The following is a 57671-nucleotide window of genomic DNA, read 5'->3' as shown; positions in this document are numbered from 1 at the left end:
TTTGCCGGCGATCGAAACCCGCAGTGGTTGCCGCTACAATTGCCATCCCGCCGAACCGCAGCCGGCCTGTCCCGTCTGCAATCCGGCGGCTGGCTTAAAGCCGCCCGCGGTCATCAAGCGCCGCGCTCCGATGATCGACCTGCCGCTAGGGGCCACTGAAGATCGCGTTTGCGGGTCGCTCGACATCGAGAAGGCGCTGGTCGCCGGCGAGAAGCACTTCGAGCCGGGTCTGCTGGCCGCCGCCAACAGGGGCTTCCTGTATATCGACGAGATCAACCTCCTGGAGGATCATCTGATCGATCTCCTGCTCGACGCGTCCGCCTCCGGCGTCAACGTCGTCGAGCGCGAGGGCTTGAGCATACGCCATGCCGCCCGCTTCGTCCTTGTCGGCAGCGGCAATCCGGAAGAAGGGGATCTCCGCCCACAATTGCTTGATCGCTTCGGGCTGTCGGTCGATGTTCGCACCATCGACGACCTCGATCAGCGCATCGAGGTGATCCGGCGCCGGGATGCCTATGAGACAGACCCCGTCGCCTTCGGCAAGCTTTGGGCCAAGCGCGATGGCGCCGTGGGCCGCCGCGTGGTCGCTGCCCGAAAAATCATTCGCCAGGTCGAGATACCCGATTCCGTTGTGATGCGCATGTCGCAACTCTGCCTGCGGCTCGGCATAGACGGCATGCGCGGCGAACTCACACTGATGCGTGCCAGCCGGGCTGCCGCAGCGCTCACCGGACGTTTGTTCGTCACCTGGGATGATGTCGCCGAGATCGCGCCGATGGTGCTTTGCCATCGCCTGCGCCGCGATCCGCTCGACGATGCCGGTTCGACACCGAGGGTCGAACGCGCGCTGGCAACCATCAGCGACACCAACAACGACCGTCACGCCCATGGCTGAACTCGGCCCCCACGATGCCTATGACAAGGCCCTCGATCAGCGGGGTGCAGAGCTTTGGGCGGATGCGCGACTGGCGATCGAGCTCCTTCGCATCGGTGGTGCTGACATCGGCGGTCTTTGGCTCAAGGCCAGATCGGGAGGCGTGCGCGATCTCTTTCTGTCGCGGCTCCTGGAGCGCCTGGGCACCCACGTCACCCGCCTGCCGCCCGGAACCTCGGCGGCCAATCTCGTCGGCGGCGTGGATATTGCGGCAACCGCTGCCAAAGGCAGCCTTGTCAGACAAAAGGGCCTTCTGGCCAATGCAGAGGGCAGCGTGCTGATAATACCGATGGCCGAACGGCTCGATGCCTCGCTCGCCGCCATGGTGGCCAACGCGATGGATCAATCCGCGACCAAAGGCTTCCTCCTGATAGCCCTGGATGAATCACTTGATGACGAGGCACCTCTTTCCGGTGGAATCGCGGATCGTCTGGCGCTGCGCATCGATCTCGACGGTATCGGCTGGCATCACGTGAGCGATATACCAGCACCGGACGAGGCAACCACCGCGCCCGCAGCAGATTGGCGCGATGTCACCATAGACAACAGGCTTCTTAAGGGTCTTGCCTCACTCACCCATCTCGCCGGTCACCGTTCCTCGCGCATCCTCACCCATCTCGCACGCACAGCGCGCCTGCTCGCTTGCTGCGACGGGCGCAGTTCCGTCGAAGAGCGCGATGCGCTGACCGCCCTTCGCCTTTGCCTCGGCTTACGTCTCGCGCCGCAGGCCGAAGCTCCACCGACAGAAACGGAAGATCCCTCGCCAAGCCCTCAACCGGACCAGCGGGGCGAGACTTCAACGTCAAACCAGTCAGGGGACCCAGATCAACATACGGAGACCGAAAAGCCGACCCAGCTCGACGCGCTAACGGAAATGCTCTCGGCCATCCAGGCCGGGGCGCTTTCGGCCGATCCCTGGCTATCCCTCTCCCAGAGGCCCACACGCAGCGCTGGCACAGCTGGAAAATCCGGCGGCCTGCGCAAGAATGCCCGCCGGGGCCGGCCCTTCGGCATCGGGCTTGCTCCTCCTCACCCGGAGGCGCGGCCCGATATCATCGCCACCTTGCGCGCCGCAGCCCCATTTCAGCGGATCCGCGCAGCGCAACGCCAGGCTGTCAGCGCTGCCAGCAGTTCCCCCTTGGTGGAAGTCAGAGCGCCACGCGCCTTCGTCACCCGTCACGATTTCCGCTATGTCCGCCTTCGCCATGCCGCTCCGTCAACCGCGATTTTCGTCGTCGACGCGTCCGGGTCAACGGCACTTGAACGGCTGGGCGAGACCAAGGGCGCGATCGAAAATCTGCTCGCACGATGCTACGTCCGCCGTGACGAAGTCGCCCTCATCGCCTTCAGGGGCAAGGGCGCCGAGCTCCTGTTGCCACCCACACGATCGCTGACCGCAGCCAAACGCAAACTCGCCGGTCTTCCAGGCGGCGGCCCGACACCGCTTGCCGCGGGCCTCAAGGCAGGGATGGAACTCGCACTCTCCGTCGAGCGCCGAGGCAGCAGTCCGGTACTCGTCCTGCTCACCGACGGAAGCGGCAACATTGCACTCGACGGAACGCCCGATCGGGCGCTCGCCGCCGAAGAGCTCACCCGGCTTGCCACCACTTGCAAAGCCAGGGATATCAAGACGATCTGCATCGACATCGCCCGGCGCCCGCGCGAAAGCGTGACCAACCTTGCGGCCATGCTCGGAGCGGACCTGCACGTGTTGCGAAAGGCTGATGCCGGCCGGGTGTCGAACCTGGTCGACCGGTCCATGCAGGAGGCCCGCGCATGAGCCTCGGACGCGATCGACTGGACTGGGCGACCGATGGCCTTCATTGGCCGAACCGCAGCGCCAGCCGGTTTTTGAAGACGACCTCCTGCGACTGGCACGTCCAGATCTCCGGACCGGAAGATGCCCCCGTCATCCTGCTGCTGCATGGCACGGGCGCTGCGTCTCACTCCTGGCGCCATATCCTTCCACTGCTCTCGACCCGCTTCCGCGTAGTGGCACCCGACCTGCCAGGCCACGGGTTTACCCGCCCGCGTGCCGAGGCCGATCTCTCGCTTCCCGGAATGGTGCAGGCCCTCACCGAACTGCTCTCCCAACTCGACCGATGCCCGGCGGTGATCCTGGGACACTCGGCTGGTGCAGCCATTGCCGTGACGCTCGCCGCAAGCAAGGCCTCCGCCGTGCCGCGTCATGTGATCGGCATCAACGGCGCATTCTTGCCGATCCGGGGCAACGCGCTCTTTTCGCCCCTCGCCAAGGCGCTCTTCGCCAATCCCTTTTCCGCCTCGATGTTCTCGCTGATGTCACGGGTGACGCCGCTCGGTGGAAACCTGCTCACCGCCACAGGCTCCCCGATCGACGAGCAAGGCAAGGCGATCTACCGCATGCTGCTCGCCTCGCCCGCCCATGTGCGTGGTGCGCTTGGCATGATGGCGGCCTGGGACCTGTCGCGCTTCGATGCCACCCTGCAACGCCTGCCCTTCCCCATGACGCTGATCGCCGCGAAAGACGATCCGATGGTGCCGATCGAAAACTCGACCCATGCGGTGCGACAGGCGACCGGCAGCCGGCTGGTGCTGGCCGATCGCGGTGGCCATTTGCTGCACGAGTGCCGACCGGACGACGTGGTGCGCTGGCTCGACGAGGCCATCGCAGAGAAGAGACCCGAGGGAGCGGACGCCGCATGAACATCGCCGGGCGCTTTCCAGGACAAAAACCGAAACCCGGTGACAAGAGGCCCCATGCCGTAATCATCGGGGCCGGCATTGGCGGCCTTTCGACAGGTGCACTGCTCGGTGCCAAGGGCTACCGCGTTACCATCCTTGATCCACTGGACGAGCCGGGCGGCCGGGCCTATGCCCATCGCCAGGACGGCTTCACCTTCGACGCTGGTCCGACGATCATCACCGCGCCCTGGCTCTTCGAAAACCTCTGGCGGGATTGTGGCGGCCAATTGAGCGATGATGTGACGCTTAGGCCGAACACCCCCTTCTACCGGGTCCGTTACGACGACGGCACCGTGTTCGACTATTCCGGTGACCGCGCCGCGATGGAGGCCCAGATCGCCCGGATTGAACCGCGCGACGTTGCCGGCTATCGCAGCTTCCTCGACGAGAGCCGCCGCATCTATGAAGTCGCCTTCGAACAGCTGGCGCACAAGCCTTTTCACAGCCTGCTCTTCACGGCCAAGACGCTGGCCGGGCTCGTCCGCCTCGGAGGCTACCGATCGGTCTATTCGGTGGTCTCGAAACACTTTCGCAGCGACAAGCTCAGAACCTTGTTTTCCTTTCACCCGCTGCTGATCGGCGGCAATCCCTTCTCCGCGACCTCCTTCTACTGCCTGATTGCCCATCTCGAAGGAAAACACGGCGTGCACCACGCGGTCGGGGGCACCAACGCGCTGGTGCGCGGCATTGCCTCGCTTGTGACCCGCAACGGTGGACGCATCCGATTGCAGGAGACGGTCACCGAGATCGAGACAGAGGGGCGCCGCGCAACCGGCGTGCGGCTAGCCTCCGGCGAGCGGCTTACTGCGGACATCATCGTCTCCAACGCCGATCCGGCAACCACCTATGGACGGCTGTTGAAGGCCCATCCCCGCCGGCGCTGGACCGACCGGAAGCTTTCGAGAGGCGACTATTCGATGAGCCTCTTCGTCTGGTATTTCGGCACCAACAGGCGCTACGACGATGTCCTGCACCACACCATGCTGTTTGGACCGCGCTATCGCGGCCTGCTCGACGACATCTTCCGCAATCATCGTCTTGCCGAGGATTTCAGCCTTTATCTTCATCGGCCAACCGCAAGCGACCCATCTCTGGCCCCTGCCAGCTGCGATGCCTTCTATGTGCTGAGCCCCGTGCCCAATCTGGAAAGCGGAACCGACTGGACCGAAACGGCAGAACGATACCGGAAGAAGATCGCAAGCCGACTGGAAGAGACCGTGCTTCCAGGTCTTACGCGCCACATCGTCACCTCCCGCATCGCAACGCCGCTCGATTTCCGGGACAGGCTTCTCTCCTGGCAGGGCGCAGCCTTCGCCCTTGAACCAAAGCTCTTCCAGAGTGCCTGGTTCCGACCGCACAACAAGAGCGAAGAACTCGACAATCTCTTCCTCTGTGGTGCCGGCACACATCCTGGTGCCGGGCTGCCGGGTGTCGTGTCCTCAGCCAGGATCGTCGCCGACCTGGTGCCGGATCCTGCCACCCTGCTTGCCGGCAGCTGGGAACGAACAGGAAGGGATGCCCATCCATGAGCGCCTTGGAGACCACACTGCCAGACGGCCATCTCGCGCGTCCGCTCACTCGTCGGCCGATCCTGCTGAATTATGGGTTTTCTGGCGATTTCGAGGATCAGAAGGCCTGCTCGGCTGCCATCCGACGGGGATCGAAGTCCTTTCATCTTGCCTCTCTGCTTCTGCCGGGCCAGACCCGTCAGGCCGCCCGTGCGCTCTACGCCTTCTGCCGGCATTCCGACGACCTCATTGATGACATCAGAAGCGGCATGCCGGCGCTTTTGCGCCTGCGAGAACGCCTCGATCTGATCTACGAAGGGGAGCCCGCACCTTTTGCCTGCGACCGCGCCTTTGCCCGTGTCGTGCAGGAACACGCGATCGCCAAGCCTGTCGTGGAAGCGCTGCTCAACGGTTTTGCGATGGATCTTGAAGGACGTCGCCACGCGAGTATCGACGACGTAAAGGCCTATGCAACCTGTGTTGCCGCAAGCGTCGGCCTGATGATGGCCTCGGTCATGGGCGTCCGGGACCGTGCGGCTCTTTCGCGGGCCGCTGATCTGGGCATCGCCATGCAGCTTACCAACATCGCCCGGGACGTCGGCGAGGATGCGCGAAACGGCAGGCTCTATCTGCCCCTCGACTGGCTCGAGGAACAGGGTATCGACGCCGACGCATTCCTGCGCAATCCAAGCTTTTCACCTGCCCTCGGCATCGTGGTGAACCGCCTGCTTGACGAAGCCGCGCGCCACTACCGGCTCGGCCATGCCGGCATCTTGAGCCTGCCGAAACCCTGCCGGCATGCGATCCGCACGGCGGCTCTGGTGTATGAAGCGATCGGTCAGGGCATCGCGGCCAACGGTTATGACAGCGTCAACCACCGGGCGACGACGAGCCTCTCCACCAAGCTTGGCCTCCTGCTCAAGGCGCGGCATGAGGATAGTCGCTGGACGGCAACCGCTGTGCGAGACCTCCATACAGGAACCGAACCTGTTGCACGTTCGCTGGTGACACTGAGCGGCGTGCGCAAGGAGAGCGCAGTTTCTGAGCGCAGACACGAACCCGAGACCGACGGGGAAACGACAGTAGGGCGGGTCACCGATATTCTGCTCAGGCTTCATGCGGAGGCCCGTCTTCAAACGCTGAAACGCCGAGAGGCAGCGCGAGCAAAGGTGGCCGGCCTTGCTTGAGCACTATTTCGGCATCATCGAAGCGATCTTTGTCTTCAGCCTGGCCGTCGCTTTCTATGTCTGGCAGATGCGCGACTTGAAGAAGGAGAAAGCGAAGGCCGAAGCCCGCGCCCGGGAAGTCGAACCGCGGCAACAAGACGACGACCTGAAAAACGGCTAGCCTTTGCGCGGCATCCGAAAGGGAAGCATCAGCCGGACGAGCGGCATGGCGAGCCGCCGGCAATCAAGCGTCTCATGCATCATCACGACCCGCTCGCCGGCAAGCACGGTCTCCACCAGAGACCGGCGATAGAATGGCGTATCCTCGAACCTGCTCCGCAAGATCGGCTCGACTGCGTCATCGCAGGCAATTCCCCCGCCGACGCCCCAGAAGCCGCGCTTCAGCGGCTGCCCCGCAGGTGGCTGAAAGGCGCAGACCGCACCATCGGCGGCATAGACCAGTCCGAAGCGGTGGTTCGTTCCGCTCGCCAAAAGCGAGTCGTAAAGCACAACGGTCCGACCATCACGCGTCGTCCCCCGCGCCCAGTCCCAACCGGCAAAGTCCGCCTCCAGTGGCCGCGCGCCAAAGTTCATGTCGTGATAGCCGTCTCCAGACCAGCCGCCTCCGGGACATGAATCGCAGGAAATATTGACCCGTCCGCTCGGCGCCACCGGCTGCCAGACATGCCCGCCCGCCTCATCAAGGGAATAAGCCCGCAGCCCCAGAAAGTCGGGCGCCAACCTAATCTCGCCACGCATTCGCTTCGGTAGAGAGCGTTGCCCAGGCCATGGCAGAAACACCTCGTCGAAGGCAATCGCAAGCTCCGAACCGTCGAAGCGCATGGTGCTGCTGCCAATCGTCAGCGCCGAGCTGTTCCGTTTGAGATGGCTGGCAGAGCGCTCGGTCATCGCCCAGGCATGCCCCTGAGGCCCGTAGAGCGCGACATTGAAGGCCACATGGTTCTCCGGCGTTTTGCGACCCGACCAATGATAGTAGGGCGAAAAGACCGAGCCGATGAACGCGATCACCGTGAAGGCGAAACACCCACAGTCGCTCGTTCCATCAACATACCACCAGTGGTAGCCACCTGTACCGACCGCCTGGTCAAAGGCCGGTCCACCATCAACCGCTCTGCTGCGCGTTTGCCCGAGAGCGCAGCCATCGGCAGACCCGGCCCCGGATGCACGCTGCCACCCGCGAGATAGAGCCCCGGCACCGGCCCCTGCGATCCCGGTCGAGCGAAAGATGCCATCCACCCGTGCGAGGCCATTCCGTAGAGCGCCCCGCCCGTCGCCGGATAAAGGCTCGCAAAGCGATCGGGTGTCGTGATGTTCGCCGGAGCCGGATCGTTCAAGAGCGTCAGACCGTTCAGCATCAACCGCTGTTCCATGTTCTTCAGACATGCGCCGACCTCACTTTCATTGAAACGACGACGGTCGCCGTCTGCAGGCTGGTTCATCAAGGCATAGATGCGCTCCGGCCCCGCATGGGACTGCGGCAGCAGACCGCGCGCGTCGCGATCCTGCGCGCAGAGATAGACGGTTGGATCTTCCGGCGCCTCGCGACGCTTGAAGATCGCTTCGAACTCACGCTCGTAATCGCTTGAAAAGAAGACCGTGTGATGCGCGAGGGGCACCCCCGCAGGTTCTGCCAGACGGCAAGAGACAAGTGCGGAAAGCGACCGCTGCGGCCGGGTCTTCGCCGGATCGGGAGGGGTAACGTCGATCAGACGCGGAAGTGCGGCAACGTCGCCGTTGAAGATGATCTGTCGGGCAGCCAGGCTTCGGCCGGCACGCGTGAGCAGGCCAGAAACGTTCCGGCGCGAAGGATCGATCAGGATCTCACTCACCGGGTCGCCATAGCGGAACTCGACCCCGAGACCGACCGCAAGCGACGTCAAACGATCCGCAAGCGTGCGAATACCACCCTGGACAGTCCAGACACCTTCCTGCTCGACATGCGCGACAAGCATCAGCGTCGCCGGGGACAGATAGGGAGACGAGCCGCAATAGGTGGCATAACGCCCGAAAAGCTGGCGAAGCCGGACATCGGCAAAGTAACTGCCGAGCGCGGACCAGAGCGTCGAAAAGGGCTTGATCGCCAGAAGGTCTTCCGGGCGGCCCAGCCCGATCCGCCGTGACAAGGAGACAGGATTGGGCCGGGAGGCATCGATGAAGCTATCCTTCAACACCGCGAAGGTGCGACGGCTGTCGGCGGCAAACCGGCGATAGCCGTCGGCCTCGCGCCGTCCGGCGAAGTCATCGACAGCGCGAACGGTCTCCTCCAGATCGGCATGAAGATCGAGACAAGCCCCGCCCTGCCAGTAGTGGCGGGCGATGACAGGAGAAGCCGCAAGCACCAGTTCGTCGTCGATCAAGCGGCCGGCGGCCGCAAACAGCGCGTCGAACACCCATTTCATCGTCAGCACGGTCGGGCCGGCATCGAAACCACGGCCGCCGACCTCGACGCGCCGCATCTTGCCACCGGCCTCGGTCTGCGCTTCGCAGACCACCACGCGATATCCAGCAGCGGCAAGCCGGATGGACGCCGCCAGCCCCGCCATGCCGGCGCCAATCACCCCTACTGTGTCCTCGGGCGAAACCGGCACGTTCCTCTCCTGTGGCCAGTTGACTTACAGTCGCAATATGTCAATCTAAATTGACACATTATTGAGTTGTGCAGAATTTACAACTGCACATTCTCCGGAGGCGAGCCTGATGGATTTCCCCGACCGCATCGAAACGGGCATGCAGCGCACCCTGCGTTACGCAACAGCCAACGGATGCCCGCCCCTCCTCGCGAAAGCGCTGAGGCACGCAGTTTTTCCAGGCGGCGCGCGTATCAGGCCCCGCCTCTGCCTCGCGGTTGCGGCGGCCTGCGGCGACCGCGAACCTCTCGCCGCCGACAGCGCTGCCGTTGCCATCGAGCTGCTGCATTGTGCGTCCCTGGTGCATGATGACATGCCCTGTTTCGACAACGCTATGACAAGGCGCGGCGCACCCAGCGTGCATGCACAGTTCGGCGAGGAGATCGCCCTTCTGGTCGGCGACGGCCTGATCATCGCAGCTTTCGAGACGGTCGCCCGGGAAACGCAACAGACCCCGCTGCTGACCGCACCGTTGATCGCAACCATCGCCAATGCGGTGGGCAGCCCCTATGGCCTTGTGGCCGGACAGGCCTGGGAGAGCGAGCCGGAGATCAACATCACCGCCTATCATCGCGCCAAGACGGCTTCGTTGTTCAGTGGCGCCGTCTCCACCGGGGCGATCGCCTCGGGCGGCAATCCTCAGGAATGGCTGGTTCTGGCAGATGCGCTCGGCGCGGCCTATCAGGTCGCGGACGATCTCTATGATGCGGTCGGACAATCGGAAGCCGGCAAGCCGGCCGGCCAGGACAGCCGAAACGGCAAGCCCAACATCGTCGTAAGCATTGGCCTGGAAGCCGCCCTTGGCCGCCTCAAGCGCCTGGTGGCAGAGGCCGTCGACAGCGTTCCGGACTGCCCGGGTGCCGAATCCTTCCGCGCCATGATCCGCAACGAAGCGACCCGGCTGATGCCGAAGACGCTTGCAACCAGCGCGGCCTGACGCCATGGATACCGTCGGCGGAAGGGGCTTTGGGGCCAGCCCGCCGGTCGCTCAGACAGCGGACATAGCGCAGCCCACGCCGGGCATCCTGCGATCTGTGGCAATCAAAGCGAGGCTCTGGCGAAACCGCCGGATCGCATCGCCACGTTTTCGCGCCTTCGTCGCACGGTTTCCTCTCCTGCGCGGGATTGCAAACCGCAAGGCCAAGCAGCTCTTCCGCCTGACGAGCGGCTTTGTGCATACACAGGTCCTGTCAGCCTGTGTGCAACTCGGGATCTTCGAAGCACTCGATGGCAAGGCGCTGTCCACGACCGCAATCGCAACGCGCTGCGGCATGGGGCCCGAAGCCACGCGGGCTCTGCTCGATCAGGCAAGGCGACTCGATCTCGTCATCAGCGCCAGCCCCGATCTCTGGATGCTGTCCGACGCGGGCAGCGTTGTCGCCGCAGATCGCGGCCTGCGCGAGATGATCCGGCATCACGACATGCTGTATCGGGATCTGGTTGATGCGGGCGCCTTCTGGCGAGGCGATCGCGGCGAAACAGAACTCCGCCAATACTGGGCCTATGTCCGGGACAATGATCCCGCCAAGATCGGCAACGATGAGGCTGCCCCTTACTCGGCGCTGATGCGCGAGAGCCAGGCGATGCTCGCCGACTGCATTCTCGCCTCGCATGACTTCGGGCAGTACAGATCCATCCTCGATATTGGTGGTGGCGAAGGCGCGTTTCTGAGCGCTGTCGGTGAGCGACATCCGTCCGTCAACCTCGCCTTGTTCGATCTGCCGGCGGTCACTGGGCTGGCGGCCCGCCACATGCGGGAACGCGGCATGCTCACCCGATGCACATTGCATCCGGGCGATTTCACTGTCGATGCCATCCCCGCCGGTCATGACTGCGTGACGCTCGTCCGCATTCTTTGTGACCATGATGACGACCGCGTGCTGGCGATTCTTCGAAACATTCACCGACATCTTGCGTCTGGGACCCGGCTTGTTGTTGCGGAAGCCATGGCCGGCGACAGCGAGGGCGCCAATCTCGCAGCCATTTATTTCAGCACCTATTTCGCCGCGATGGGGTCCGGTCGCTGCCGGGAAGGCCGGGAAATCATCGATCTTCTGGCGCGTAGCGGATTTCGCGATGCAAGGATGGTGCCCACCACCAACGCCCTTCTGGCAGGTTTAGTCATCGCGACCCGGTGACGTCCAGTGTTCTGCGCATCGCTTTGTGTAAATATAGATTGACACTTTGCAACGTAATCTTAAGATGACACTGGGAGCAAAAGGCATCCCGTGTCCGGGGAGGGCACGACAATGTGCAGCGCAGCCATCGTCTTCGAAAAACCGGGAACGCTCACCGTCAGGCGATTGGCGCTCAATACGCCCGAGGCGTCGGACGTGGTTGTGGAATCGCGCTTCAGCGGCGTCTCCAGCGGCACCGAGAAGATGCTCTACGAAGGCACGATGCCGGCATTCCCCGGCATGCGCTATCCGCTTGTCCCGGGTTACGAAACCGTCGGCACGGTCGTCGAAGCCGGCCCGACCTCCGGGCGTTCGGTCGGCGATCAGGTTTTCGTGCCAGGCGCCAATTGTTATGAAGACGCAGCCGGGCTGTTTGGCGCCAGCGCCGAAAGACTGGTCGTTCCCGGTGCCCGCACCGTCAGGACACAGTTTCACAATGCAGAGGAAGCGGCCCTCCTGGCGCTGGCCGCGACAGCGCATCACGCCGTCTGTCGCGCATCACGTGCAGCCACGCTGATCATCGGCCATGGCGTGCTCGGCCGCCTCATCGCCCGCTTCGTCATCGCAACCGGACATCCGGCGCCGACCGTCTGGGAAACCCGTGCCGCCCGGCGCGACGGTGCAACCGGCTACAGCGTCGAAGCCCCCCTCCAGGACGGCACGGATCGCCATGATGTCATCATCGACGCCAGCGGCGACGCATCCGTCGTCGACCAGGCGATTGCCCACCTCAACCGCCGTGGAGAGCTGGTACTCGCCGGCTTCTATGGTGTGCGTCTGGATTTCGCCTTCCCGGCCGCCTTCATGAAGGAAGCCTCGATCGCCATCGCCGCAGAATTCACGCCGGCCGATGTCCAGGCCGTACTGGCACTCATCGCCGAAGGCCGCCTCTCACTCGCGGGCCTGATCACACACCATTCTGCTCCGGCCGAGGCGGCTTCAGCCTATCGGACAGCATTCAACGATCCCGACTGTCTGAAAATGATCATCGACTGGAGGAAAGCCGCATGAGCCTCGACCTCGCACCGGACGGCCTTGAGCGCCTGCAGGAGAACCTTCGCGAAGAAGCCGCCATCGAACCCGATACCCCGGCAACCGGCAAGGTGACCAAGGAAACCCAGATCATTGCAATCTATGGCAAGGGTGGCATCGGCAAGAGCTTCACCCTCGCCAATCTCTCCTACATGCTGGCCCAGCTCGGCAAGAAGGTCCTGCTGATCGGCTGCGACCCCAAGAGCGACACGACCTCGCTGCTCTTCGGCGGCCGCGCCTGCCCGACCATCATCCAGACGGCCTCGCGCCGCAAGGAAGCCGGCCAGGAAGTGTCGATCTCCGACGTCTGCTTCAAGCGCGACGGCGTCTTTGCCATGGAACTCGGCGGACCGGAGGTCGGCCGTGGCTGCGGTGGACGCGGCATCATTCACGGCTTCGAAACGCTGGAGAAACTCGGGTTCCACGAATGGGACTTCGATTTCATCCTGCTCGACTTCCTCGGCGACGTGGTCTGCGGCGGCTTCGGCCTGCCGATCGCCCGCGACATGTGCCAGAAGGTCGTCGTCGTCGGCTCGAACGACCTGCAGTCGCTCTATGTCGCCAACAATGTCTGCTCGGCGGTCAAATACTTCCGCAATCTCGGCGGCAATGTCGGTGTCGCCGGCCTCGTCATCAACAAGGACGACGGCACGGGCGAGGCCCAGGCCTTTGCCGAAGCCGTCGGCATCCCGGTGCTCGCATCCATCCCGCAGCACGAGGATATCCGCCGCAAGAGCGCCAATTACCAGATCATCGGCACGCATGACTCGCAGTGGGGTCCGCTCTTCGAAGCGCTGTCGATCAATCTCACCGAAGCCCCGCCGGTTCTCCCCCGACCGCTCGATCAGGATGGCCTGCTTGGTCTCTTCGACGCCAGCGAGACGGGCGCCGACTACAAACTCCAGCCAGCCCTGCCGGAAGACATGTGCGCCACGGGCGCGCTGAAACGGCCATCGCTGGAAGTCGTCTACGACAACGTGTGAGATCGGGTGAAGACAATGGATGACCTTCGCAAGGAATTCGAGCCGGACGATGCCAACGGGACCGCACCCGTCGGCACCGATGCCGCCGTCCTTGGCGACGGTGCAGACGGCAGTGGCATCGGCTGCCACGGCGGTGTGGAGCTTTCCAAGGCGGCTGCCCGCGCGGCCGGTCAGGGCGAGTTGATGGACCGCTTCGAGGCGGATTACCCCAAGGGGCCGCATGATCAGCCGCAATCCATGTGCCCGGCCTTCGGCTCGCTACGCGTCGGCCTGCGCATGCGCCGTGTCGCCACGATCCTTTCGGGTTCGGCCTGCTGCGTCTACGGCCTGACCTTCACCTCGCATTTCTACGGCGCCAAGCGCTCGGTCGGCTACGTGCCGTTCAGCTCGGAAACTCTGGTCACCGGCAAGCTCTACGAAGACATCGTCGAGGCCGTGCACCAGATGGCGGATCCGGCGAAGTTCGATGCTGTTGTGGTCACCAACCTCTGCGTTCCCACAGCCTCCGGTATTCCTCTGAAAATGCTGCCCCACGAAATCGATGGCGTGCGCATCGTCGGCATCGACGTCCCGGGTTTTGGTGTCCCGACACACGCGGAAGCCAAGGACGTTCTGTCCGGCGCAATGCTCGCCTATGCCCGCCAGGAGATCGGCGAAGGCCCGGTCCAGCGCCCGCGCGGCGGCTTGAAGGACAGACCGACCGTCACCCTGCTCGGCGAGATGTTTCCGGTCGATCCCGTTGTCATTGGCGGCATGCTGGAACCTATGGGCCTGGCCGCTGGCCCGACCGTTCCCGTACGCGAATGGCGCGAGCTTTATTCTGCTCTCGACTGTGCCGTCGTTGCGGCAATCCACCCCTTCTATACCGCCAGCATCCGTGAATTCCACGCGGCTGGCCGCCCGATCGTTGGCTCGGCCCCCGTCGGCGTCGACGGCACAGATGCCTGGCTGAAGGCCATCGGCGACAGCTGTGGCATCGCCCCGGAGAAAACCAATATCAGCCGCAACGCCATGCGTGGCGCCATCAAGGCTGCCCTGGCCGAACACCGGATCAATGGCCGCATCACGCTCTCCGGCTACGAAGGTTCGGAACTGCTGGTTGCCCGCCTGCTCGTCGAACTCGGCGCCGACCTCCGCTATGTCGGCACAGCCTGTCCGAAGACACCCTACAACAGCCAGGATGCCGAATGGCTTTCAGCCCACGGCGTGGAGCTGCGCTTCCGCGCCTCGCTGGAGCAGGATCTCGCGGCCTTCCAGGAGTTCAAGCCGGACCTTGCCATCGGCACGACACCCGTCGTGCAGAAGGCGAAGGAGAGTGCCACGCCTGCCCTCTACTTCACCAATCTGATTTCCGCTCGACCCCTAATGGGCCCGGCCGGTGTTGCCTCATTGCCGGCCGTGATCAATGCCGCCATCGGCAACAAGGACCGCTTCCTCGCCATGAACGCCTTCTTCGAAGGCGTCGGCACGGGCGATGGCGCCGGCATCTGGGAAGACGTGCCGGAAGACCGCAGCGCCTATCGCAAGAAGTTCGCTGCCAAGGTCAAGCAGTCCCGCAATGCTGTCGACAATGGGGAGAGCGTCGGATGCTGATCCTCGACCACGACAGAGCCGGCGGTTACTGGGGCAGCGTCTATGCCTTCACCGCGATCAAGGGTCTCCAGGTGATCATCGACGGCCCGGTGGGCTGCGAGAACCTGCCGGTCACCTCAGTCCTCCATTACACGGATGCCCTGCCCCCGCACGAGCTGCCGATCGTCGTCTCCGGCCTCTCGGAAGACGAACTTGGTCAGCACGGGACGGAAGGCGCGATGAAGCGAGCCCGTCTCGCGCTCGATCCCGACCTGCCCGCCGTCGTCGTCACCGGCTCGATCGCCGAAATGATTGGCGGTGGCGTGACGCCTGAAGGCTCGAACATCGTTCGCTTCCTGCCGCGCACCATCGACGAAGACCAGTGGCAGAGCGCCGACCGCGCACTGAAATGGCTCTGGACCGAATTCGGTCCGAAGGGCGGCAAGGTGCCTGCACCGCGCCGCCGGCCGGAAGGTGCCAAGCCTCGCGTCAACATCATCGGCCCGATCTACGGCACCTACAACATGCCGTCTGACCTCGCCGAGATCCGTCGTCTTGTCGAGGGGCTGGGTGCCGAGATCAACATGGTCTTTCCGCTCGGCAGCCATCTCGAAGATGTGCGCAAGCTTGCCGATGCCGATGCCAACATCTGCCTCTATCGCGAGTTCGGCCGCCTTCTCTGCGAGACACTCGACCGCCCCTATCTGCAGGCGCCGATCGGCATCCATTCGACGACCGCGTTCCTGCGCGAACTCGGCGGCATGCTGGGTCTCGATCCGGAGCCCTTCATCCTCAAGGAAAAGCACACGACGCTGAAGCCGCTCTGGGATCTCTGGCGCTCGGTCACCCAGGACTTCTTCGCGACCGCGAGCTTCGCGATCGTCGCCAACGAGACCTATGTGCGCGGCATCCGCAATTTCCTCGAAGAGGAAATGGGCCTGCCCTGCAACTTCGCCATCCCGCGCAAGGCGGGCTCCAAGACCGACAACATTGAGGTCGCAGAACTGACCACCAAGAAGCCGCCGATGATCATGTTCGGCTCGTTCAACGAGCGCATGTACATGGCCGAGCGCGGTGCCCGCGGCAAGTTCGTGCAGCTCTCCTATCCCGGTGCCATCGTCCGCCGCCACCCGGGCACGCCGGTCATGGGTTATTCGGGGGCGGCCTGGTTGATCCAGGAAGTCTGCAATGCGCTTTTCGACATGCTGTTCGACATCCTGCCGCGTGCCGGAGAGCTCGACGCGATCGAAGCAACGACAGCGCGTCCACGCAGCGACATGGCCTGGCAATCCGATGCCCAGGCCTCACTTGAATCCTTCATCGGCAACGAGCCCGTCCTCGTTCGCATCTCGGCCGCCAAACGGCTCCGCGAAGCAGCAGAACGCGAAGCGCGGCGGGCCGAAAACCACGAAGTCACCCGGCATCATGTCGAAACGGCCGCTCGCCTAGAGGGAGCCTACGCATGAACGCCGGAACGAGACCCCTTGGGGACCACTGGAGGTGAAGCCATGATCACTGCAACCCGATCCGACCACGACATGCGTCGAACCCGCGACCGCCAGTCCGAGCGCCAGAACATGCGGCGTCTGTATCTGCTGATTTATCCGCTCTGCCTGTTTGCGGCGGTGGCGTCTCGGCTTGCGGGCCATGCCGAAGATGCGAGCCAGCGTCCGACACAATCCGTTTTCGCCGAAGCCCGTTCTGCGGCCTATGCAGCTGCCGGTTACGCCTTCCACGCGTGACCCGATCCCTTTGCCGGTGTTCTCGACATCGGCAGAACCCGGCAGGTCCTTCACACGGCCTTCCGAAACCCCGCCGCGGGGGCGCCGCGGTGTTCGAGACTAGGAGGTGAATTTGATGGCAGAGACATCAAATGTTTCACTTTCGGGTCTGACCGAAAGCGAAGCGCGCGAGGTCCATGGATTCTTCATCCAAGGCTTCATGATATTCACGGCGATTGCCATCGTCGCGCATATCTTGGTCTGGATGTGGCGTCCCTGGATCCCGGGTCCGGAAGGCTACAGCTCTCTCGAGAGCGTTAGCCAGTCGGCTCTCACGCTTCTGCCGATGTTGACCTGAGGAGGAAGCGATATGTGGAGAATCTGGCTTATGTTCGACCCGCGCAAGGCGCTGGTTGCACTGTCTGTATTCCTGTTCACGCTTGCGATCCTGATCCACTTCATCCTGCTGAGCACGGAACGTTTCAACTGGCTGGAGGGCAAGCCCCTCAAGACCAGCTCCCTGGAGCATTCCCTCTCTGAAGGCGTGGAACTCCGGCTCATCGGCTGAAGAACCAAGACGGCAGCGGGCGGCACCTCAGTCTCGCCCGCCGCCAAACGGCATGACCCGACAACGCCGCCTGGCTGATCACCTCTGGAGGAAACGAACATGGCGCTGCTGAGTTTTGAACGCAAATATCGCGTACGAGGCGGGACGCTGCTCGGAGGCGATCTCTTCGATTTCTGGGTAGGGCCGTTTTATGTCGGCTTCTTCGGTGTCACGACGGCCTTTTTCGCCACACTCGGCACCGCGCTATTGATCTATGGCGCGGCCATCGGTCCGACCTGGAACATCTGGCGCATCTCGATCGCGCCACCTGATCTGTCCTACGGCCTGGCTCTTGCGCCGCTGAAGGAAGGCGGCCTCTGGCAGATCGTCACCATGTGCGCCCTTGGCGCCTTTATCTCTTGGGCGCTGCGCGAGGTCGAAATCTGCCGCAAGCTCGGCATCGGCTACCATGTACCTTTTGCCTTTTCGTTCGCGATTTTAGCCTATACGACGCTGGTCGTTTTCCGGCCGTTGCTGCTCGGCGCCTGGGGTCATGGCTTTCCTTATGGCATCTTCAGCCACCTCGACTGGGTCTCGAACGTCGGTTACCAATATCTGCACTTCCACTACAATCCGGCGCATATGATCGCGGTGACCTTCTTCTTCACCACGACGCTCGCGCTGTCCCTGCATGGCGGCCTGATCCTGTCGGCTGCCAATCCGGGCACTTCGATCACGGAAGCCGGCAAGCGGGCCGAAGTGAAGACGCCCGAATACGAAGACACATTCTTCCGCGACATCATCGGCTACTCGATCGGCACGCTGGGCATCCACCGCCTCGGCCTGATTCTGGCGCTGAACGCGGGCTTCTGGAGCGCCGTCTGCATCATCATCAGCGGACCGTTCTGGAACCAGGGCTGGCCGCAATGGTGGAACTGGTGGCTTCAGCTGCCAATCTGGAACTGAGGGGGACCGGATCATGTTCTTAGCGCAGTATCAAAACATCATCACGCCCATACAGGTCCGCGGCCCCCTGGAAGAGGGCATGCCGCTTCCGACGGGTGACAGCCCGCGCGCCGGGAAACCTTTTCTCGTCCACCTGTTCGGAATGATCGGCAACGCCCAGATCGGACCCATCTATCTCGGTTACCTCGGCACGCTGTCGCTGGTCTTCGGCTTCATCGCATTCGAGATCATCGGCCTCAACATGCTGGCCTCGGTCGGCTGGGATCCGATCCAGTTCATCCGTCAGCTGTTCTGGCTGGGGCTTGAGCCGCCACCAGCAAAATACGGCCTCAAGATACTCCCACCACTGGCCGAAGGAGGCTGGTGGTTGATCGCGGGCTTCTTCCTGACAACCTCCGTTCTCCTTTGGTGGGTTCGTGTTTACCGACGTGCCCGCCAGCTGGAAATGGGCACCCATGTGGCCTGGGCCTTCGCGGCCGCGATCTGGCTCTTCCTGGTACTCGGCTTCATCCGTCCGCTGCTGATGGGCAATTTCTCGGAAGCCGTGCCTTTCGGCATCTTCCCGCACCTCGACTGGACCGCCGCCTTCTCGATCCGCTACGGCAATCTCTACTACAATCCCTTCCACTGCCTCTCGATCGTCTTCCTCTACGGCTCGGTCCTGCTGTTTGCGATGCATGGCGCGACGATCCTGGCCGTCGGCAAGTATGGCGGTGAACGGGAACTCGAACAGATTACCGATCGCGGCACGGCCTCCGAGCGCGCGGCCCTCTTCTGGCGCTGGACCATGGGCTTCAATGCCACGATGGAGTCCGTTCACCGCTGGGCCTGGTGGTTCGCCATCCTCACCCCCATCACCGGCGGCATCGGCATCCTGCTCACAGGCACCGTCGTCGACAACTGGTACCTCTGGGGCATCAATCACGGGATCGTCTCCCCGCTGCCGGGCTTTCCCGGTGTCGTCGACCCGGCGCTTTAAGGAGAAGGACGATGAAACTCTGGATTCCCTTCGCCGTCTCCGCCGGCTCCCTGCTGACGATCGCAAGTTTCGTCGGCGCCGGCTGGGATGCGCCACCCGTCGAGACCACACAGATCGGGTCGCGCGGCACAGGCATGTACATCCATCGGGATGTCGAAAAACAGGAAGCCCTCAAGGCGGCAAACGTCGTGCCGCCGGCACCCTGGCAGGCAGATCCTGCGGGTGACAAGGCGCGTGACCTCTACGAAAACGTTCAGGTTCTGGGCGACCTCTCCGATGACCAGTTCAACCAGTTCATGGCCTCGATCACGGAATGGGTGGCGCCGGAGGCCGGCTGCAACTACTGCCACAACCCGGAAAATCTTGCATCCGACGAGCTGTATCAGAAGGTCGTCGCTCGCCGTATGATCCAGATGACCCAGGCCATCAATGTCGACTGGAAGGCCCATGTCGGCCAGGTCGGCGCCACCTGCTACACCTGTCATCGCGGCCAGAGCATCCCCACCAACTATTGGTACGAGGACGTTGAGCCCAAGCCCGCCGGCAACATGACGCAGAACCGCCAGGGCCAGAACGTGGTGGCCAAGTTTGGTGGCGGCACTTCGCTGCCGCAAAACGTTCTCAAAGACTACCTGCTCGATGCGAAGCCGATCCGCGTCCATTCGACGACCGCCCTGCCCACCGGCACCAATCCGGCCGGCACCAAGGAAACGGAAGCGACGTGGTCGCTGATGGTCCACATGTCGGAATCGCTTGGCGTCAACTGCACCACCTGCCACAACACCCGCGCCTTCAATGCCTGGGATGAAAGTCCCCCGCAGCGCGTCACCGCCTGGCATGGCATCCGCATGGTGCGTGATATCAACGCCAACTACCTGGCTGGTCTGACGCCTGTCTTCCCGGATGCCCGCAAAGGTCCGGAAGGTGATGTCTTCAAGGTCGGGTGTGCAACCTGCCACGCCGGCGTGCAGAAACCGCTCTATGGGGTTTCCATGCTGCAAGACTATGTGGATGCATTGACCAAGAAGGGCCCGACAGCCGTTCCGGATTACAGCACCTACCAGCCGGGCACGACCCAGAAGATGGCGCCGGCCGGACAGAGCAGCGCCCTGCCTATGACACCGACATCCCAGACTGCGGCTGTCCTTCTGCCTTCAACGCAGAACCAGACCGCAAACGACTGAGCTCTCCCAAGGCGGGCCGCAAGAAGAAGGGGAGCTCTCGGGCGCCCCTTTTTTTGTCGACATGATGGTTTGGTCCGGAGCAGAGCAAGTCAGCCAAACGGGAGACCGGACTCGGCATATGCCGGCCGATCCATCACGAACGTTGTCTCCGGAGGTTTCAGGCCGCGTCTGCGAAGCTCAGCCCCGGGAAGCGCTGCAGATAGATCCGGAACCAGGGCGTGAAGTCCTCCGGGCGCTCGCGCACCTGGCGCGCAAGCTGGCCGGGCGCGATCCAGCAAACCTCTTCCACTTCGCCTGCGACAGGCTCGACGTGAAGCGTCCGCCTGTCCACCCTGGCGCTGAACAGGGTCACGCGTTCATGTTCTTTCAGCCCCTCGCCAACATCAGCCGCGTATTCGACTGTCTGGTGACGTGTCAGCGGGACCGTAAAACCGAGTTCCTCCGACAGACGCCGCTCGGCGCAATCCTCGACCGTTTCGTCCCAGTGCGGATGCGTGCAGCAGGTGTTCGCCCAAAGGCCGGCACAATGATATTTCGTTGAAGCACGCTTCTGGATCAAAAGCAGGTCGCCATCGAAGACAAAGACAGACACGGCCAGATGCAACTGACCGTCGAGATGCGCCTGCATCTTCTCGATGGGATAAAGCGATCCGTCACCGGCGATCGCCGGGATCATTATGCTGTCCGTCATGCCTGGAGCATCCTGAACTGTCTTTGTGGCAAGCCGATAAGGCCTTTGCCGCGCTTAAGCAACCGCTCTCGCCAGCGCGCACTTCGACCAGAGCGAACAGAGTGCTTCGGCAAGATGCCCGATATCGGCATCGGTATGCAGCGGCGTCGGGGTGATGCGCAGACGCTCTTTGCCGACTGCAACCGTCGGATAGTTGATCGGCTGCACATAGATGCCGAAATCATCGAGCAGCACGTCCGAAATCCACTTGCACTTCGCCGCATTGCCGACCATCACGGGCACGATGTGGCTGGGATTGTGCATATGGGGAATACCTCGCACATCCAGCGCCCGCCGCACCTTGGCAACAGTTGCCTGATGCATATGGCGTTCAAAACTGCTTTCCTTCAGGTGGCGGATCGACGCAGTTGCACCGGCTGCCAATGCCGGCGGGATGGCGGTGGTGAAGATGAAGCCAGAGGCAAAAGAGCGGACGAAGTCGATCAGAACAGCCGGGCCGGTGATATAGCCGCCCATGACGCCAAAGGCTTTGCCCAGAGTGCCCTCGATGACGGTCAATCGGTCCATCAGTCCCTCGCGTTCGGCGACACCGCCACCGCGCGGCCCGTACATGCCGACCGCATGCACTTCATCGAGGTAGGTTATGGCGCCAAACTGATCGGCCACATCGCAGATCTCCTTGATCGGCGAGATGTCACCATCCATCGAATAGACGCTTTCGAAGGCGACGAGCTTTGGGGCGGCTGGATCATCCGCCGCCATCAATTCGCGCAAATGCTTGTAGTCGTTATGACGGAACTGCCGCTTGATGCAGCGCGAATGGCGAATGCCCTCGATCATCGAGGCATGATTGAGCGAGTCCGAATAGCAGATGATGCCCGGGATCTTGGCAAGCAGCGTCCCGAGCGCTGCCCAGTTTGACACATAGCCCGAGGTGAAGATCAGCGCGCCTTCCTTGCCATGCAGATCGGCGAGCTCGCGCTCAAGCAGGACATGATAGTGGTTCGTGCCGGAGATGTTGCGCGTACCACCGGCGCCGGCGCCGCATTTGCGCACGACCTCGATCATGCGTTCGGTCACGAGCGGGTTCTGCCCCATGCCGAGATAATCGTTCGAACACCAGACGGTGACATCGCGCGCCGTCCCGTCACCGTTGTGGAACGAAGCTTTCGGAAAGGCCGAGCAGTGACGCTCCAGATCCGCAAACACCCGGTAATTGCCAGCAGTGTGCAGGCCGGCGAGCGCCTCTTCCATGTGCTGAAAAACAGTCATCAGTCTTTCCTCTTCCCGATCGTGTCTTGTGCAATTGTCGTCCAGGAGGTGTGCGGTACGGACCCAGGCCCACCCTCCTTGAGTGCGGATGCGCCATCCGCCGCAGAGCGAATGGCAAGATTGCCCCGATCCTGCCGCGCCATCGCCCAACGCCAAAGCGCCGTATCGGAAACGGGAAGCACGAGAACGAGATGTTCGACGATGGCGAGCGCCATGAAGGTTGCGAGCAGCGTGTGGCCGACAACCGAATGGGCCTGGGTCGCCCTGCTGGCCCCGACCACGAGAACGGCAAAGAGACCGGCTGCGATCGCCAGGAAGATCGGAAACAGCGGCGTCATCCGATCGGTCTTGAAATAGCTCTTGAGATGCCGAATGCCTTTCGGCATCAACTCGCTGACCGCATGGGGCGCACCGAGGAAGATCACCAGCTTGGCGGAAATGCGCATGCCCCAGAGCAGGCCGAAAGCGGCAAGGCCAAAGAGATTGGCGGAACCGTCGAGCGCGAGCCACAGCGCGATCGCCGTCACCAGAATGGCGATCTCATGATCGCTGACCGCCTCCCAGGCAGCTCGAAAACGGCTAAAGCCTGTCAAGCCCGGTGGGCACTCGCCTGTTCGCCGTCCTGTCAGTATCCCTGTCAGGAAGGCCGCCTCGTGCCAGGCCCAGACGAGGAGGGCACCGAAGAAGCCGACATAGGAGCCGAGCACCGTTGGTTCCCGAGCGCCCCAGAGCATGAGAATGAAGCCAAAGACCCCGACGATCGTCATCAGCGCCATCAGGGTCAGCCCCCTGCCCCGCGGCCCGTCGGAACGATTGACCATGGCAAGCACCAGCCCGGTCGAAAGCCACCATACCGAGATGGCGACCAAAACGACGGCGAGCGGGTGCGTGAGGGTCATCGCAATCTCCTCACCAGACCGGCTGCAGGCGGGACGTGGCGGGAATGGCGTTCGACTTCGTAGGGATGGCATACATCCTGACAAAATTGACCGCTGCGGCAGCCGACCAGAAGCCCTTGGCGATCTTGCCCGAAAGGCCACCCTTCGCATCGGCCGCCATGACCTTGCGATTGATCCGCTCCATGCGGCGGAAGCCTTCATGCAGGGCCGGATTGTCGAGGTCGAGCACGAGCGGGAAGCACTGGCGGGAGATCTCGCTCGTCAGCCGGAAGACCTTCATGTCGTAATCGTCGATGTCGACGCCGAGACCCTTGTGGAAAGCCGGCCGCATGTGGTCGCGCACATACATGGTGGCGAAAACGGCCAAGAGGAAGAACTTGATCCAGTACTTGTTGATGCCTTCCATCAGCCGCTTGTCGGAGCGGATGATCAGCGAGAAGGCCTCGCCATGGGAGAACTCGTCATTGCACCATTCGCGGAACCACTTGAAGATCGGGTGGAAGCGCTTATCCGGATGCTTTTCGAGGTGCCGGAAGATGGTGATGTAGCGGGCATAGCCGATCTTCTCGGAGAGATAGGTGGCATAATAGATGAATTTCGGCTTGAAGAAGGTGTATTTCTTGGCCTTGGCCAGGAAGCCCATGTTCACGCCGATGCCAAAATCCTTCAGAGCATCGTTGATGAAGCCGGCATGGCGGGACTCGTCCCGGCTCATGTAACCGAACAGCTCGCAAATCTCCTGGTTCTTGCCGCGCCGCTTCATCTCCTTGTAGAGCACGCAGCCCGAGAACTCGGAGGTGAGCGAAGAGACGAGGAAGTCGATGAACTCCTCGCGCAGATCGTCCGGCAGGCCGTCGATGTCGATATCGTCCCACTGCTCGTTCCGCTTGAAATGGCCGCGGTTCGGATCGCTCTTCATCTGCGCGATCAGCGCATCCCATTCTGCACGCACCGGTTCGACATTGATCTTGTCCATCTCGTCGAAGTCGGTGGTGTAGAAGCGCGGTGTCAGCATGGTTGAGACGAGCGCGCTGCGGGTCGTGTCATTGACCCCGGCCATGCGTTCCGCGACGGTCGGCTCGTGATCGGAGAGATCAGCAGGCGAAACGTGGTTGTTCATGACAGTGCCCTCTCGGTGAAGCTGAATTCGCACAATTCCATCATGTCGAGATCGCCAGTTGCGCGGATCCAGGCACGCTCGATCGCACCGGCACGGGTGATCGTCGCCTTGCGGCGGAAGTTCTGGCTGGACCCGTAGGGAATCTGGACAGGCGCGCCGTGCACCAGCACCTCGTCACCGGGATGCACCACGATACCGTTGTCGAACCTCAAGTGCGCACCAAGCGCCTCGAAGGTGTTGTTGATCTCGACGGTGCAATCGACCGTCTCCTTCCGTCGCATCAAGGCAAAGACCGGGTTCATTGGTTTTCTCCTCCCTGTGAGCCCAGAAGGGCTTCAAATGCGGCCACGTTGTCGGGACCAAAGGCATCGAGATAGATCCGTTCGCCGGTGCCCGTATCGGACAGGCTGACCGCACCGGCCTCCCACTTGATCAGCCGATAAGGCGTGTCGAACGGCACCTTGGCCACTTGACGCATGCGCTCGAAGGCGCGAAGCGAGCCGCGGACGAATCCACCGGCCTGTGGGCCAAAGCTTGCAATTTGCTGACGTGTTTGGAGGTCTGTAACGACAACAAAGTCAGACATGCTCCGCGTGATCATGACATCCCGCATGGCGACCGGCGCACCCAGCTGCTGCTTGACCAGCCCGAGCCCGGTTGTCTGACCAAACACGATAGCCCCCGCCGTGAAGGCGAGAAGACCGATGAGGCCGAAAAACAACCCGCGCGGCAGGCGGTTTGTTGCCTTGCCCTTGCGGTCCGCCCAGTAGCCGAGATGCGAGGCCGATCCCATGTTGCTCTCCTATTCCGCCGCAACGACGGACGGCGGCAAGGCGCCGGTCGCCGTGTCCTGGACGATGATGCGCGGCTGTTCGGCGCGAGCGCCGCGATACTGGCCAATCGCTGCCGACAGCACGCTCGCGACCTTCTCCGCGTCCGGCAGGTAGATCAGGCTCGGTTCCGGCCTGGAGAAACGAAAGCCACGCACATGCGGCCACTGGATCAACCAGGAGATCCGCTGTTCCGGCAGAAGGCCGATGGCAATCATCCCAGTCTTCCCACCGATCCGGGCAAGGGCCACGCTGTTGATCTGGCGGAAGGGCAGATTGAGCGTCATCGAGATGGCGACGCCAAAACGCATGACGATGCGCTCCGTGGTGATGGTGTAGAGCGTGGTCCTTTCGACAGACCAGGCGAAAAGCTCGATCATGCCGATCAGGACGCCGGACAAGGCGGTGAGGACCGCGACCGAAAAGAGGATGCCGCCCGCAGGCTGACCATCGTTCACACCGGCGATCACCGCCCAGCCGGCGAGGATCAGGAAGTAGCCAACGATCCAGCGGACCTTCAGAAGGTGGCGGGCAACGAGGGCCGAAGACGGCCGCCCCTGCCAGAGGATAACCTCGCCAGCCGGCGGCACGCCGGGAAGCCCCGGCAGCGGCTCGATTTCGTGTTCTTTGATGACGAACTGGCTCACAGCAGCGGCTCCTGACGCAGGCGATCCGCATAAAGGAGACCGGCGCCGAAATAGGCGGCAATCTTGTCTTCCTCGAGCAGGGTCACGAGTTCGGGGCGAGCGGTTGCTGGCACATCGGCGAACTGTGCTGCAGTGATGGCATGCACATAGAGAGACCGGACATTGCCGCGGCCGGTCTGGAAAACGACGAAGTTGTTGGGCAGAAGCACAGTCCTGCCACCGGCGCCTAGCTCTACTTCGTAATAGCGGATGAGATGTTCGGCACGATCTATCCAGACGTCTTTAACGGTGCCGGCAACCTGACGATCGCAGCCGAGCACGGCGAGGCCACGCGGATCAACGGCCCCTTCAGCAAGCCCGAAGCCTTCGGCCACACGCATCGGCACGATACGGGCATCGCCGTGGGCCGTGACATCAGGTTTGTCGGAACGCTCCGCCCAGGAACCGGGGCCTATGCCTGCGAGCAGCGGATTGCCGACCGGCTCGGATGGATAGCCGGGAGCCGGAGCGATACGGCGGCTGGCGAAAGTGCGGGTGTCACGCTTCAGATCGGGCACCTGCTTGATGCCCTGACCATGCGGCAACACGAAGGTCTTCTTCGGCGGCACGAAGAGCCAGGGGCTCTTGTTGTAGCGGCCCGAGACATCCTCTTCGAGCGGATAACCCTCCCGGCGGTCTTCCTGGCGCAGATACCAGATCAGACCTGCGAAGAAGATCCAGAACGCGTAGAGCACCACTTGTGCGACATCGATATTCCCAACCAGCGACCCGGTCATATCAGACCCTCCAGTGTAGAGCGTTTCCGCCGGCCATCAGCCGGGCAGTTCCGCCAATCCAAAACGCATGTCCTGCAGATAGTCCCTCTGATAGCGCCGGCCGGTGAGCGGACCCAAGACAGCCAGGCACAGGAAGAGGAGAATGATTTCAAAGCTGTAGACGACAACGTAACCCGCCGCCGGGGTCGTCATGGCTTCCCCCAGGGAGCCGTTTACGGCGAACGCATTGATCGTGTTTTTGATGACACCGCCGGCAAGCATGGCCGCCCCGATCGCGGTTGCCTGCACGGCACCCCAGGCACCGACGACAAGGCCGCTGTCGGAGCGCTCGGTGATGCCCATCGCGGCCAGCATGGTGCCGACCGCGAACAGACCGCCGCCCAGACCGATACCGAAGGCGCCGAGATGGAAGAGCGCATTGATTTGTAGGGGCTCCGCAAAGATGACGGCGGAGAAGGCACAGATCCCGATCAGCAGGCCACGCGCAGCGATCCGATACATCTGCGCACCATGCTGCAGGCTATGAGCCGCCCAGGCGAAGCCGATCATCGTGCCGAAGGCCCAAAGCCCGGTCAGACGCGTGGTCTCACCGACGGACAGCCCCAGAATTTCGCCTCCATAAGGTTCAAGCAGGATATCCTGCATGGAAAAGGCGGCCGATCCGATGGCGACCGCCAACAGCAGCCGCATCACGCCGGGGGCACTGCGGTAATCGTCTAGTGCGTCGAAGAAGCTCGACAGATCCCGGTCGACGGCGGTGCGGCGGACGTCGCGCGGTTCCTGCTTCCAGATCGCGATGACATTGATGACGATGGTCAGGAGTGCCGTGCCCTGGATGACCTGGATCAGAAGCTTCGGCGAGAAATCGACGAGGAAGATGCTATAGAAGCTGGAAGCGCCGATCATGCCAGCCAAAAGCATGAAATAGAGAAGCGCCACGACCCGCGGGCGTTTCTCCTCCGGCACGAGGTCGCTGGCGAGCGCCAGCCCTGCCGTCTGCGACATATGCATGCCGAAGCCGGTGAGAATGAAGGCAAGGCTTGCACCGGCAGCCCCCGCCCATTCAGGCCCGACGGTCTGCGACTGCAGGAGAAGCAGCGCAAACGGCATGATCGCGAGGCCGCCGAACTGCAGCAGGCTGCCGAGCCAGACATAGGGAACACGCCGCCAGCCCAGCACGGATTTGTAGGTGTCGGACCGGAAACCGAAGAGCAGCCGAAGCGGAGCGACGAGAACCGGAATGGCGACCACCGCCGAGACAAGCGCGACGGAAACGCCGAGTTCGACGATCAGAACACGGTTCAGCGTGCCGGTCAGGAGAACAAGCACGCATCCGGCAGAGACCTGGAACAGCGCCAACCGCAACAACCGCGACAAGGGCATTTCAGCGGTTGCCGCATCCGCAAACGGCATGAATCTCGTTCCGACCCTCTGCCAGAACGCGATCATCTTGCGGTTGGCGGCAGCGATCGTCATGACCGGATCACCTCCATGGCCTGCGATGTGTAGAAACCGACGGCGACCTTGTGGCTGCGGCCGGACTGCCAGTGGGAAAACTCGGGATGATGCAGCATCTCGGCGACCAGGCGTGACGGATCGACCGGATAGATCGCCGGTGCGCGATTGCCGCGCGGGAAAACCTTGCCCGCAGCCAGCATGGCCCGCAGCAGGCGGGATCCCGGCGCCAGCGTGAAGATCATCTGCCGCGAGGTGCGCTCGGCCAGGGTGTGAAGCACGCGAACGGCGTCTGCCGGGCGGTAATGGATCAGCACATCCATTGCGACCACCGCATCGAAGCGACCGTGACGCGGATCGAGCATATCGCCGCTGTGGAAGGTGACCGAACCCTTGAAACGTCCATGGGAGGCTTCGAGCTCATGCGCACGCTGGCGGGCATGGGCAATCATCTGGGCCGAGAGATCGATGCCGACGACGTCTGCGCCGCGTGCAATCAGCTCGAAGGAGAGAACGCCGGAGCCGCAGCCTGCATCGAGGATGCGCCAGCCGGTGAGATCCTGCGGCAGCCAGGACGCCAGCGTGCCGCGCATTTCTTCCCGACCCTTGCGGACCGTCGCGCGAATGCCGCTCACCGGCTGGTCGCCGGTCAGACGCTTCCACGCATCGAGCGCGGTGCGATCGAAGTAGTGCTCGATTTCCCCGGTGCGTCTGATGTAGTCGACCTGGCTCATGACAACCTCACTCGAAGCCGAGAAATTCGAAGATTTCCCGGTCCTTCATCGGTTCGGCCTCAAGCGCTGGCGTGCCGGCCCAGAGGCGCTCGGCCAATTGCATATATTCCTTCTGGATGCCGAGGATCTCCAGGCTGTCGCCCATCTCGAACAGCGTGCTTTTCTTCAGCCGGCTGAGCCGCACATGGTCGCTGTCGGGCACATGGGCGAGGCGTGTCAGCCCGATCGCCGCGTTGTAGCGATCGATCTGGTCCGTCTCGCGCGAGCGATTGGCGATCACACCGCCCAGCCTGACGTCGTAGTTCTTCGACTTCGCCTTGATGGCGGCAACGATGCGGTTCATCGCGAAGATGGAATCGAAGTCATTGGCGGCGACGATGACTGCCCGCTCTGCATGCTGCAGCGGCGAGGCAAAGCCACCGCAGACGACATCGCCGAGCACATCGAAGATGACAACATCCGTGTCGTCGAGCAGGTGATGCTCCTTGAGGAGTTTCACCGTCTGGCCGACGACATAGCCGCCGCAACCGGTACCAGCAGGCGGACCGCCGGCTTCAATGCACTGCACGCCGTTATAGCCCTCGACCATGTAGTCTTCCGGGCGAAGTTCCTCGGAATGAAAATCGACCTTTTCCAGCACGTCGATGACGGTCGGGATCAGGCTCTTGGTGAGCGTGAAGGTGGAATCATGCTTCGGATCGCATCCGATCTGCAGCACGCGCTTGCCGATCTTGGAAAAGGCGACCGAGAGATTGGAGGAGGTCGTCGATTTGCCGATCCCGCCCTTGCCATAGATGGCGAAGACCTTGGCGCCGTCGATTTCCATGGTCGGGTCGAGATGGACCTGCACGCTGCCCTCGCCATCCGAGCGTTCCCGGAGCTTCTCGGCGATGCGCGCCTCGCGTTCGGCGATCTTGCCATGGGTGTAGATGTTCATTGGGCAGCCTCCCTGACCAGCCCCTCGAGACGGTCTTCCAATTCTTCACCGGCCTGTTTCAGGGCGGCCAGCGTTTCGGTATCCGGCTGCCAGTAATTGCGCTCATGCGCCTCAATCAGCCGGTTGGCGACGCGGGCGGCCGAAGCCGGATTGAGTGTGGAAATCCGCTCACGCATGGCATCGTCGAGCACGAAAGTTTCGGTGATCTGCTGGTAAACCCAGGGGTCGACGCCGCCGGTCGTTGCCGACCAGCCGAGCGTGTTGGTGACCTGCGCCTCGATATGGCGCACACCCTCATAGCCATGCTTCAGCATGCCTTCGAACCATTTCGGGTTCAGCGTGCGGGTGCGGGTTTCGAGCGCCACCTGTTCGCCGAGCGTGCGCACACGGCCCTCGCCCTGCGTCTGGTCGGAGATGAAGACTGGAAGCGTGGTACCTCCCTTGGCCTTCGAGACCGCCTTGCTAAGCCCACCAAGCGTATCGAAGTAGTGCTCGATCGTGGTGATGCCGATCTCGACCGAATCGAGGTTCTGATAGGCCATGTCGACATGTTCGAGCATGCTATCGAGAACATCGGCCTGATGGCTCGTCTTGCCCTTGTGATTGATCGCGAAGCTCTTGCGGTTGCTGTAGGTCTGCGCGATTTCCTCGTCGTCATCCCAGGCGGACGAAGAGATCAGCATATTGACATTGGCGCCATAGGCGCCGTCGGCATTGGAGAAAACCCGGTAGGCCGCCGCTTCGAGATCGCAGCCATGGCTCTCGCAATAGGAAAGCGCGTGCTTACGGATGAAGTTCATCTCGACCGGCTCGTCCGCCGTCGCAGCCAGATAGCTCGCCTCGGCCAGCATGCTCGCCTGGATCGGCAGAAGATCGCGGAAGATGCCCGACAGGGTCATGACCGCATCGATGCGGGGACGCTTCAGCTCCGCGAGCGGGATCAGCGTGGCGCCGCAGACGCGGTTATAGGCATCGAGCCTTGGCCTTGCACCCATCAGCGCCATGGCCTGGGCAAGCGGCGCCCCGCCCGTCTTCAGATTGTCCGTGCCCCAGAGCACAACGGCAACCGTCTCCGGCAAACGCCCATCGGCCTGCATGTACCGCTCAAGGACGCGTGCTGCCTGGCGCTCACCATCCTGAACGGCGAAGGCGCTCGGAATGCCGAAGGGATCGAAACCATGGATGTTGCGACCAGTCGGCAGCATCTCAGGCGTGCGGATCAGATCACCGGAGGGTGACGGCGGCACGTAGCGGGCATCAAGCGCCCGGATAAGGCCGTCGAGTTCGCGGTTCGTCATGAGCTCCGAATTCATCGCCTTCAGGCGCGCGATGCTTTCTTTCAGATCCGGCGAACCGGCATTTTCAGATTGAGCAACCGCCAATTCGTCGCCAGCCGCAATGGCCAGCAGAAGCGCCTGCCGATCGGCATGGCCGACGATGGCCGGCATACCGGCACTGACATGCTCCAGCATGTCGAGCCGCTCGTCATGTCCCATGCCGCGACCGGCAACATGCAGACCATGCGGGATCAGCGCATATTCAAGCTCGGCCATTTCCGCGACCAGGGACTGGATGACCTCGCCTTCCGTCTGGACGAGACTGTCACGACCAAGTTCGAGTTGGGCTGCCTGCACCTGGATGAGTTCGAACAAGCGCTCGCGCTCGACCAGTGCGTCAGGCGCGGCCTGTCTGTAGCGGTCAAGGCTCGCCTTGAGTTCGCTCAGGCCCTTGTAGAGACCGGCATGCGTGATCGGCGGCGTCAGATAGGAAATGAGCGTCGCAGCCGAGCGGCGCTTGGCGATCGAACCTTCGGACGGATTGTTCGCGGCATAGAGATAGAAATTCGGCAGTGCGCCCAGCAGGCGGTCCGGCCAGCAGCTTGCCGACAGACCGACCTGCTTGCCCGGCATGAATTCAAGCGCACCATGGGTACCGAAATGCAGGACGGCATCCGCTTTCCAGGTTTCGCGCAGATAGCGATAGAAGGCAGCAAAGGCATGGTTCGGGGCAAAGCCGCCCTCGAAGAGCAGCCGCATCGGATCGCCTTCGTAGCCGAAGGGTGGCTGAATGGCGACGAGCAGCTTGCCGAACTGGCGGCCAAGCACGAAGAGACCACGGCCATTGCTCAGAACACGCCCAGGGGCCGGGCCCCAGTGTGCCTCGATGTCGGCGAGATGCCGCTCGCCACGCACGTGGTCATCGGCCGAAATAACGGTGTGAACATTGGCTTCGGCGCCGTAAAGTGCGGCATTGCCTTCGAGGATCGCAAGCCGCAAAGCTTCGGCATCTTCGGGCACGTCGACGTCGTAACCCTCGGCCTTCAGCCGCGTCATCGTCTCGAACAGGCTGTCGAACACCGAGAGAAAGGCGGCCGTGCCGATGCTGCCGCTGTTGGGCGGAAAATTGAAGATCGTGACCGCAAGGCGACGTTCGAGACGGGACGCCCGGCGCAGATCGACCATCGCAGCCAGCCGGTCGGCCAACAACGCCACCCGCTCGTCGTCAGGCTGCATGCAGGCGCGACCTGAGGGGCAGGCATTGAGCTGGCGCGAGCAGATGCAGGCCTTGGCCTTGGCCGCACCATCGGACCGACCGCCGAAGACCATCGAGCCGATCGCCCCATCGAGTTCCGGGATCGCCACCATCAACGTCGTTTCGATCGGCGTCAGCCCTTGGCTCGACTGAACCCAAGCTTCGCGCGTCTGGAATTCAGTGACGAAGGCCGAGAAATAGGGAACGTCCAGTCTTTCCAACAGCGCGGCCGCAGCCTCAGCATCGCTATAGGCAGGACCACCGACCAATGAGAACCCGGTCAAAGAGCAAAGGGCATCGATTTTCACACCGGCTGCACCGCCGGTCATGTAACGCCCGATCGCGCCGCGCATGTCGAGCCCGCTGCAGAAGACGGGCACGACGTTGAAGCCACGCATCTCCAGCTCGCGAATGACCCGGTCGTAATGACCTGTATCGCCGGAGAGAATGTAGGTCCGCATCAGCAGAAGACCGATCGTTCCACGCGCCCCGGGCTTGAACGGCATGGCGGACAGCTGGGTCGTGACACGCGGCTTCAGACCCGGGTGATAGAGACCCATATCGGGATACTCGACGGGATCGCCCACGGTCACCCGGCCCTGAAGCCCCTTGCGCTCGCCTTTGGCATACTTGCCGACCAGCAGGCGCACCATATTGGCGATGTTCTCGTCCGAGGCCGCGATGCGGTATTGCAGCGTCAGGAAGTAGTTCCGCACATCCTGCGCCGTGCCGGGAATGAAGCGCAGGAGCTGCGGCAGACGACGCAACATGGCAAGCTGGCGCTCGCCGGCGGTGCGGCCACTATCCTTGCCGTCGCGTGAACTCTTGCCGCGAAGCTTCTTCAGGAGCGCGAGCGGCCCCTTCTGCTCTTCGCTCATCTTGAAGCGGCCCATAGTCGTGTATTTCATGATCGTGCCGGCGGACATGCAGCAGACCATGGCGTCACATTCGCGATGCCGGGCTTCGAGCACGTCGGCGATGGCGCGCACATGCTCTTCGACGAAGATCATCGAGATGATGATGATGTCGCCGGCAAGGATCGCCGACCTGCAAGCGTCGAGGCTCGCGGGATTGTCGTTCCAGTCAGTCGCCGCATGCACGGAAAGCGTCAGTCCCGGCAGATCGCGCGAAAGGCTGCGACGGGCATCATCGACCGCAGCCACGATATGGTTGTCGAGGGTTACCAACACCACCCGGACCGGGGTGCTGTCAGCGGGCGAAATGGGCTTTCGCGTCATACAGCGTCTCCACGGTGATCGGGCGGATACCCTTGCGGGTGGCGAAAAGTTCGGTATTGCGGCGTGCCTTGCCTCGGACGAAGAAGGGAACCTTCTTGAGCTCGCGCTCGGCATCAGGTGTCCAGACGGCATCCTCTGACGGCGCTTGGGCCATCAGCATGGTCCCGCCGTCAACCTCTCCTGCAGCGTCAGCGGAAGCGGCAGAGGGAGAATGGCCATGCAGATGCGAGGCCTGGGCTTGGTCGTAGAACTCGAAGTCGTCGCGGAACATCTGCAGAAGGTGCTCTTCGAGCCCCATCATCAGCGGATGGACCCAGCTGTCGAAGATCACGTTCGCGCCTTCGAAGCCCATTTGCGGCGAGTAACGGGCCGGGAAATCCTGGACATGCACGGGGGCCGAAATGACGGCGCAGGGAACCCGCAGCCGCTTGGCGATGTGGCGCTCCATCTGCGTTCCCAGCACCAGCTCGGGCCGGGCATCAATGATTGCCTGCTCGACGTCGAGATGGTCGTCGGAAATCAAGGCCTCGACGCCGAACTCTTCCGCAGCTTCGCGCACTTCGCGGGCAAATTCGCGCATATAGGTGCCGAGACCGCAGACCTTGAAGCCCAGTTCTCGGGCAGCGATCCGGGCCGCAGCAATCGCATGGGTCGCATCGCCGAAGACGAAGACGCGCTTGTTGGTGAGGTAATTGCTGTCGATGGAGCGTGAATACCAGGAGGCGCGATCCTCGGCCTCGCCGATGGGCTGATCGTTCGACAGGCCGGCGAGTGCGCGCACTTCGGCAAGGAAGGTCCGCGTCGCGCCAACGCCGATCGGCACGGTCGAGACGAAGGGCATGCCGAACTGCTTCTTGAGGTAGCGTGCAGCGCTCTCGCCGATTTCCGGATAGAGCACGATGTTGAAGGCAGCGTCCGGCAGGCGGGCGAGATCGTCGACTGTCGCCCCAAGAGGCGCCACGACGCGAACATCGATGCCGTTTGCGGCGAGCAGCCGGCAGATTTCCGTGACGTCGTCGCGGTTGCGGAAACCGAGCGCCGAGGGGCCAAGAATGTTGCAGCTGTTCGGCCCGACTTGGGCCGGACGTTCGCGCCCTGCGGTAAAGCCCCGGACGAGCCGATAGAAGGTCTCGGCGGCACCCCAGTGCTCCTTCTTCTGGTAGGAAGGCAGCTCCAGCGGCACGACAGGAATTTCGACATCAAGAGTGCGGGCAAGCCCCGCCGGATCATCCTGCAGCAGTTCGGCCGTGCACGACGCACCCACCAGAAGCGCATCCGGCTGGAAGCGCTCGACCGCATCGCGGCAGGCCGTCTTGAACACATCAGCCGTGGAGCCTGCGAGATCGCGCGCCTGGAAGGTCGTGTAGGTGACCGGCGGGCGCGACGGGCGCCGCTCGATCATGGTGAAGAGCAGATCGGCATAGGTGTCGCCCTGCGGCGCATGCAGAACATAGTGCACGCCCTTCATCGAAGCAGCGATCCGCATGGCACCCACATGCGGCGGTCCTTCATAGGTCCACATTGTGAGTTTCATGATACGACCCTCCGGTTGCCGGAGCGGTCGCCCGCGATCATGACCTTGCGTGTCAGCGGGCGGGCAAAGAGTTCGGCCAGATCGCCGGCCTGCTCGTAACCCTGGATCGGGGTGAAGGCGAATTCGATCGACCACTTGGTGACGATGCCCTGAGCCTCGAAGGGATTGGCAAGGCCCATGCCGCACACGACAAGGTCGGGTTTGGCAGCGCGGCAGCGGTCGATCTGGATCTCGACGTCCTGGCCCTCGGAAATGGAGACTCTCGGCGGCAACATGGCGAGTTCCCCGGCCACGTGCTCACGATGCAGATAAGGGCTGCCGACTTCGATGATCTCGGCGTCGAGCTCTCGGCTGAGATAACGGCCAAGCGACGGCTCGAGCTGACTGTCGGGAAAGAGGAAGACCCGCTTGCCCTCGATCGTCGGACGGTAGTGGGCGGTCGCTTCGAGCGCGCGGCGGCGCGGAGCTTCGGTGACGGCGGCAAAACGGGCCGGTGACACCCCAAACGTATCGGCAATCGCCTTCAACCATGCCGTCGTGCCTTCTTCGCCGAGCGGGAAGAGGGCATTGATGCGCGTCGCGCCGAGGCTCTCAAGGGCAGCCGCCGTGGCCCCAAGATAAGGTTGCGCCAGAACGAAGCGCGTATTCGGCCCGATCCTGGGCAGGCGGTCGCTGCTGCGGCCGGGCAGGAAGACGACATCTTCGAGGCCGAGATCATCGAGCAGGCGGGCAAACTGGTCTTCCACGACATCGGCGACGGAACCGGCGACGACGAGCTTCGCGACCTTGTCGCTGGCGCCATGCACGGACTGGTCGCGCACCAAGGCGGCGAGAAAGTTGTCTTCGCCCTGGGTGAAGGTCGTTTCGATCCCGCTGCCGGAATAGCAGAGCACACGGGGCTTGGAGCCGTAACGGCGATCAAGGCGCTCTGCCGCACGGTTGAGATCGAACTTGATCACTTCCGACGGACAGGAGCCCACCAGCACCAGCATGCGGATATTCGGGCGACGCTCAAGCAGGCGAGCGACCTCGCGGTCGAGTTCATCATGCATGTCGACCATGCCCGCGAGATCGCGCTCTTCCATGATAGCTGTCGCGAAGCGCGGCTCCGAGAAGATCATGACACCGGCCGCGGACTGGATGAGATGGGCGCAGGTTCGAGAACCCACCACCAGGAAGAAGGCATCCTGCACCTTGCGATGCAGCCAGATGATCGAGGTCAGCCCGCAGAAAACCTCGTGCTGACCGCGCTGGCGGATCGTCGCGGAAGGTGTGGCGCAGGAGACGAGTGGCTGGTTCATGGCGTGCTCCCCGAAAGCGAGGAGCCATTGCCGAGCGCCAAGGCCCTGCCGGCCTGGTCGAGCCGTGCCAGGCGCAGCTTCCAGAGAAACTGCCCGGCATTGATGAGGTAGGTCAGATAGGCGGCAAGCGCGAGCGCCATCAACGCGCCGGATGTCAGCGCGCCCGTGAACAGAGCAAGCAGATACGCCGTGTGCCACGCCAGCACCAGGATGGAAAAGACATCTTCCCAGAAGAACGGCCGGGCAAAGAGGTAGCGGCCGAAGACAACCTTTTCCCAGATCGAACCCGTGATCATGATGGAATAGAGCGTCAGCGTCTTCACCACGATCGAAAACTCAGCCGCGATGAGGCCTTCGCCGGTCGCGAGATACCGCAGGATCAAACCGACGCTGACAAGAAAAATAAGGAACTGGACGGGAGCGAGGATGCCCTGCACCAGCGTCCAGACAGTTTCGTCGCGTCTGCGGCGTTCGTCTGCCGTATAGAGGGCGCGGCCAGATGCCGATGGTTTGGGTATGCGCATGGCAGTCCATCCCTTCTCCCATCCCCTCCCAAGGGCAATCGGGATTAACGGAAGACTACGCTCCAGACAATCAAAGTGTCAACTTAGGTTGACGTATATTTTCATTTACAGAAACACAAACTGGGTTCATTCTGTCCTGGCTCGTCTGACGGGATGCCTACCGTCCACGCCTGACGCCGCACAGGTTCGGTTTCGCGGATGAGGGGCTCACGCGGGATGATTGACGGATCACTTCAGGGCGAGAACAACTGGCCAAATGACCCAAAATCGTCGCGTTGCGAGGGCTTGAAGCCGTTCGTGAGGCTTGCCGCGGAGCGCAAGAGAGCATACCTAACCCAAAGTGACGGAGAAAAGCTCCGTCGCCTGATCGAGGGGACGGTGGCTTCGATGACGGCCGAGAAGCTTTCGGCGCGTTACGACCGGGGGCTGGAGCACGATCGCCTTTACGAGAAGGCGCTCGCAGAGTTTCGTTTTCTTATTCTCAATCCCCGTACCCGCCTCGCCTCTCTTCGAGCCTTTCTCGAACACCAATTGCCAGCCGGTCGCCCCTTTTACGTCAAGGTCCTTTTCCTCGAGACGGTTGCTCGCCTGCTGGGCAGGGAGTGGGTGTCGGACGACTGCGATTTCATCGACGTCACGATTGGCAGCGCGCGACTGCAGGAATTGGCAACATCACTCTCGCTCGAACTGTGCGACGCCGGGCGAGAGGCGCCCTGCGCCCTGATCCTGACGCCATCGGGCGAGCAACACACGCTGATGCCGCACCTGATCGGGTTGCTCTTCGAAAGTCTCGGTTGGGCAAGCCAGGTACTGGACCCGGCGGCGACGAAAACGCCTGCGCTCGGGCGCGCACTTGAAGGTGCCGATATCGCCTGCATCGGTTGGAGCAATATACGCCTGGCGGCCGAATTCAAAAGCCTCGTCCAGGATGTGCGCAAGCTGCGTGGAGAGGCGCGTCTACCCCTCGTTGTCGGAGGCGCCGCAGCCCTGGATTCCGTTGATTTTCTTGTAGGTTTGGGGATTGACTGCATCTGTGACAGCGTTTACTCCGCCGTGAAGATCTGCGACAGTTACTATGAATTGGAAAGAATCAGCCAGCAGGCTCGCGCCGCCGGCCGAACAGCAGTGGTTACACCCAGCGGAATCGATTGGCTCACTCCATGAAGCCACTGAACGGTCATAGCGGTACGGATGGGTTTGCAGTTGCAGACAGCCTGCTGAAGACCCTCGACCTGGATTCGATCGGTTCGCTCGTCAGCCTCGGCGCCGATGTCGTGATGCTGATCGACCACAGCGCCATCATCTCCCAGATCTATCTCGCAGGGAACGATCTGGCAGACTACGGCTTGGCGAAGACCGTCGGAAAACGCCTGCAGGATTGCGTCACGATGGAGTCGGTCCCGAAGATCGACTCCATGCTGTCTGCTGGCAGCCATCACCATCCCGTGCGCGGTTACCAGGTCAACCACAAATGCGCCGGCAAGCCCGATCTGCCGGTCGTCTATTCCGCCTATAGTGCCAAGGACTTTCCCTATACGATCGTTGTCGGCCGCGAGTTGCGCCAGCAGATGCATGACCAGCAGCGTCTCGTGCAAACGCAACTGGAGCTGGAAGCCGACTACCGCGAACTGAAGGAAGCCGAAACCCGCTACCGTACCGCCTTCAAGGTCGCGACAGTGGCTTATGTCATGCTGGACGGCGAGCGGCGCACGATCCTTGACGCCAATCCGGCAGCCGCATCTCTGCTCTCCACCACGGCCGCTCCCCTCTCGGGGAAATCGATCCGCGATCTGTTCGGAAAACATGAACGGGATCGCCTTGGCGACGCAATCAGTGAAGCTCGCCACAGCCCGAACCCGGTACATCTGGATGGCATCAGCATTGCCAAGGGTCAGTCGATCTCGCTGACACTGCGTTCCTATCGGGAAAACGGCATCACGAATGTGCTGCTCGCGCTCTGGCCATCGGAGCAAGATCTGGAGAGCAAGCGCCAGCGCACGGAAAAGCCGGTCGGCATTGCGGAGATTGGCCTCGCGGACCTGCCGGAAGCGGTGGTGCAGACGGATACGGATGGCGTTGTGCTTGCTGCCAACACCCTGTTTCTCGACCTGATCCACGCCCCGTCGATGGCACAGGTTCTTGGCCGCAACGTTGCCTCCTGGTTTACCGGCGCTTCCATCGACATTCGCGTCCTGTACACGCGGCTGCTTGATGAGCCTTGCGTGCGCGGCTTCACATCAACGCTGACGGACAATCTTTCGGCCGAGAGCGCCGTCAGCATTTCCGCCCGATTGAACCCCACGAATGGTACGGTGCAACTGATCGTCATGCCGCAGGCAACAAGCGCCGAACGCCTGACCATTCCCTCCCCCGGAGTATCCGACCAGGCGGAAGGTTTTTCGGCCCTTGTCGGCAAGGTCCCGCTGAAGGATCTCATGCGGGAATCGCTCGATGTGATCGAAAAGATCTGCATCGAAGCAGCCCTTGACCAGACCAACAACAACCGCGCCTATGCCGCTGAAATTCTCGGCCTGTCGCGTCAGAGCCTCTACATCAAGCTGCGCCGTCACGGCCTTGAAGACTATCGTCCCGGCAGCGGACAGGCGAGCTGAACGACACAGCGACTGTCAATTTAAGTTGACACATTCATGGGTGCGGCATAGCCTTCTCCCATGGCCCAGATCCCGTCCCACGTACCGGCAGCATCCTACCCGTCGCCTGCGGCGGTGGTGCAGTTGCTGAAGCCGATCACCTGGTTTCCGCCGATGTGGGCCTATGCCTGCGGCGCCATCGCATCCGGCGCCGGCATGGGTGACAGGTGGCTCCCGATCGCGACCGGCATCCTTCTCGCCGGTCCCCTGCTCTGCGGCACCAGCCAGGCCGTCAATGACTGGTTCGACCGGCATGTCGATGCCATCAACGAACCGGACCGCGTCATTCCCTCCGGCCGAATGCCGGGGCAATGGGGGCTCGCTGTTGCCATCGCCATGTCAGCATTGTCGATGGCTGTTGCGGGTCTGCTCGGTCCCCTCGTGTTCATGGCTGCACTCTGCGGGCTTGCGCTGGCCTGGGGTTACAGCGCGCCACCCTTCCGCTTCAAGCAGAATGGCTGGATCGGCAATGGTGTCGTGGGCCTCAGCTACGAAACATTGCCCTGGATCACGGCGGCAACCGCTGCCCTAGGCCATGCCCCACCCACGATCACCATCCTCGTCGCCCTTCTTTACGGGCTCGGTGCCCACGGCATTCTCACCCTCAACGACTTCAAGTCGATCAGGGGCGATCGCGAAATGGGTGTCGCAAGCTTGCCGGTGCTGCATGGACCGGACATGGCCGCGCGGATCGCCTGCGTGGTGATGGCAACGACGCAACTGGGGGTGATCCTGCTTTTGGCGCAGCAGGGGCTTTCGACCGGCGCAGCCCTCGTCACCCTTGTTCTTGTGCTGCAGGGTCTCTGCATGCTGCGTTTCCTCAGGGATCCCGAAGGCAAAGCCGTCTGGTATTCGGCTTTCGGTGTCGGGCTCTATGTCAGCGGCATGATGGCCGCAGCAATCGCCTTGCGTGAGTCATCGCTTGCGGCGATGACGGTCGGTTAGGAGAAGCCTCATGGGTCGGATCGCCCTCGATACCGTCGCTCAAAGGCCTTCGATCCCTGGTCTCGGATGGTTCGCCATCGTCAGGCTGGGGCTTGTCCAGGCAGCGCTTGGTTCGATCGTGGTCCTGACAACATCAACGCTCAATCGCGTGATGATTGTCGAACTGGGCCTGGCTGCCGTTATCCCTGGCCTGTTGGTGGGCCTCCACTACGGCGTCCAGATTTCGCGACCGGTCTGGGGCCATAAATCAGATACCGGCCGATCGCGAACGGTGTGGATCATCGGCGGCCTGGCCCTTCTCGCCTGTGCCGGCACTGGAGCCGCCGCAACCACGCTCCTTTTCGAACAGTCCTTTATGGCCGGCATCGCCGCTGCCATTTTCGCCTACATCCTGATTGGCATCGGTATCGGCGCCTCCGGCACGTCACTGCTGGCGCTGATCGCCATGAAGACCGCCGTCGAACGACGCGCTGCAGCCGCAACCATCACCTGGATGCTGATGATCGCGGGGATTATCGTCACCTCGATTGTCGTGGGAAAACAACTCGATCCCTATTCGCACGAGCGCCTTATCGCGATCACCGCCGCAACAGGGTTCGTCGCCTGGCTGCTCGGGCTTTTCGGTGTTGCCGGTATGGAAGCAAGGCCGACTGTTGATCCGCCTGCAACGCACACAGCGCCGATGACCTTTCGAGACAGCCTGCAGGATGTGCTCGAAGATCGTGAGGCCCGGCTTTTTACGTTGTTCATCTTCCTGTCGATGCTGGCCTTTGCCACACAGGATCTCATTCTTGAGCCCTATGCCGGCCTCCTGTTCGGCATGACCCCAGGGGAGACAACCAGCCTCTCCGGCACCCAGCATGGCGGCGTTCTCCTTGGCATGATCATGGTCGGGATTTCCGGCGCCCTTTTCGGAAAACGCTATCCGGACCTGCCCCGTCACTTCATCACAACAGGATGTTTCGGCTCTGCGCTTGCGCTGGCAGCCCTGGCCCTTTCAACACAAGTCGCGCCTGATTGGCCGCTCAAGATCAACATCTTCCTTCTCGGCGCAACCAACGGCGCCTTCGCGGTCGCCGCCGTCGGCACGATGATGATCCTGGCCGGTCGTGGCCAAACCGCGAACTACGGTATGCGCATGGGAATCTGGGGCGCAGCACAGGCCATCGCCTTCGGCCTCGGCGGCGTGCTGGGCACCGTCTCCCTCGATCTCGGCCGCTGGCTGACATCAAGCGATGCGGATGCATTTGCCTCCGTTTTTTCGATCGAGGCAAGCCTCTTTCTCATCTCGGCGCTCGTTGCAACCCGCATAGGGCGGGAGCGACAGACTGCAACGGACACCGCACCTGAGACAGCCTTCATGCCCGGAGAATAAACCCTGACGCCGGCGCACCGGCAGGGAGAAGCGCATGCGGAAGACCTATGATGTCGCCGTCATCGGCGGAGGACCCTGCGGTGCCGTGGCGGCCGAAAGACTGGCGGAAATGGGCCACAGTGTCGTCCTTGTTGACCCCGACAACCGCATCAAGCCCTGCGGCGGAGCCATCCCTTCGCGAGCGCTTGTCGACTTCGCAATTTGCGATGACCAGCTGGTCGCGCGGGCAAACGCCGCCCGCATCATCGCGCCATCCGGGCGAAGCGTCGACATGACGATCGGTGACATCGGTTATGTCGGCATGGTCGATCGTGCCACGTTCGATCCCTATCTGCGCCAACGCGCGGCCGAAGCCGGTGCCAACCGCCTGACCGCCAAGCTTGAAACCGTTCGCGACGGCGACCAGGGAGTGCTCGAATTGACGCTGAGCCCAACGGGGGGCGAGGAACGCGACCGTTCCGCCATTCATATCGGTGCGCGTCGTGTAATCGGTGCCGATGGTGCGAATTCAGCCGTGCGCCGCCTGATGTTCCCCGCCGCGCGCAAGCCGCCTTATGTCTTCGCCTATCATGAGATCATCGAGACTCCGGTCGACCGCTTGCCCGACGGTTTCCGAGCCGATCGATGCGACGTCATCTATGACGGCCGGATTTCGCCGGATTTTTACGGCTGGGTCTTTCCACACGGCAAACACACCAGCATCGGCAGTGGCACCGCGGTCAAGGGGCACAACATCCGGGAGGCCACAATCAAGCTCCGGCAAGCCGCCGGGCTTGGCGACTGCACCGTCATTCGTCGAGAGGGGGCACCTTTGCCGCTCAAGCCCATGAAGAGTTGGGACAATGGCCGCAACGTGCTTCTGGCCGGCGATGCCGCCGGCACAGTGGCCCCGTCCTCGGGCGAAGGGATCTATTATGCCATGCTCTGCGGGCGGCTGTCGGCCGAGGCCATGCATCAGTCTCTGCTCCTGAACAGCGGCAAGCCCCTGGCGGAGGCACGCCGCAGCTTCATGCGAGCCCATGGGCGTGTGTTCTTCATTCTAGGGATGATGCAGACGATCTGGTACCGCAACGACCGGCTGCGCGAAAAATTCGTCGCCATGTGCGCTGACCCCGATGTGCAGCGGCTGACCTGGGAATCCTATCTCAACAAGAAGCTCGTCCGTCGTGATCTGCTGGCGCATCTGCGCGTTTTCACCAAGGACCTCGCGAAGCTCTTCGGCATTCCGGCATGGCAGAGATGACGGCGTGGCTGACCGCATTCTTCACCTCCGGCTGGGTCAGCGTGATCGCGATCCTCGTACTGTGGACGGTCACGATCGCAGCTGCCCGGCTGTCGCCTGCACCCCGCGCCACTCTGCGCGCGCTCCTGGCCAATGCCGTCTCGGGAAGCGCATTGCTTGCGGCATTCGGCGGCGCGATGCGCCAGGGGCCAATCCTGTTGCTCGCTGGCCTTCTTGCGCTTTCGCTGATCGCATTTCTGCTGGATTTGCGCGCCAGGCTCTCCGCTCAGGCGTCCGGATTGAGGCGTCGAACGGAATGATTGAGGCTGGCTGCAGCCGTTACCCAGGCGAGATAGGGCACGAACAGCAATGCAGCGAGCGGCACCACGGACCATGCGGCGACAATGAACAGGGCCACCGAGAGCCAGAGTATGGCGACATCAACAAGTGCAAGATCCATGCGCCGCAGGCCAAAAAAGAAGAAGGACCAGAGTGCGTTCACCACGATCTGCAAGGCCCACAGCCCCATTGGCAGGGACCAGCCAGCGGTCGTCCAGACCAGCCAGCCGGCATAACCGATCATCACGTAGAGGATGGACCAGACGACGGGAAAAGCCCATTTCGGCGGCGTCCAGCCGGGTTTGCGCAGGGTCTCGTACCATTCTCCGGGCTTGAAGATGGCGCCGCTGGAGGCGGCCGCAAGCACGATGACAATAAAGACGACTGCTGCCATGATCCGGCTCCCGGTCTGTTTGCGTATTATCAAAAGCGAACTGCACGTGTGCGGTTCCGCAGAATGCACCACGATGCAAGACTGACCATCCAGCGCCCTTGCGCAGATGGCGATACTTCATGCCAGCAATACATATGATTTTTATCCGCGATGCCATGGGAGGATACCAATGTCGAGGATTATTGTAGCCGCATGCACAGCCGCCGCACTGCTCTTGTCAACCAACGCCTTTGCCCAGGAAGGCGACGCCGCCGCCGGCGCAACGGTCTTCAAGAAGTGCGCCGTCTGTCACAACATCGATAGCGACAAGCAGAAGGTCGGCCCGTCGCTTCAGGGTGTGATCGGCAGGCAGCCGGGCACTGCGGCGGGCTTCAAATACTCCAAGGCCATGACCGATTTCGGTGCGGGGAAAGTTTGGGACGAAGCCCTGCTGACCACCTATCTCGCCGACCCTCGTGGCGTCGTGAAGGGCACCAAGATGGCCTTTCCCGGCCTGAAGGATCCGAAGGACGTCGCAAACGTGATTGCCTACGTGAAAACCTTCAGCCCGGCTCAGTAAGCTGCGTCTTTCGCTCCGCCGGGATGAAAATTCCGGCGGAATCTGCGACCAAAGTGTAAAAAAAAGTTTACATATCGCATTTCTTCTCCGAAGATGTGCCTATTGGACCATTCTCAGGCAACGACTTCCGTAAGCGCCAGATTGGCGAATTCGAAAGCAGCAAGCCGCGAAGAATTGGCCACATGCGTGGGAGGAGAGCGCAGTGGGTCTGTCTTGTGCGAATGATGTCGCCACCCCTTTGCTCGACCAGGTGAAATCTCCGGACGACCTGAAGCGTATGGACCGCAATGCGCTCTGTCGTTTGGCGGGAGAGCTCAGGGACGAGACATTGCGCATCGTTTCGGAAACCGGCGGCCACCTCGGATCCAGCCTCGGCGTCATAGAGCTCACCGTCGCCCTGCACACCATTTTCGACGCCCCAAAGGACACGATCATCTGGGACGTCAGCCACCAGTGCTACCCCCACAAGATTCTGACTGGACGGCGCGAGCGAATGCGCAGCCTCAGGAAGAAGAACGGTCTCTCCGGCTTTACCCGCCGCCTCGAAAGCGCCTTCGACCCCTTCGGGGCCGCGCATTCGTCGACTTCGATTTCGGCCGGCCTTGGATTTGCGACAGCCCGTGACCTTAAGGGTGAGGACGGTCACGTCGTGTGCATCATCGGCGACGGCGCCATGTCGGCGGGCATGGCCTTCGAAGCCATGAACAATGCAGGCATGTCCAACCGCCCGCTAATCGTGATCCTCAACGATAACGATATGTCAATCTCGCCCTCAACTGGTGCGTTGACCAACCATCTGGCCGAGATCCGAAAAGGCGCTGAAGCCGTTGCCGGCAATCTCTTCAGCAATTTCGGCTTCGACTACCGTGGGCCGCTGGATGGCCATGATCTTGATGCCCTTCTCGCCGTGCTTGGCGAGCTCAAGTCACGGACAGGCGGTCCGGTTCTTCTGCATGTGCGCACACGCAAGGGTGCCGGCTATGGCCCGGCTGAACAGGCCGCCGACAAGTATCATGGCGTCAATCCCTTCGAGGTGACAACCGGCATCCAGCAGAAGATACAAGCCAAGGCGCCGAGCTATACGAAGGTTTTTGCCGATGCTTTGATCGCGGAAGCGAAGGTTGACAACCGGATCGTTGCAATCACGGCAGCCATGGCATCGGGTACAGGCGTCGACCGCTTTGCAGCGACCTTCCCCGAGCGCGCCTTTGATGTCGGCATTGCCGAGCAGCACGCGGTCACCTTCGCCGCCGGACTTGCCGCGAGCGGCATGAAGCCGTTCTGCGCCATCTATTCCACCTTCCTGCAGCGTGCCTTCGACCAGATCGTCCATGATGTCGCCTTGCAGCAGCTGCCGGTGCGCTTCGCGATCGACCGGGCCGGGCTGGTGGGTGCCGACGGACCGACCCATGCGGGTGCGTTCGACATTCTCTATCTGGCCAACCTGCCCGGCTTCACGGTCATGGCCGCGAGTGATGAGGCGGAACTGGTCCACATGGTGGCGACGGCCGCTGCCCATGACCAGGGGCCTATCGCCTTCCGCTTCCCGCGCGGCGAAGGCACCGGCACGCCCTTGCCGGCACAGGGCGAGCTGCTCCCGATCGGCAAAGGCCGCATCGTCGAACAGGGGAGCCAGATCGCATTGCTGTCGTTCGGCACTCGGCTGGGCGAATGCCTGAAAGCCCGGCGGCTTCTCGCCCTGGAAGGGTATTCGGTGACGGTTGCCGACGCCCGCTTTGCAAAGCCACTCGATACGGCCCTGCTGGCCGATCTGGTCGAAAACCACGTCATGCTGGTGACCGTCGAGGAAGGCTCGACCGGCGGGTTCGGTGCACTCGTCCTGCATCATCTGGCCAATCGCGGCATGCTGGACGGTCGCTGCGCAATCCGCACGCTGACATTGCCCGACACCTTCATCGCTCAGGCGAGCCCTGAAGACATGTATGAAGAGGCAAAACTGACGGCCCGGCACATCGCCGCGGCCGCACGGACAGGCGCAATTCCTGTTCGCACATCCGCCGATCTCCGGCGCTCTGCCCGCGCCGGTCAACAGGAATTGCCGGCTCGTTTGCACCGCGCAGAGGATCGCTGAACTAAACCGCAGGACGCCGGCCGGCGTATAAGACTACGATCGGTTTGGCGACAGGGAAAGAATGAGGTAGTATCCCATCGGGATGAGCGGATCCGCCCAAGCCGATGACCGGGAGGGTAACATGGCGGGTGACAAATTCGGGGGGCCGCCGAAAGGGACCGGCGATCCACCCCAAAAGAACGATGGGAAATCGGCCCACAACACCGGCGATCCGAGGCTCTCGAGCCTCGAACAACGCGTGCTCGAAAACGCCATACGAGGTGCGGTCCCTAGAATTGTAGGGGCGGCGCATAAAGAATTGGTGACGGATCTGTCCGATGAGGCCATGCCTTCGGATATCGACTTTCACCTTCACCCGGAACTCGATCCAAAGGCACGCCAGCTTCCCGGAACGGAAACGGCGATTGGTTATCGCGGCGCGCTCTCTGCTGCCCTGATCCAGGCCGACCCGCGAGGCCATCGGGACATGATCGACGAGCTGCAGCGCAGCGACATTCCCATGCATACGCTGGCAATCCACCTCTTCTCGCCAGTCGCAGCGCAGCTGGGCAGGCTTTGGTGTCACGACGAAACGGACTTCATTCAGGTTGCCGTGGCATCCACGCGGCTTGGCATGATCGTCAACCATCTCTCACAGAGCCGCAGCCAGACCATTCGCGACCGCCAGCGGTCTCGACGCGTGCTGCTGGCTCGAACGCAAGGCGCGATGCACACCATCGGGGTCTCGATCGTCGCGTCCTGTTTCCGGGACATGGGATGGGATGTCGATGGCGGCGCCGATCTCGAACTGGACGACAGCCTCTATATGCGGCTTTCCAACTCGTCCTATGCGCTGCTCGGGATTTCCGTCGGTCGTATCGATGAAGTCGAGCAATGTGCCGAGGCTGTGCGCCGGATCCAATCCAACCGCGCCTTAAGCAGAATGAAGATCGCGCTCGGTGGCCCGGCAGTCATGAAGCACCCCCTCGCGTTCAACGCGATCGGCGCCGACATGGTGGCAAAATCCGCGCTTGAAGTGATGCATCTGGCAGACCGGATTGGCGCCTGAGCCATCGCGTCCGTTAAAACGCGAAACGCGCTGGGACACACGCGGGCACCGATAACCCGATATGGCGAAGCTGGCGGCGGCCCCTTTCTTTCGAGCGCTTTGCGGCTTTCCACTCATGACCACATTTCCGGATTGGGGTCGTCACGCGCGTTCCGCGTCGATGCGCTGTTCTGTCTCCTGATCGAACAGATGCAGATGGCGCGGATCGAAAGACAGGCCGATGACCTGCCCGTGGCTCAAGGTCTGTCGCTCGCCGACCACCACGCTGATTTCTGGCACTGTGGCCGATGTGATGTACGTGGTTGATCCCGTGCTCTCGACGACTGCGACCGGCAGCCGCAACATTGCATCGTGATCCGGAACGATGCGCAAATGTTCGGGGCGAAGACCGACGATGAGCTTGCTGACCTGCGGAACCGGGCGATCCAACGTGACGACCTGCTGTGTCCCAAGGTCGAGTATCAGGGAACGCCCATCCGGCCCCGGCAAGGCGGGAATGAAGTTCATCGCAGGCGAGCCGATGAAGCCCGCCACGAACTTGTTGACCGGGCGGTCGTAGAGATCGAGGGGCGCGCCCTGCTGTTCGATCACACCCTGCCGCATAACCACCACATGATCGGCCATGGTCATCGCCTCGATCTGGTCATGGGTGACATAGACGGAGGTTGCCCCGAGCCGGTCATGCAGGGTCCGGATCTCCTTACGCATATGCACCCTCAGCGCCGCGTCGAGATTGGACAAAGGCTCGTCGAAGAGAAAGGCCTTGGGATTGCGAATGATCGCACGGCTCATCGCGACGCGCTGGCGCTGACCGCCGGACAGTTCACGCGGGTAACGATGCAAAAGGTTCGACAACCCCGTGGTCGCCGCGACTTCCTCTGCCGCCTTTTTCGTCTCGGCTTTTTTCATGCCGCGGATGCGCAAGGAATAGGTGAGGTTCTGCTCAACCGTCATATGCGGATAGAGGGCATAGGACTGAAACACCATGGCCAGATCGCGCTTGCGCGGCGGTACATTGTTCATCCGCTCGCCAGCAATCACCAGATCACCTGCGGATATCGTCTCCAATCCGGCCAGCGAGCGCAAAAGGGTCGACTTGCCGCAACCCGATGGCCCAACCAGCGCGACAAAGGAGCCTTTCTTGATCTTGAGGTCGATATCGCGCAGGGCGTGATAGGCGCCGTAATATTTGTTGACGCCCGAGAGTTCGATCTGGTGGGTCATTTCAGGGCTCCGGAGGTCAGACCGGAAACGATCCGGCGCTGCAGTAGGACAAAGACGGCGAGGATCGGGGTCACATATATCGTGGCAAAGGCCATGATGTTGTTCCACTCATTGGTGTTCGGCCCCATGAAGGAATTCAGCCCCACGCTGGCCGGCTGGTATTCGGCGGCCTGGATGATCGACTTGGAATAGACGAACTCACCGAAGGCCTGCATGAAGATCAGGATGGCAGAAACCAGGATGCCGTTGCGGGCAAGCGGCAGGACAATGTGGAAGAAGGCGCCAATGCGCGAATTGCCATCGACGAGGGCCGCCTCTTCCAGCTCCATGGGCACGCTCATGAACGTGGCACGCACCAGCACGACGAAGAAGGGCATGCTTTTCGCAGCAATCGCGATGATCACGGCAATCCGGGGATATTCCAGCATGCCGACCTGAGAGAAGCCGACGAAGATCGGCGTGATCATCAGCGATGCCGGCAGGACCTGCAGCATGAGGATCAGGAACAGCCCGACATCGATCCAGCCATTGCGGTAGCGCGCCAGTACATAGGCGCAGCCCGTGCCCAGCACCGTGATCAGCGTGACGGCACCGAAGGCAATGACCAGCGAGTTCCACAGGTAGCGCCCCATGTTCCGGCTTTCCCAGACATAAGGAAACGCTGCCCATTGCGGATCACTGGGCCAAAAGCTCGGCGGTGTCGCGAACATCGCCGACCCGGTCTTCACCGTGGTGATGTACATCCAGTAGAGCGGGAAGAGATAGATCGCCGCCAGCACGATGGCGATGGCAAGCATCAAGCGGTTGCGTGCAGTATCACTCATCCGCGGATCTCCTGCCGGGTCGAGCGGACATAGACGATGGACGCCAGCATCACGAAGATGATCATGATGACGGAGATGGTCGCGCCGCGCGCAAAATCATATTGCCGGAAGGAAAGATCCCAGGCCCAGTACTGGGCGACATTCGACGAGTTGTTCGGACCGCCGGACGTAATGGCGGCGAAGAGGTCGAACTGCTGCAGTGTGAAGATCAAGCCGAGCGAGATGACCGCGCCGATGGTGGAACGCATCATCGGAAGCGTGATGGTCCAGAAGCGCTGCCAGACATTCGCACCATCAAGCTCGGCGGCTTCGTAAAGATCCTTCGGAATGCCGGAGAGGCCTACCGACAGCAGGATCATGTTGAACGATGTTCCGAGCCAGATATTGGCGATGATGACGGCCCATAACGAATACTGCGGATCGGAGCGCCAGAATATGTTGGAGGAGATAATGCCCGTCTCGCGCAGAAAATAATTGAAGACGCCGAAATCGCCCGAAAGGATCCAGTTCCAGACAGCGCCCACCACCAGCCCCGGCATGATCCAGGAGACGAGGAACAGCCCTCGCAACCACGAGGCACCGGGAAAATTGGTCCAGAAGAACAGGGCGAGCCCGAATCCGATCACGAACTGCCCGGCAATCGAGGCGGCGACGAAGATCGCGGTATTCGCAAAAATCGGCCAGGTCTCCCGCTGGGAAAACAGCGTCACATAATTCTTGAAGCCGACGAAGGGACGAAAAAAGCTGCCCAAGGAAAACATGTCGACTTCCTGGAAGCTCATCAGAACATTGTAGAGAAGCGGCAGGCCGGACATCAGAAGCAGGAAGCCGAGCGGAAGCGCGACGAGGCCGATATCGAAGCCGCGCCCGTCCGTCAGGCTGGATATAATCTTGCGCATGGATGTCTCCGCACAGGCGCTCATGGCTCCGGTCGGGCCGCCCCCGCAACTGGGGAACGAGGACGGCCCTCCGGGAGGTTCAAAGAGCCGGCGGTCGGGACATCTGATCCCATTCCGCCAGCCGATCGGTCAGCCGGTCACGGCGCTGATGGTTTCAGCGGCTTGATCGAGCGCGTCCTTCGGCGACATCTGGCCAGTGAGCGCGGCCTGGATGGCGTCCTGGATCGCCTTGGAGATCTTCGGCCATTCCGGATGCGGTCCACGTGCCTTCGCGTATTTCAGCTGCTCCTGGAAGACCTTCAGCGCGGCGTCCTTCTTCTCATTGCCAGTCGGCGGCAGCGAGATGTCGGACCGGGCCGGAAGCTGGCCATATTTCTCGAACATCTTGTCGTCCTGCGAGGCAAAATATTCGAGCGCCTTGAACGCTTCATCCGGATGTTTGCTGTTCGCGAAGATCGCCCAGTTGAAGTCACCCATGGCGGACGAACGTTCCGCCCCGACCTCAGGCACCGGCAAGAGGGCCACGCGCCAGTCGAACTTGGCTTCATCCGACATCCGGTTCAGTTCCCATGGACCGGAGATTGCCATGGCGGCATTGCCGGAATTGAAGGTTCCGGTCGAATCCCACTGACCGCGTGTCAGGCTATCGGGGGAAGCAAGCTTCTCATCCAGAATGGTCTTCCAGGTTTCCAGCGCCTTGACGGCTCCGTCGGTATTGATGTGCTGGTAGCTGCCACCGCCCATCTGGGCCCAGGGAAGGAACTGGAACGTGCCCTCCTCATTGCCCTTGGCCGAGAAGGCGAGACCATAGACGTTCTTGGCAGGATCCGTCAGCTTGCGGGCGGCATCGATGAGTTCGGCCCATGTCTGCGGCGGCTTGTCGGGGTCCAGCCCCTTCTCCTTGAACATGTCGGCATTGTAATAGAGCGCGATCGTATTGGTTGCCTTCGGCACACCGAACAGCTTTCCATCCCAGGTGACGGAATTCAGCGGGCCGGCAAAATAATTTTCGGGGTTGATGATTTCGGATTTGGCAACGCGATCCGTCACATCGAGAAATGCGCCACGCGAGGCAAAAAGCGCATGGTCGGGATTGTCGATGGCGATGATATCGGGCGCCTGACCGGTCGAATAGGCGCGCATGGCTTCGCTGACCACATCGTCGAACTGGATGAGGCGATACTCGACCTTGATGCCGGGTTCCTTCTCGTCGAATTCTTTCGCCAGGTTGAAGGCCGGCTGTTCCGGCTTGTCCAGGCTCCAGATGGTAATGGTGACTTCTTCCTGCGCATGGGCAGCCAGCGCCAGTGCGGATACGGAGGCAAGCGCCAATGCGCCCGCCACGAGGCTCTTTCGAATAGACATGCTCTCCTCCATTGTTGGACCATTGATCCGCACGGCTTCCTCCAAGCCGGGCGGCAGTCTTCATTGCGGGTCGATGACGAAGTCCCCACCCCGGCAATTCTTCAGATAATTCAGCGCGTGCACCTGCCCTGTCATTTCCAGCGCATCACGATAGACAGGGTCATGCCAACCCTCGATGTCGATCGAACCCGACCAGCCGGCGAGCCGCAGCTCGGAAATCACATCCGTCCAGTTGGTATCGCCGAAGCCGGGCGTGCGCATGAAAACGAAGGGATGTTTGCCAAAGACGCCGTGTTCGCGGATCACATCCCAGCGGATGGTCGCGTCCTTGCCATGCACATGGAAAAACTTGTGCGCCCATTTGCGGATCTGTGGGATCGGATCGATCAGATAGACCATCTGGTGGCACGGCTCCCATTCAAGCCCGATATGCTCGTCCGGTGTCTCGTTGAAGATCAGCTCCCAGGCGTCGGGATTGTGCGCGATGTTCCAGTCACCCGTCTGCCAGTTGCCGTCCATGGCGCAATTTTCGAAGGCGATCTTCACGCCCTTGTCCGCCGCACGCTTGGCAAGTTCGCTCCAGATCTCGCGGTAACGCGGCAGGCTCTCGGTCAGCGGCCGGTTGCGGATGCGGCCTGTGAAGCCGGCGATGCAGGTCGCTCCGAAATGATGGGCGTTGTCGATGCAATCCTTCCAACCCTGAAGGGTCTGGAGGTCCATGTCCTTCTCTTCCAACGGGTTCCCGAACATGCCGAGCGTCGACATGGTGATGTCGCGATCGCCGATCGCATCCATGCAACGCTTTCCGAGCTCGGCGAGATCCTGGCCGTTCGTGGTCTGCCAGAAGAAGGGCTCGAAGCTCTCGAAGCCGAGTTCGGCGATCTGGCCGATCCGCTCAGCCGCCTTGCCGCCGCTGGCGCTGACCATGGTTCCGACGCGTATGGAGTTTGCGGGATTGCTCACGGGTTTAATGTCCTTCGACTGAAATACTGACGGGAAGTCCGGTCCGGGCGCTTTCAATCGCACCGAAGACCATGGAGAGGCTCTTGATGTTGTCGTCGCTGACCGTTTCCGGCCTGCGGCCGGTTTTGATCGCGTCGATGAATTCAGCCAGTACGCTGCGATGTCCGTGGGTCTGCTCTTCATCCGGCGCCATGGGAATGGACACGACCTGATGGCCACGCAGAAGACCCGGATCGCTGCCGGCAAGGGTCGCTTCGAAAGCCTCCTCGCCGTCCCAGGTCAGCATGCCCTTCGAGCCCACCAGCCTCCAGGCGCTTTCCCAACTGGTGCGGCGCCCCTCGGCGCACCATGATCCCCGGTAGGTGAAAACGGCATCACCCGAGAGGGTGAAGATCGCATTGGCCGACGCACCATGGGCGTACCAGGAACCCGACGGGTTCGTCTCCACACAATAGACCTTGAGCGGCTGCTTGCCGGAGACAAAACGTGCGGCATCAAAGGTGTGGATCGCCATGTCGAGAAGAAGGACGTTGTCCATCGCTTCGCGGAAGCCGCCGAAATGCGGGCCAATGAAGAAGTCGCAATGGATGCCGGAGACCTCACCGATCAATCCATCTTCGACGGCGCGACGCAGGCGGCGGACGCCGGAGATGTAACGGCGGTTTTGGACCACGGCATGCACCCGGCCCGTTTCCGCAGCCAGCGCCAGCAGAGCCTTCGCTTCGTCCATGGAGGCGGCAAGCGGCTTTTCGGAAAGAACGTGGCAGCCGAGGCGAAGGGCCGCAGAGACAACCGGGAAGCGGGCAGAAGGCACGACGACGTCGAACAGAATGTCGGCACTGGTCGCATTGATGACGGACGCCAGATCCGTGTCGATCACCACATCATCGAGACCGAATTCAAGTGCCAGTGCCTTGGCAACCGACAGATCGAGATCAACGAGGCCGACGATCTCCACCTCCTGCTTCAGTTCGGAACTTGACTGCAGCGCCCGGAGCCAGCCCTTGGCCATGGCTCCGCACCCGCACAAAACGGCCCTTGATGTCACTCTACCCTCCCAAAGAATGCCCGGAGCTCCTTCTCCGTACATCCCGTAAACGTTTACGACACTATGAACGAGACGCCGCATGTGTCAATAGAGATTTCGTAAACGATTACGGCGCGGTTCCTTGGAGGGGTCATGAAGGGCATCCGGCAACTGGCGGAACATCTCGATATCTCCATCGGCACCGTCTCACGCGCGCTGAACGGCAAGCCTGATGTCAACGAAGAGACCCGCCGACGCGTGCTCGAGGCGGCTGAAGAACTGGGTTATGTTGCCAATCAGGCCGGCCGCTCGCTCCGCAAGGGGGCGACCGGCATCATCGGCTTCATGATCCAGACGGGTCACGACATCACCGGCCAGGGCGACACCTTCTTCATGCGGGTGTTCGACGGTGTGCAGACGGTCCTGGCGCGCCACAAGCTTGATCTCGTCGCCCTTTTGTGTTCATCCGAGGAAGACCCGGATGACTATCTGAAGCGCATCGTCGCGCGTGGCTTCGCGGATGGCATCATCCTCTCGGCAACCCGCTTTCAGGATCCGCGCTTCGAATTGCTGAGCAGGGCGAAAATTCCTTTCATCACGCTCGGCCGAAGCCAGACCGATGTGGGCCAACCCTGGTATGACCTCGACTTCGAGGGCATGGCGGAGGATGCCTTGGAACGTCTGGTCGCCAACGGCCATCGGCACATCGCGATCAGCCGTCCGCATGGCGACATCAACCTCGGCCATGTCTTCGAGGATCATTGCCGGCTCATCCTGGCACGTCACGGACTTGAACTGCAGCCGGCGCATGTCTACCGCTCGGGGCCGAACGAGCCCGGCGGCTACCAGGTCGCGCAACAGGTGATGAAATCGCGCGACCGTCCGTCCGCCATCATCCTCCTCAACGAAGCGACGGTCGTCGGTTTCTATCGCGGCCTTCAGGAAGCAGGGTTGAAGCCTGGCCGGGATATCGCGGTCATCGGCCAGTACAGCCCCCAGGCACAGTTCCTGCATCCGGTGATGACCTGTTTCCGACCCGATCTCAGGGCTCTCGGCATTGCACTCGCCGAGAGCCTGCTGGCCACCATGCCAGACTTCGCGCATCACTATCCGGATGCCACCCGCCGCCGGCTTTGGCCCATGACACTGATCGAGGGCGAAAGCGGCTGATAGCCGCCATCACTGAGCCTTGGATCTGGCGACGCACCCGAGGGGATGTCTCTCCCACGGGAGCCGCTCTCGGACCAGCCACGCATGCTGCGCCGGAACCCTTGCGGCTAACTCTGGCACTTTAAAACCAAACACCGCGCCAATTGCAGACGACCCGCAAACCTCACCGATCAAGGGGTGCCGCATCAAAAAGGGCATACAATTGGAGCAAACCCACATTCAAAACCCGCATTCGATGTTTGGGACTGGACGGAACGCAATTTCATTGCGGCAAGATGGAAGCGCCGCTCGGCCGCCGCCTTGGCCCCCACGACCCGTCAGGTTGCACGACCTTGGACTATAATTTGCGGAGGCTACGAACCGCGTGTCCGCTCAAGACGTCACCTTTGCGGTCCTGCCATAGGCTAACAGCATGCCAATGATGACAGTGCCGTAGATGATCTGCCGGCCCGCCTCGGGCATCTGCATGATGGAGAGCACCGAGTTCAGGAGAACGATTAGCACCACGCCGACAAGCGTGCCGATGTAGCGTCCCTGCCCGCCGAGAATGCGCGTTCCGCCAAGAACAACGGCTGCAATGGCCGGCAGCAGATAGGGAAGCCCCATGCCTTGATAGGCCTTCGCCGAATACCCGGCCAGAAGCACGCCGGCGATCGCCGCGCAGACACCGGAAACCATGAATGTGCCGACGATGACCTGCCGGGTACGAATGCCGGAGAGATAGGCTGCGCCTTCGCGATTGCCCGTTGCGTAAATTGACCGTCCGAAGCCGGTCCGGGTCAGGATCACCGCTATACAGACCGACACCATTGCCCAGACGAAGATCGCAACGGGTATGCCAAGAATATGATCGGCCGCGAGAAACCGCATAAGCGGCGTTGCCTGATCTTGCGGTGCAAATCCACCGGTATGGGCAACCATGAGGCCCCGAAGAACCGAATCCACGCCCAGTGTGAAGATCATGGAGGGAATACGCAGATAGGCAACCCCCAGTCCGTTCAGGAGTCCCACTACCAGCCCGACCGCGATGCCGGTGGGCAAAGCCATGCTGCCACCGACGCTCGCCGCCATCATCGCCGAGGCCGTCAGTGTCCACGGCACGGAAAGGTCGATATGGCCAAGCAGAATTACCATCATCATACCCGCCGCAACGATGCCGAGGAACGATCCTGTCTGCAGTTGCTGCAGGAGATAATGGGGCGAAAGGAGGGGCGCTGTCCCCTGCATAGTCAGCGTATAGCCGGTGCCGATCAGCAGGATGGCAATGATGCAAAGCGAGGCAGCGATGATCGGCTTGTTTTCGGGCTGGATACTGGAAAGGAATTTGGTCATCACATCTCCTAGCGAAAGAGGTCCAGTCTGTTCTTGACTCGAAGCGTACGCAGGGCGCCGAGGCTGACCGCTGCCAGCAGCACGATGCCTTCCATCAACGGCTGGAGGAGCGGGTCAATCGAAACGATGCGGAAATAGAAGGAGATGACGCGAAGGATGCAGGCCCCGATAAGCGAGGCGATTGCACCGCCGACGCCACCCAGCAAGGATGTGCCGCCAAGCACCACCGCTGCGATGGAATTGAGCGTATAGGCGCCAGCCTGCATCACGTCGGCATTGCCGGAGGACGTCTGGATCGCCAGATAAAGGCCGCCGCAGGCGGAAAAGAAACCCGCCAAGGCGAAGGCAGCAATCTTGGCCCGGTTGATGGGAAGTCCGGACATGTAGGCCGCGCCCTCTGCTGACCCGATAGCATAGACGGTGCGCCCGGTGACCGACTTGCGGAAGGGCATCCAGACCGCAAAGGCCACGAGAATCAGAATGACGAGCGGTGTGGGGATCCACGCGAAGGGGGCAAACCATGCGGCATCCGGATCGAAGGCCTGATACGTATCAACAAAGTCCCATAGGCTGTTGGTGACAGCCCAGTTCAGGTCTCCGTCGATTTCGCCGCCCGGCTTCGGCCGGATGAAAAGGGCCAAGCCAATGGCAATGGCGCCCGTCGCCAGCGTGACGATAATCGGCTGCAGCCTCCCGTAGACGACGATGATGCCGTTGATCAGGCCGAATGCCGTGCCCGCGAGCAGAGTGATGACCATGCCGAACAGGATTTCGGCGGGTGAACCGTTGACCAGTTCGGACGCAAGACATGAGGTCAGCGTCATCACTGCACCGACGCTCAAATCCAGGCCTCCAAGCAGAACCGGCACGGTTTGAGCCATGGCGAGAAACGCTATCGCGACGGTTTCATTCGCATTCTGGACCAATACGGCTGACGAGAATCCGCGAGGGTGGAGGATATTGTAGACAAGATAGATGACCAGCAGCAGGGCGAGTGCGCCATAGAAGGCGCGGCTTTGCCGAACGCTGTTAGCCAGATTGCTCTTGAGGCTCTCCATGCCTGCCCTCATGCTGCCGTCTGCGCGCTGATGTTGAGAGACGCGGCGACAATGGTTTCCTCGTTGATCGCCTCGCCGCTAAGTTCCCTTGTGATCACGCCGTCATACATGATGGCGACACGGTCACAGCAGCCGACCAGCTCGGCATAATCGGTCGAATAAAACAGGATCGCCTTGCCCGCATCGGCGAGTTCGCGCATCAATTTGTAGATCTCCTGCTTCGTGCCGACATCAATGCCGCGGGTCGGATCGTTCAAAAGGATGACGTCCGGCTGGGTCATCAACCATTTTGCGATGACGACCTTCTGCTGGTTGCCCCCAGACAGCGTCGCCACGGCGTCGGACGCCTTGTTGACCTTGATCTGCAGTTTGCGGATGCCATCCTCGACCGCTGCCTTTTCCTTGATCCCGTTGATGAAGGGGCCGCTGCAAACCTTGTCGAAAGAGGCAGCAAGCAAGTTGTCTGCGATCGACATGGGCAGCATCAGCCCTTCCGTTTTCCGGTCTTCCGGAACCAGGGCTATACGTGTCCTACCGGTTTTGGCTTCATACG

At 62.0% G+C, this 57671-nt stretch carries 55 protein-coding genes (2 of these 55 only partly in view); 28 read left to right on the top strand and 27 right to left on the bottom strand.

Features of this window, described 5'->3' with window-relative positions:
• The 6 genes in view from bchI to DMY87_RS24225 are tightly spaced (each overlapping or abutting the next) and all read left to right on the top strand, a layout consistent with a single transcriptional unit that may run on beyond the window.
• A protein-coding gene (bchI, locus tag DMY87_RS17435) for a magnesium chelatase ATPase subunit I (RefSeq protein ID WP_110792911.1) crosses the window boundary here: on the top strand, positions 1–895 show its 3' portion. It extends 155 nt beyond the left edge of the window; 895 of the gene's 1050 nt are visible here — the last part of the coding sequence; the start codon falls outside the window, past its left edge; its stop codon occupies positions 893–895.
• Positions 888–2714: a VWA domain-containing protein gene (locus DMY87_RS17430; protein WP_165826297.1), complete on the top strand. Its 1827-nt coding sequence runs from the start codon at positions 888–890 to the stop codon at positions 2712–2714. The genes bchI and DMY87_RS17430 overlap by 8 nt, the downstream gene beginning before the upstream one ends.
• The gene (gene bchO, locus DMY87_RS17425) at positions 2711–3619 is read left to right on the top strand and encodes an alpha/beta fold hydrolase BchO (protein WP_110792909.1); all 909 of its coding nucleotides are present in this window, start codon (positions 2711–2713) and stop codon (positions 3617–3619) included. Before DMY87_RS17430 ends, bchO begins: the two co-directional genes overlap by 4 nt.
• Positions 3616–5187 (top strand): phytoene desaturase, encoded by a 1572-nt coding sequence (locus tag DMY87_RS17420; protein ID WP_110792908.1) that lies wholly within the window; start codon positions 3616–3618, stop codon positions 5185–5187. Before bchO ends, DMY87_RS17420 begins: the two co-directional genes overlap by 4 nt.
• Positions 5184–6353, top strand: coding sequence for a phytoene/squalene synthase family protein (locus tag DMY87_RS17415; RefSeq protein ID WP_110792907.1), 1170 nt, complete (start codon positions 5184–5186; stop codon positions 6351–6353). The genes DMY87_RS17420 and DMY87_RS17415 overlap by 4 nt, the downstream gene beginning before the upstream one ends.
• Positions 6346–6513 (top strand): hypothetical protein, encoded by a 168-nt coding sequence (locus DMY87_RS24225; protein ID WP_165826295.1) that lies wholly within the window; start codon positions 6346–6348, stop codon positions 6511–6513. The genes DMY87_RS17415 and DMY87_RS24225 overlap by 8 nt, the downstream gene beginning before the upstream one ends.
• On the opposite strand, the gene DMY87_RS17410 is transcribed toward DMY87_RS24225, so the two are convergent.
• Positions 6510–7289 (bottom strand): carotenoid 1,2-hydratase, encoded by a 780-nt coding sequence (locus DMY87_RS17410; protein WP_245408958.1) that lies wholly within the window; start codon positions 7287–7289, stop codon positions 6510–6512. The two genes, DMY87_RS24225 and DMY87_RS17410, sit on opposite strands and share 4 nt — an antisense overlap.
• Positions 7290–7357: 68 nt before the next feature.
• On the bottom strand, positions 7358–8941 hold the full coding sequence (crtD, locus tag DMY87_RS17405) for a 1-hydroxycarotenoid 3,4-desaturase CrtD (RefSeq protein WP_110792905.1): 1584 nt from the start codon (positions 8939–8941) through the stop codon (positions 7358–7360).
• 109 nt (positions 8942–9050) lie between these two features.
• Here crtD and DMY87_RS17400 point away from each other — a divergent pair, with 109 nt between their 5' ends.
• The 12 genes from DMY87_RS17400 to pufC all read left to right on the top strand — a co-directional run bounded on the left by DMY87_RS17400 (position 9051) and on the right by pufC (position 20141).
• Entirely contained in the window at positions 9051–9917 is an 867-nt protein-coding gene (locus DMY87_RS17400) for a polyprenyl synthetase family protein (protein WP_110792904.1), read from the top strand.
• 97 nt (positions 9918–10014) lie between these two features.
• The gene (locus tag DMY87_RS17395) at positions 10015–11118 is read left to right on the top strand and encodes an acetylserotonin O-methyltransferase (protein WP_245408957.1); all 1104 of its coding nucleotides are present in this window, start codon (positions 10015–10017) and stop codon (positions 11116–11118) included.
• A 111-nt stretch (positions 11119–11229) separates the two neighbouring features.
• On the top strand, positions 11230–12168 hold the full coding sequence (gene bchC, locus DMY87_RS17390) for a chlorophyll synthesis pathway protein BchC (protein ID WP_110792902.1): 939 nt from the start codon (positions 11230–11232) through the stop codon (positions 12166–12168).
• Complete coding sequence (locus DMY87_RS17385) at positions 12165–13172, top strand: chlorophyllide a reductase iron protein subunit X (RefSeq protein ID WP_110792901.1); 1008 nt, start codon at positions 12165–12167, stop codon at positions 13170–13172. Before bchC ends, DMY87_RS17385 begins: the two co-directional genes overlap by 4 nt.
• 15 nt (positions 13173–13187) lie before the next feature.
• Positions 13188–14765, top strand: a complete 1578-nt coding sequence (gene bchY, locus DMY87_RS17380) for a chlorophyllide a reductase subunit Y (protein ID WP_110792900.1) — start codon at positions 13188–13190, stop codon at positions 14763–14765.
• A complete protein-coding gene (gene bchZ, locus DMY87_RS17375; RefSeq protein ID WP_110792899.1) occupies positions 14759–16210 on the top strand; it encodes a chlorophyllide a reductase subunit Z in 1452 nt (483 codons plus the stop codon). The genes bchY and bchZ overlap by 7 nt, the downstream gene beginning before the upstream one ends.
• A 42-nt stretch (positions 16211–16252) precedes the next feature.
• Complete coding sequence (locus tag DMY87_RS17370; protein WP_110792898.1) at positions 16253–16486, top strand: hypothetical protein; 234 nt, start codon at positions 16253–16255, stop codon at positions 16484–16486.
• A 115-nt stretch (positions 16487–16601) separates the two neighbouring features.
• The gene (gene pufB / locus DMY87_RS17365; protein WP_110792897.1) at positions 16602–16823 is read left to right on the top strand and encodes a light-harvesting antenna LH1, beta subunit; all 222 of its coding nucleotides are present in this window, start codon (positions 16602–16604) and stop codon (positions 16821–16823) included.
• Between the two features lie 12 nt (positions 16824–16835).
• Positions 16836–17033, top strand: coding sequence for a light-harvesting antenna LH1, alpha subunit (gene pufA / locus DMY87_RS17360; RefSeq protein WP_110792896.1), 198 nt, complete (start codon positions 16836–16838; stop codon positions 17031–17033).
• A gap of 99 nt (positions 17034–17132) precedes the next feature.
• Complete coding sequence (pufL, locus tag DMY87_RS17355) at positions 17133–17978, top strand: photosynthetic reaction center subunit L (protein WP_110792895.1); 846 nt, start codon at positions 17133–17135, stop codon at positions 17976–17978.
• Between the two features lie 13 nt (positions 17979–17991).
• Positions 17992–18957, top strand: coding sequence for a photosynthetic reaction center subunit M (gene pufM, locus DMY87_RS17350; protein WP_110792894.1), 966 nt, complete (start codon positions 17992–17994; stop codon positions 18955–18957).
• A gap of 11 nt (positions 18958–18968) precedes the next feature.
• Complete coding sequence (gene pufC, locus DMY87_RS17345; RefSeq protein ID WP_110792893.1) at positions 18969–20141, top strand: photosynthetic reaction center cytochrome PufC; 1173 nt, start codon at positions 18969–18971, stop codon at positions 20139–20141.
• A gap of 157 nt (positions 20142–20298) precedes the next feature.
• On the opposite strand, the gene idi is transcribed toward pufC, so the two are convergent.
• From idi to bchF, 15 genes are read right to left on the bottom strand one after another with little or no spacing between them, the layout of a single operon-like run.
• Positions 20299–20832 carry an isopentenyl-diphosphate delta-isomerase gene (gene idi / locus DMY87_RS17340; RefSeq protein WP_110792892.1) on the bottom strand — a complete coding sequence of 178 codons (534 nt, stop codon included), beginning with the start codon at positions 20830–20832 and terminating at the stop codon, positions 20299–20301.
• Positions 20833–20886: 54 nt separating this feature from the next.
• Complete coding sequence (gene hemA, locus DMY87_RS17335) at positions 20887–22104, bottom strand: 5-aminolevulinate synthase (RefSeq protein ID WP_110792891.1); 1218 nt, start codon at positions 22102–22104, stop codon at positions 20887–20889.
• The gene (puhE, locus tag DMY87_RS17330; protein WP_110792890.1) at positions 22104–23003 is read right to left on the bottom strand and encodes a putative photosynthetic complex assembly protein PuhE; all 900 of its coding nucleotides are present in this window, start codon (positions 23001–23003) and stop codon (positions 22104–22106) included. The genes hemA and puhE overlap by 1 nt, the downstream gene beginning before the upstream one ends.
• A 10-nt stretch (positions 23004–23013) precedes the next feature.
• Positions 23014–24063, bottom strand: coding sequence for a magnesium-protoporphyrin IX monomethyl ester (oxidative) cyclase (gene acsF / locus DMY87_RS17325; RefSeq protein ID WP_110792951.1), 1050 nt, complete (start codon positions 24061–24063; stop codon positions 23014–23016).
• 56 nt (positions 24064–24119) lie between these two features.
• Positions 24120–24425: a hypothetical protein gene (locus DMY87_RS17320; protein ID WP_110792889.1), complete on the bottom strand. Its 306-nt coding sequence runs from the start codon at positions 24423–24425 to the stop codon at positions 24120–24122.
• Positions 24422–24916, bottom strand: a complete 495-nt coding sequence (gene puhC / locus DMY87_RS17315) for a photosynthetic complex assembly protein PuhC (protein WP_110792888.1) — start codon at positions 24914–24916, stop codon at positions 24422–24424. The genes DMY87_RS17320 and puhC overlap by 4 nt, the downstream gene beginning before the upstream one ends.
• Before the next feature lie 9 nt (positions 24917–24925).
• Entirely contained in the window at positions 24926–25600 is a 675-nt protein-coding gene (gene puhB, locus DMY87_RS17310; protein WP_110792887.1) for a photosynthetic complex putative assembly protein PuhB, read from the bottom strand.
• On the bottom strand, positions 25597–26376 hold the full coding sequence (gene puhA, locus DMY87_RS17305; RefSeq protein ID WP_110792886.1) for a photosynthetic reaction center subunit H: 780 nt from the start codon (positions 26374–26376) through the stop codon (positions 25597–25599). The genes puhB and puhA overlap by 4 nt, the downstream gene beginning before the upstream one ends.
• A 36-nt stretch (positions 26377–26412) precedes the next feature.
• Entirely contained in the window at positions 26413–27852 is a 1440-nt protein-coding gene (locus DMY87_RS17300; protein WP_110792885.1) for a BCD family MFS transporter, read from the bottom strand.
• Complete coding sequence (bchM, locus tag DMY87_RS17295; protein WP_110792884.1) at positions 27849–28565, bottom strand: magnesium protoporphyrin IX methyltransferase; 717 nt, start codon at positions 28563–28565, stop codon at positions 27849–27851. The genes DMY87_RS17300 and bchM overlap by 4 nt, the downstream gene beginning before the upstream one ends.
• A gap of 7 nt (positions 28566–28572) precedes the next feature.
• On the bottom strand, positions 28573–29502 hold the full coding sequence (bchL, locus tag DMY87_RS17290; protein ID WP_110792883.1) for a ferredoxin:protochlorophyllide reductase (ATP-dependent) iron-sulfur ATP-binding protein: 930 nt from the start codon (positions 29500–29502) through the stop codon (positions 28573–28575).
• The gene (locus tag DMY87_RS17285) at positions 29499–33272 is read right to left on the bottom strand and encodes a magnesium chelatase subunit H (RefSeq protein WP_110792882.1); all 3774 of its coding nucleotides are present in this window, start codon (positions 33270–33272) and stop codon (positions 29499–29501) included. The genes bchL and DMY87_RS17285 overlap by 4 nt, the downstream gene beginning before the upstream one ends.
• Positions 33244–34806, bottom strand: a complete 1563-nt coding sequence (gene bchB, locus DMY87_RS17280) for a ferredoxin:protochlorophyllide reductase (ATP-dependent) subunit B (RefSeq protein WP_110792881.1) — start codon at positions 34804–34806, stop codon at positions 33244–33246. Before bchB ends, DMY87_RS17285 begins: the two co-directional genes overlap by 29 nt.
• Positions 34803–36107: a ferredoxin:protochlorophyllide reductase (ATP-dependent) subunit N gene (locus tag DMY87_RS17275; protein ID WP_110792880.1), complete on the bottom strand. Its 1305-nt coding sequence runs from the start codon at positions 36105–36107 to the stop codon at positions 34803–34805. The genes bchB and DMY87_RS17275 overlap by 4 nt, the downstream gene beginning before the upstream one ends.
• Positions 36104–36631: a 2-vinyl bacteriochlorophyllide hydratase gene (gene bchF / locus DMY87_RS17270; RefSeq protein ID WP_110792879.1), complete on the bottom strand. Its 528-nt coding sequence runs from the start codon at positions 36629–36631 to the stop codon at positions 36104–36106. Before bchF ends, DMY87_RS17275 begins: the two co-directional genes overlap by 4 nt.
• 216 nt (positions 36632–36847) lie before the next feature.
• Between bchF and DMY87_RS17265 the strand changes: the two genes are divergently transcribed.
• Genes DMY87_RS17265 through DMY87_RS17240 form a run of 6 tightly spaced genes read left to right on the top strand, consistent with a single transcriptional unit; the run spans position 36848 to position 43144 of the window.
• Positions 36848–37795: a cobalamin-binding protein gene (locus DMY87_RS17265; RefSeq protein ID WP_245408956.1), complete on the top strand. Its 948-nt coding sequence runs from the start codon at positions 36848–36850 to the stop codon at positions 37793–37795.
• Complete coding sequence (gene ppsR, locus DMY87_RS17260; RefSeq protein WP_110792878.1) at positions 37792–39243, top strand: transcriptional regulator PpsR; 1452 nt, start codon at positions 37792–37794, stop codon at positions 39241–39243. Before DMY87_RS17265 ends, ppsR begins: the two co-directional genes overlap by 4 nt.
• Positions 39244–39303: 60 nt before the next feature.
• A complete protein-coding gene (gene chlG / locus DMY87_RS17255) occupies positions 39304–40227 on the top strand; it encodes a chlorophyll synthase ChlG (RefSeq protein ID WP_110792877.1) in 924 nt (307 codons plus the stop codon).
• 10 nt (positions 40228–40237) lie between these two features.
• Entirely contained in the window at positions 40238–41602 is a 1365-nt protein-coding gene (locus tag DMY87_RS17250) for a BCD family MFS transporter (RefSeq protein WP_110792876.1), read from the top strand.
• Positions 41603–41636: 34 nt separating this feature from the next.
• The gene (locus DMY87_RS17245; protein ID WP_110792875.1) at positions 41637–42845 is read left to right on the top strand and encodes a geranylgeranyl diphosphate reductase; all 1209 of its coding nucleotides are present in this window, start codon (positions 41637–41639) and stop codon (positions 42843–42845) included.
• The gene (locus tag DMY87_RS17240; RefSeq protein ID WP_110792874.1) at positions 42833–43144 is read left to right on the top strand and encodes a hypothetical protein; all 312 of its coding nucleotides are present in this window, start codon (positions 42833–42835) and stop codon (positions 43142–43144) included. Before DMY87_RS17245 ends, DMY87_RS17240 begins: the two co-directional genes overlap by 13 nt.
• On the opposite strand, the gene DMY87_RS17235 is transcribed toward DMY87_RS17240, so the two are convergent.
• Positions 43111–43557, bottom strand: coding sequence for a TspO/MBR family protein (locus DMY87_RS17235; RefSeq protein WP_110792873.1), 447 nt, complete (start codon positions 43555–43557; stop codon positions 43111–43113). The two genes, DMY87_RS17240 and DMY87_RS17235, sit on opposite strands and share 34 nt — an antisense overlap.
• A 169-nt stretch (positions 43558–43726) precedes the next feature.
• Here DMY87_RS17235 and DMY87_RS17230 point away from each other — a divergent pair, with 169 nt between their 5' ends.
• The 3 genes from DMY87_RS17230 to DMY87_RS17220 all read left to right on the top strand — a co-directional run bounded on the left by DMY87_RS17230 (position 43727) and on the right by DMY87_RS17220 (position 47256).
• A complete protein-coding gene (locus tag DMY87_RS17230; protein ID WP_110792872.1) occupies positions 43727–44116 on the top strand; it encodes a c-type cytochrome in 390 nt (129 codons plus the stop codon).
• 202 nt (positions 44117–44318) lie between these two features.
• Positions 44319–46208 (top strand): 1-deoxy-D-xylulose-5-phosphate synthase, encoded by a 1890-nt coding sequence (locus DMY87_RS17225; RefSeq protein ID WP_110792871.1) that lies wholly within the window; start codon positions 44319–44321, stop codon positions 46206–46208.
• A gap of 301 nt (positions 46209–46509) precedes the next feature.
• A complete protein-coding gene (locus DMY87_RS17220; protein WP_245408955.1) occupies positions 46510–47256 on the top strand; it encodes a cobalamin B12-binding domain-containing protein in 747 nt (248 codons plus the stop codon).
• 141 nt (positions 47257–47397) lie between these two features.
• Here the strand turns inward: DMY87_RS17220 and DMY87_RS17215 are convergent, their stop codons facing one another.
• The 6 genes from DMY87_RS17215 to DMY87_RS17190 all read right to left on the bottom strand — a co-directional run bounded on the left by DMY87_RS17215 (position 47398) and on the right by DMY87_RS17190 (position 53579).
• Entirely contained in the window at positions 47398–48480 is a 1083-nt protein-coding gene (locus DMY87_RS17215) for an ABC transporter ATP-binding protein (protein WP_110792870.1), read from the bottom strand.
• The gene (locus DMY87_RS17210; protein WP_110792869.1) at positions 48477–49304 is read right to left on the bottom strand and encodes a carbohydrate ABC transporter permease; all 828 of its coding nucleotides are present in this window, start codon (positions 49302–49304) and stop codon (positions 48477–48479) included. The genes DMY87_RS17215 and DMY87_RS17210 overlap by 4 nt, the downstream gene beginning before the upstream one ends.
• Positions 49301–50203 (bottom strand): carbohydrate ABC transporter permease, encoded by a 903-nt coding sequence (locus tag DMY87_RS17205; protein ID WP_110792868.1) that lies wholly within the window; start codon positions 50201–50203, stop codon positions 49301–49303. The genes DMY87_RS17210 and DMY87_RS17205 overlap by 4 nt, the downstream gene beginning before the upstream one ends.
• A gap of 129 nt (positions 50204–50332) precedes the next feature.
• Positions 50333–51568 carry an ABC transporter substrate-binding protein gene (locus tag DMY87_RS17200; RefSeq protein ID WP_110792948.1) on the bottom strand — a complete coding sequence of 412 codons (1236 nt, stop codon included), beginning with the start codon at positions 51566–51568 and terminating at the stop codon, positions 50333–50335.
• A gap of 60 nt (positions 51569–51628) precedes the next feature.
• Entirely contained in the window at positions 51629–52531 is a 903-nt protein-coding gene (locus DMY87_RS17195; protein WP_110792867.1) for a sugar phosphate isomerase/epimerase family protein, read from the bottom strand.
• Positions 52532–52535: 4 nt separating this feature from the next.
• Positions 52536–53579, bottom strand: a complete 1044-nt coding sequence (locus DMY87_RS17190) for a Gfo/Idh/MocA family protein (protein WP_110792866.1) — start codon at positions 53577–53579, stop codon at positions 52536–52538.
• A 132-nt stretch (positions 53580–53711) separates the two neighbouring features.
• On the opposite strand from DMY87_RS17190, the gene DMY87_RS17185 reads away from it, so the two are divergent.
• Positions 53712–54728, top strand: a complete 1017-nt coding sequence (locus DMY87_RS17185; RefSeq protein WP_110792865.1) for a LacI family DNA-binding transcriptional regulator — start codon at positions 53712–53714, stop codon at positions 54726–54728.
• Between the two features lie 372 nt (positions 54729–55100).
• Here the strand turns inward: DMY87_RS17185 and DMY87_RS17180 are convergent, their stop codons facing one another.
• The 3 genes in view from DMY87_RS17180 to DMY87_RS17170 are tightly spaced (at most 8 nt apart) and all read right to left on the bottom strand, a layout consistent with a single transcriptional unit that may run on beyond the window.
• Positions 55101–56060 (bottom strand): ABC transporter permease, encoded by a 960-nt coding sequence (locus DMY87_RS17180; protein ID WP_110792864.1) that lies wholly within the window; start codon positions 56058–56060, stop codon positions 55101–55103.
• Positions 56061–56068: 8 nt separating this feature from the next.
• Positions 56069–57118 carry an ABC transporter permease gene (locus DMY87_RS17175; RefSeq protein WP_110792863.1) on the bottom strand — a complete coding sequence of 350 codons (1050 nt, stop codon included), beginning with the start codon at positions 57116–57118 and terminating at the stop codon, positions 56069–56071.
• Between the two features lie 8 nt (positions 57119–57126).
• Positions 57127–57671, bottom strand: the 3' portion of a protein-coding gene (locus DMY87_RS17170) for a sugar ABC transporter ATP-binding protein (protein ID WP_110792947.1). 955 nt of this gene lie beyond the right edge of the window; 545 of the gene's 1500 nt are visible here — the last part of the coding sequence; its start codon lies beyond the right edge, outside the window — the gene reads right to left on this strand; its stop codon occupies positions 57127–57129.

Source organism: Peteryoungia wuzhouensis, from assembly GCF_003205195.1.
Taxonomy (GTDB): Bacteria; Pseudomonadota; Alphaproteobacteria; order Rhizobiales; family Rhizobiaceae; genus Allorhizobium; species Allorhizobium wuzhouense.
This window is presented reverse-complemented; position numbering and strand designations above follow the sequence as displayed.

Bases quoted from the DNA above. Each gene is read 5' to 3' on its own strand.
- DMY87_RS17275 (WP_110792880.1), bottom strand. From the start codon at position 36,107: ATGAACCAGCCACTCGTCTCCTGCGCCACACCTTCCGCGACGATCCGC.
- idi (WP_110792892.1), bottom strand. From the start codon at position 20,832: ATGACGGACAGCATAATGATCCCGGCGATCGCCGGTGACGGATCGCTT.
- DMY87_RS17250 (WP_110792876.1), top strand. From the start codon at position 40,238: ATGGGTCGGATCGCCCTCGATACCGTCGCTCAAAGGCCTTCGATCCCT.
- bchC (WP_110792902.1), top strand. From the start codon at position 11,230: ATGTGCAGCGCAGCCATCGTCTTCGAAAAACCGGGAACGCTCACCGTC.
- DMY87_RS17205 (WP_110792868.1), bottom strand. From the start codon at position 50,203: ATGCGCAAGATTATATCCAGCCTGACGGACGGGCGCGGCTTCGATATC.
- DMY87_RS17180 (WP_110792864.1), bottom strand. From the start codon at position 56,060: ATGACCAAATTCCTTTCCAGTATCCAGCCCGAAAACAAGCCGATCATC.
- ppsR (WP_110792878.1), top strand. From the start codon at position 37,792: ATGAAGCCACTGAACGGTCATAGCGGTACGGATGGGTTTGCAGTTGCA.
- pufL (WP_110792895.1), top strand. From the start codon at position 17,133: ATGGCGCTGCTGAGTTTTGAACGCAAATATCGCGTACGAGGCGGGACG.
- DMY87_RS17175 (WP_110792863.1), bottom strand. From the start codon at position 57,118: ATGGAGAGCCTCAAGAGCAATCTGGCTAACAGCGTTCGGCAAAGCCGC.
- DMY87_RS17385 (WP_110792901.1), top strand. From the start codon at position 12,165: ATGAGCCTCGACCTCGCACCGGACGGCCTTGAGCGCCTGCAGGAGAAC.
- DMY87_RS17210 (WP_110792869.1), bottom strand. From the start codon at position 49,304: ATGAGTGATACTGCACGCAACCGCTTGATGCTTGCCATCGCCATCGTG.
- DMY87_RS17200 (WP_110792948.1), bottom strand. From the start codon at position 51,568: ATGTCTATTCGAAAGAGCCTCGTGGCGGGCGCATTGGCGCTTGCCTCC.
- bchZ (WP_110792899.1), top strand. From the start codon at position 14,759: ATGCTGATCCTCGACCACGACAGAGCCGGCGGTTACTGGGGCAGCGTC.
- pufC (WP_110792893.1), top strand. From the start codon at position 18,969: ATGAAACTCTGGATTCCCTTCGCCGTCTCCGCCGGCTCCCTGCTGACG.
- bchO (WP_110792909.1), top strand. From the start codon at position 2,711: ATGAGCCTCGGACGCGATCGACTGGACTGGGCGACCGATGGCCTTCAT.
- puhE (WP_110792890.1), bottom strand. From the start codon at position 23,003: ATGACCCTCACGCACCCGCTCGCCGTCGTTTTGGTCGCCATCTCGGTA.
- DMY87_RS17230 (WP_110792872.1), top strand. From the start codon at position 43,727: ATGTCGAGGATTATTGTAGCCGCATGCACAGCCGCCGCACTGCTCTTG.
- DMY87_RS17285 (WP_110792882.1), bottom strand. From the start codon at position 33,272: ATGACGCGAAAGCCCATTTCGCCCGCTGACAGCACCCCGGTCCGGGTG.
- acsF (WP_110792951.1), bottom strand. From the start codon at position 24,063: ATGGCCGGGGTCAATGACACGACCCGCAGCGCGCTCGTCTCAACCATG.
- pufM (WP_110792894.1), top strand. From the start codon at position 17,992: ATGTTCTTAGCGCAGTATCAAAACATCATCACGCCCATACAGGTCCGC.
- DMY87_RS17265 (WP_245408956.1), top strand. From the start codon at position 36,848: ATGATTGACGGATCACTTCAGGGCGAGAACAACTGGCCAAATGACCCA.
- puhA (WP_110792886.1), bottom strand. From the start codon at position 26,376: ATGACCGGGTCGCTGGTTGGGAATATCGATGTCGCACAAGTGGTGCTC.
- bchY (WP_110792900.1), top strand. From the start codon at position 13,188: ATGGATGACCTTCGCAAGGAATTCGAGCCGGACGATGCCAACGGGACC.
- DMY87_RS17430 (WP_165826297.1), top strand. From the start codon at position 888: ATGGCTGAACTCGGCCCCCACGATGCCTATGACAAGGCCCTCGATCAG.
- pufA (WP_110792896.1), top strand. From the start codon at position 16,836: ATGTGGAGAATCTGGCTTATGTTCGACCCGCGCAAGGCGCTGGTTGCA.
- hemA (WP_110792891.1), bottom strand. From the start codon at position 22,104: ATGACTGTTTTTCAGCACATGGAAGAGGCGCTCGCCGGCCTGCACACT.
- DMY87_RS17300 (WP_110792885.1), bottom strand. From the start codon at position 27,852: ATGACGATCGCTGCCGCCAACCGCAAGATGATCGCGTTCTGGCAGAGG.
- DMY87_RS17215 (WP_110792870.1), bottom strand. From the start codon at position 48,480: ATGACCCACCAGATCGAACTCTCGGGCGTCAACAAATATTACGGCGCC.
- puhC (WP_110792888.1), bottom strand. From the start codon at position 24,916: ATGGGATCGGCCTCGCATCTCGGCTACTGGGCGGACCGCAAGGGCAAG.
- DMY87_RS17370 (WP_110792898.1), top strand. From the start codon at position 16,253: ATGATCACTGCAACCCGATCCGACCACGACATGCGTCGAACCCGCGAC.
- DMY87_RS17400 (WP_110792904.1), top strand. From the start codon at position 9,051: ATGGATTTCCCCGACCGCATCGAAACGGGCATGCAGCGCACCCTGCGT.
- DMY87_RS17320 (WP_110792889.1), bottom strand. From the start codon at position 24,425: ATGAACCCGGTCTTTGCCTTGATGCGACGGAAGGAGACGGTCGATTGC.
- bchF (WP_110792879.1), bottom strand. From the start codon at position 36,631: ATGCGCATACCCAAACCATCGGCATCTGGCCGCGCCCTCTATACGGCA.
- bchL (WP_110792883.1), bottom strand. From the start codon at position 29,502: ATGAACATCTACACCCATGGCAAGATCGCCGAACGCGAGGCGCGCATC.
- DMY87_RS17415 (WP_110792907.1), top strand. From the start codon at position 5,184: ATGAGCGCCTTGGAGACCACACTGCCAGACGGCCATCTCGCGCGTCCG.
- DMY87_RS17245 (WP_110792875.1), top strand. From the start codon at position 41,637: ATGCGGAAGACCTATGATGTCGCCGTCATCGGCGGAGGACCCTGCGGT.
- bchM (WP_110792884.1), bottom strand. From the start codon at position 28,565: ATGAGCCAGGTCGACTACATCAGACGCACCGGGGAAATCGAGCACTAC.
- DMY87_RS17240 (WP_110792874.1), top strand. From the start codon at position 42,833: ATGGCAGAGATGACGGCGTGGCTGACCGCATTCTTCACCTCCGGCTGG.
- DMY87_RS17235 (WP_110792873.1), bottom strand. From the start codon at position 43,557: ATGGCAGCAGTCGTCTTTATTGTCATCGTGCTTGCGGCCGCCTCCAGC.
- DMY87_RS17420 (WP_110792908.1), top strand. From the start codon at position 3,616: ATGAACATCGCCGGGCGCTTTCCAGGACAAAAACCGAAACCCGGTGAC.
- DMY87_RS17185 (WP_110792865.1), top strand. From the start codon at position 53,712: ATGAAGGGCATCCGGCAACTGGCGGAACATCTCGATATCTCCATCGGC.
- pufB (WP_110792897.1), top strand. From the start codon at position 16,602: ATGGCAGAGACATCAAATGTTTCACTTTCGGGTCTGACCGAAAGCGAA.
- chlG (WP_110792877.1), top strand. From the start codon at position 39,304: ATGGCCCAGATCCCGTCCCACGTACCGGCAGCATCCTACCCGTCGCCT.
- bchB (WP_110792881.1), bottom strand. From the start codon at position 34,806: ATGAAACTCACAATGTGGACCTATGAAGGACCGCCGCATGTGGGTGCC.